Here is a 54,211-nt window from a genome sequence, read left to right as displayed (position 1 = left end):
TGCTGGACAGCCACATGGCCACCACCATCCCCAACGCCATCTGCCAGGCGGTCAGCAGCATCGCCCGCCAGCTCAACGCTGCGGCGATCCTCCCCCTCACCAAGACCGGTTCCACGGCGCGCAGTGTCAGCAAGTTCCGCCCCAGCACACCGATCCTGGCGATCACCTCCGATGTCACCGTGGCCCGCCAGCTGCAGCTGGTCTGGGGGGTCAACCCCCTGCTGATCCACGATGAGCCGAGCAGCAGCCGCACCTTCAGCGTCGCCATGGCGGCCGCACAGGAGCAGGGGCTCCTGGGTGCCGGCGATCTGGTGGTCCAGACCGCCGGCACCCTCGAAGGGGTGAGTGGCTCCACTGACCTGGTCAAGGTGGGCATCGTCTCCGCGGTCATGGGCCGCGGTGTCGGCATCGGCAGCGGCACCGTGAGCGGCAAGGTGCGGCTGGCCAGCACCCCGGAGGAGGCGTCCCGCCTGGAGGTCGGCGAGATCCTGGTGGTGCGCGAAACCAGTGCGGCCTACCTGGAGGCGATCCGCAAGGCCCGTGGGGTGATCGCCGAGGAGGAGGGACGCCAGAGCCATGCGGCCGTGATCGCCGAGCGTCTGGGGGTGCCCGTGATCGTGGGTGTGGCCAATGCCACCCTCGAACTGCGCATGGGGGAAGTGGTCACCCTGGAAGTGCAGGAAGGAGTGGTGCACCGTGGTCCCCAGAGCACCCATCCCTCGGCGGTGCCCTCCTTCCTCTAGAACCGAAGCTCTTCCGGCTGCGCCGCCATGGCCTCCAAGCTGCCCCTGAGCGAAACGGTGGCCATGGCGTTGTTGACGCTGCGCTCGAATCGGCTGCGGAGCCTGCTCACCATGCTGGGCATCGTCATCGGCAACGCCTCGGTGATCACCTTGGTGGGGGTGGGACGGGGCGCCCAGAACCTGGCCGAGAGCCAGCTCAGCACCCTGGGCGCCAATGTGCTGTTCGTGGTGCCCGGCAACAACGACACCCGGCGCCAGGGGATCGAGATGCCCCGCACCCTGGTGCTCGAGGACGCCAAGGCCATTGCCGAACAGGTACCGAGCGTGCGCCGGGTCGCGCCACAGATCACCCTCAATGAAGTGGCCCAGGCCGGCGGCTTCAGCTCCTCGGTCTCGGTGTCGGGGGTGACGCCGGAATTCCTGCCGGTGCGCAGCTTTGAGGTGGCCAGGGGGCGCTTCATCGACAACCGTGACGTGCAGGGCGCACGCAACGTGGTGGTGATCGGTCCGGACCTGCAGGAGAAGCTGATGCCCACCGGCGAAGCCCTGGGGCGCCAGCTGCGCATCCGCGACAAATCATTTGAGGTGATCGGTGTGCTGGCACCGAAGGGGGCCGTGTTCGGCTCCAACCAGGACGAGAACGCCTACATCCCCCTCACCACCATGGTGAGCCAGCTGAGTGGGCGGGATCCAACGTTTGGCATCAGCCTCACGTTCATCAGCGTCGAGGCCCGCGACGAAGCCAGCACCGGTGCGGCCGCTTTCCAGATCACCAACCTGCTGCGTCAGCGCCACCGGCTGCTGCGGGAGGACGACTTCGCCGTGCGCTCCCAGAAGGATGCCCTCACCATCGTCGGCACGATCACCGGCGGCCTCACCCTGATGCTGGGGGCCATCGGTGCGGTGTCCCTGCTGGTGGGAGGGATCGGCATCATGAACATCATGTTGGTGTCGGTGAGCGAGCGCACCGAGGAGATCGGCCTGCGCAAGGCCCTCGGCGCCCGCAGCAGCGACGTGCTGCTGCAGTTCCTGGTGGAGTCGCTGGTGCTGGCCAGCCTCGGAGGCGTCATCGGCAGTGCCCTCGGGCTCGGCACCGTGGCCATGGTTGGGGCCCTTACCCCGCTGCCCGCCACGATCGAGGCCAGCACGGTGCTGCTGACGGTGGGTCTATCGGGTTCGATCGGCCTGTTCTTCGGGGTGGTGCCGGCGCGGCGGGCGGCGCGGCTGGATCCGATCGCGGCCTTGAGGAGCCTTTGATCGCCAAGCGCTCACGGCCGATCCCAGCCGGGTGAGCCTGGAAAATCCCGCCAATAACAGAAGAAAGTCTTAAGACTGGCAATCCGTCGCCTTCGTCACCAAATCCCCACAGCCGGACTGTCTTGATGGTAGAGAAGCCGCCGGACGAAGGTGTTGGAACAGTTGGCCAGGACGGAACAGGTGGATTGCGGCTACCGGAATGGATCCGATCGCATGATCATCCTGCGCTGCATCGGGCCGGAACAGTTCTTCCTTGAACGGGTCGTCTTTCCTTTTGAACTCCTGACCTTTCGCTGTCCGGCCGGGAGCGAAGTGGAGATCTGGACCCATGGACTCGGTGGCCCCGAGCTGATCGAGTCCATCGAGTCCCGCGAGTTGATCATGGAATCCGCCCCCGTCCACGAAGCTGCTGTGGGTGGCATCGAGGCCAACCCCTGGCTCCAGGCCAGCTGATCAGGGCCGGAGCCAGCCGACGAAGACGTCAACCTTGACGCCGGAAGGCTCCCGGAGCCGGACCCCCCGCTCTTAAGGTTGTTCAAAAGCTTCACAACCATGAATCAGCGCTGGCGTGTCCTTGCCCTGTGGCTGTTGCCGGTCGCCGTGGCCCTGTTCCTGGGCTGGCAGTTGCTGAGTTCGGGAGGACGGTTGGCGCCCGGGCCCACCGGTGACACCACCGCGCCCCGTAACGCCGCGGTGGCCCGGATGAGCTATGGCCGCTTCCTCGATTACGTCGAAGCGGGCCGGGTCACGGCGGTCGACATCTACGACGGTGGCCGTACGGCCGTGATCGAAGCGGTGGATCCCGACCTCGATAACCGGGTGCAACGGCTGCGCGTGGATCTACCCGGTGTTGCCCCCGAGCTGATCAACAAGCTCAAGGACCAGGGCATCAGCTTCGATGTCCACCCTCCCAAATCAACTCCGCCCGCCCTGGGCCTGCTGGGCAACCTGCTGTTCCCACTGCTGCTGATCGGATCCCTGATTTTCCTGGCCCGGCGCTCCTCGGGCATGCCCGGCGGGCCTGGTCAGGCGATGCAGTTCGGCAAAACCAAGGCCCGTTTCGCCATGGAAGCGGAAACCGGCGTCAAGTTTGATGATGTGGCCGGCGTTGAGGAAGCCAAGCAGGACCTTCAGGAGGTGGTGACCTTCCTGAAGACCCCAGAGCGTTTCACGTCCGTGGGGGCCAAGATCCCCCGCGGTGTGCTGCTGGTGGGCCCCCCCGGCACCGGCAAGACCCTGCTGGCCAAGGCCATCGCCGGCGAGGCCGGCGTGCCCTTCTTCTCCCTGTCAGGCTCTGAATTCGTCGAGATGTTCGTGGGTGTCGGCGCCAGCCGTGTCCGCGACCTCTTCAAGCGGGCCAAGGAAAACAGCCCCTGCCTGATCTTCATCGATGAGATCGACGCTGTCGGTCGACAGCGTGGTGCCGGCATTGGCGGCGGCAACGACGAACGCGAGCAGACGCTCAATCAGCTCCTCACCGAGATGGATGGGTTTGAGGGCAACAGCGGCATCATCATCATCGCGGCCACCAACCGCCCTGATGTTCTCGATTCAGCCCTGATGCGTCCGGGCCGTTTCGATCGCCAGGTCCAGGTGGATGCCCCAGACATCAAGGGACGCCTTTCGATCCTCAAGGTGCACAGCCGCAACAAGAAACTGGCCGATGATGTTTCTCTCGAGATGGTGGCCCGCCGCACTCCCGGTTTCACTGGGGCCGATCTGGCCAACCTGCTCAACGAGGCAGCGATCCTCACCGCAAGACGGCGAAAAGAGGCCACCGGCTTGGCGGAGATCGACGACGCCGTTGATCGGATCATTGCCGGGATGGAGGGCAAGCCGCTCACCGACGGCCGCAGCAAACGGCTGATCGCCTATCACGAAGTGGGCCACGCCCTGGTGGGCACCCTGGTGAAGCAGCACGACCCCGTCCAGAAAGTCACTCTGATTCCCAGGGGCCAGGCCCAGGGCCTCACCTGGTTTGCCCCCGACGAAGAGCAGATGCTGGTGAGCCGGGCCCAACTGCGGGCCCGCATCATGGGAGCCCTCGGCGGCAGGGCCGCAGAGGACGTGGTGTTCGGCCATTCGGAGGTCACCACCGGTGCCGGCGGTGACATTCAGCAGGTAGCCTCCATGGCCCGCCAGATGGTCACCCGCTTCGGCATGAGCGAGCTGGGTCCGATGTCCCTGGAGGCTGGCAACCAGGAGGTGTTCCTGGGCCGCGACCTGATGACCCGCAGCGATGTTTCCGACGCCATCGCCCACAAGATCGATGAAGCTGTTCGGCATATCGTCCAAGGCTGTTACACCGACACCGTCAAGTTGGTGGCCGAGCATCGCGCCTGCATGGACAGGCTGGTGGAGCTGCTGATCGAGAAGGAAAGTCTCGATGGTGATGAGTTCCGGCTGATCGTCTCGGAGTTTGCGTCCATTCCCGACAAGGACCGTTTCTCCCCCTTGCTCACGGCTGCTGATCTGGCGACCACTACCCACCAGGAAGCAGCAGTTGCCGATCCTGCCGAAGCCTCCTGAAGCCTCCTGAAGCCTCCTGAAGCCAGATTGCCGATTCCCATGCAAAGGCCTGCTGACGCAGGCCTTTTTTGTGGTGAAATCGAATGCTTGATCGATGGCCATGGCCTTGGCGGCCTCCCAGCCTCAGACCGGACGGATGGGCCGTTTCTCGATCACTTTGTCGATGAGGCCGTAGGCCATGGCTTCGGCCGGGGACATGAAGAAGTCCCGGTCGGTGTCGATCTGGATCTGCTCGAGATCACGCCCCGTTCGGCTGGCCAGCTCACGGTTGAGCTTGTCCTTGAGATAGAGGATTTCATCGGCCTGGATGCGGATATCGCTGGCCTGGCCCCGGGCCCCACCCAGGGGCTGGTGGATCATGATCCGCGAATGGGTCAGGCTGCTGCGCTTGCCCTTGGCACCGGCGCAGAGCAGAAAGGCGCCCATGCTGGCCGCCAGACCCACGCAGACGGTCTGCACATCAGGTTTGATGTGCTGCATGGTGTCGAAGATGCCGAGACCGTCGTAGACAGAACCTCCCGGGGAATTGACATACAGGAAGATATCCTTCTCGGGATCCTCCGCTTCCAGAAACAGCAACTGGGCCACCACACGGTTGGCGGATTCGGCTGTGACCGGTTCTCCGAGGAAGATAATCCTCTCCCGCAGCAGGCGGGAATAGATGTCGAAGGCTCTTTCACCGCGACCCGACTCCTCGATGACGATCGGGATCATGGGCTCCAGACAGGCGATTGAATCGATCCTACCCAGCCGCCGATCGGGTCGAGTGTCTGCAGCGCTATGGTCGCTGCAACGAAGAATCCAACCGCGTGAGCGCTGCTCTCACCGTCGCTGACAGCAAGCGTGCCTTCCACGGCGCCTTCCCCCATGTCATCGGTCCCCTCTACCGGCGCATGGTCGACGAGTTGCTGGTGGAGCTCCATCTGCTGAGCCGCCAGAAGGGCTTCCAGGGTGATCCCCTCTTCGCCGTTGGACTCGTTCAGGTGTTTGACGGCTTCGCCCGCGGCTATCGCCCCGAGGAGCAGAAGCGGCCCCTGTTTGAGGCCCTGTGCTCCTCCTCCGGCTTCAACGGCCCCGGCCTGCGCCGCCAGAGCGATGACGCCCTGGCGGCCATGGGGCGCCACAGCCAGCAGGAGGTGCGCCAGTGGATCGAAGCGCAGGGGGAGGGGGCGCCAGCTCCGGTGGCCACGGCCCTGGCCAGCATCCGCCGGCCTGATTTCCACTACTCCCGCCTGATGGCGGTCGGCCTGCTGGCCCTGCTGGAGCAGGCCCTCGCCGACGACGCCATGGAACCCCAGGCCCTGCGGCAGCTCGCCCACGAGATCGGTGCGTCGATCGGCCTGCTGCGCGACCGGCTCGACAAGGACCTTTCGCTTTACGCGAGCAACCTTGAAAAGATGACCATGGCCGTCGAGCTCATGGAGGAAACCGTCGCCGCCGAACGGCGACGTCGCGAACGGCAGCAGATCACGGGATCACCCGAAGGCGTCCCTTCAGCCAGCTGACCCCAGCGCCGCCAGGAACAGCTTGCATGGTGAGCTGGTCGGCACGGCGCACCAGTTCCGGCAAGGGTTCGGGTAACAGGCCCAGCTGATCGAGGCCCTGGGGGCGGACCCGCAACCACAGTGCACCGGAGGCGGGGGCCTGCTCCCCTGCGATGGCCATTGCCTGCAAGCGAGCCGGCACCGGGCCGAGGAACAACAGCAACTGGGGCGCGGGGCCGGCGTCTCCGATCCAGCGCCACCCCCCCAGCACCACGCCATCCTCCCGGCGCCAGGTGGCCGTCTGGGCCTGGGACGATCCGCCGGCAGGCACGTCCTGAAGGGCCTGGGCCTGCAGGGAGCGGGCCAGGCCGAGCAACAGCTGGCGCCAGGCCTGGCGGTCGGGCCCCACGGCCACCTGGAGCTCGAGCGAGGCTTGGAAGGGGCCACTGGCCTGGGGTTGCAGCCTCAGACGGAAAGGAGATCGGCGCAGCAGGGCCAGGCCCTTCGTGTCGATGCCGTAGCGCGCCGCCAGGGGATCCCGGATCAGCTGGCGTCCCAGCAAGCCACGAAACAGCTGCTCCAGGGAGGTCCCCTGCAGTTCCAGCAGCAGGTCGGCCGCCAGAGGCGGCAGGGATGAGGCCGGGACTTCAGGAGCCCGAATCGATGGCCCGGGACCGACCGCAACGGCACGGTCGGTGGCTTCGCCCCGCCAGCGCAGCTCGGAGTCCTCTAGCGACAGAGAGAGGCAGCCCTCCTGGTAGGCCTCCAGCAACGGGGCCAGGGGCCCCACCAGGGCACCGAGGCCGGATGGATTCCAGAACACCCCTTGTCCGCTTTCCAGCCGCGGCAGACAGGCGCTGTACAACCCACGCCCGGCCCGCTGATCAGGCCGTAACTGGTCCTGCAGCAAGCGCCGTGAAAGCGGATCCGGAGCTACCACCAGCAGGTTTCCCACCCGCAGGGCATTGGCGGGCAACGGACGCTGGGATCCACCACCGGTGCCGTCCTGGACCGCCAGGAAGGCACCCCCATCGGCATGGGGGCCCCAGAACTGCCACCAGATGCGCCGTTGCTCTCGCCAGCGCCGGGTGGCCGGAACTGCCCCGAAGCGTTCCTGCCAGAGGGCCGGCACGGGCCTCTCCGGACTGGCCGGAAAGCTCTGCAGCAGGCTGCTCACCGCCATCAGTTGCTCCAGTCCCTGGGCCCGGGGCCTGGGCCAGCGCCACAGGAACAGGCTCGGCAGCAGGAGCAACAACAGCAGCGTGGCCGTGGTGGCCGGCAGCGGAAGCAGCGCCAGGGGCAGTGGCTGGGACAACCTCGCCTGGGCCGGTGCCAGCAGCGAACGTCGCAGACGATCGAACGGACGGCTCATGGAAACGCCGGCAAGGTTCGGCCTCGGTGGAGATGCGTTGCCCCCCTTATCCCCAGGCCGGTCACGGGCCATGACCCGGGCCAGCGGAGGGGCTCAGGGGCGGGGGCGCCCTTCGGTCGAGCGACGGCGGCGCTTGTCACGCCATTCGACGGTGGACAGGTAGATGACGCCGACGCTCACAAACAGGAGCAGAGCGGAGGCCAGACCCGCCAGCAGGGTGGTGGTGGGGAAGGCCAGATCAGAAACCGATGCTGTTGTCACCGTTGCGGCCCCACACCACCATGGCGATCGAGAAGGTGAAGATGGCCGCCAGGGCGGACCAACCGAGGGTGATCAACATCGAGCCCGATTCATGGGTGAGCGCATGTTACCTACGCTGGTGACCGGCAGCCGCTGAAGGCCCATGGTCGTCGCACCATCCAGAAGTCTCGCCCAGGCAGGCCAGCGCCTCCAGGAGCGCTACCCCAATGTGAACGTCATCGTCCTCGACGACGACGTCAACACCTTTCAGCACGTCGTGGAGGCCCTCGTACGGCACCTGCCCGGCATGCAGCCCGATCAGGCCTGGGATCTGGCCCATCGGATCGATGGGGAGGGTTCGGCGGTGGTCTGGAGCGGTCCCCTGGAACAAGGGGAGCTCTACCACCAGCTGCTCAGCGCCGAAGGGCTGACCATGGCACCGCTTGGCCAGGGCTGAGGCACGCCATGGCCCGGCTTGTGATCACCCACAGCACCTACGTGGAGGGCCTCATCCCGCTGCTGCGGCGGCTGGCCACCGTGCCGGACATCGACACGATCACGCCGGCGGTCATCGCTCGGGTGAAGGGGCGCAGCGTCGGTTTGCGGCTGCGGGTTTCGAGCCCGATCACCGGGGGCCACAAGCTGCTGGCCCGGAGAGGCAGCACGGCTCAGGAGGTCTTTGTGGTCACTCGCCTGAGCCGGGATCAGCTGCAGGAGGCACTGGATCGGCTGACGAGCTGAGCAGGCTGGTGGGGGCGGCCCGCTCGTAAACCGCCGTGGTACCGAAGCGGCCGTAGGCGCCACCCTCCCGGAACCAGCTCGCCCCTTCCACCTCCTGAAGATCGTGGGGGCGCAGCCCCCAGCGTCGCTCGAGGTAGGCGGTCGCAGCCACCGCATCGAAACAGGGTTGACCCCAGGCCACCACCGCCAGGGCCAGGGCCCGGATCCGCACAGCACCGGCAGGGCTCTCCTGGATGTCCTCCTCCAGCAGAAACGTGCGGAAGTCACCCTGGCTGTCCCCTTCCAGGGGATACTTCTGCAGATAGAGCGCCCGGGCACGGGGGAAGACGGGACCCGGGGCGCGGGCCAGGAGGCGCTCGAACGACGACTGGAAGCTCGGAAGCTCGCTGATCACGGCGGCGGATGGACGCCCCACCAGCATGCCTGCCTGATGAGCCCGCCCTGATGCGGGTTCCCAGCCCCCTTCTTATAGCCTTCACCCCTGAGGACCTCGCCGAAGCCCTGCGCTGGCGCTACGCCACCAAGAGTTTCAAGGCCGGAGCCAGGATCCCGTCAGCCACCTGGTCTGCCCTGGAGGACGCCCGGTTCAGAGCCCTTCCAGCTACGGGCTGCAGCCCTGGACGTTCCTTGTGATCGAGGACCCAGCCCTGCGCTCGTCCCTGAAACCCCACTCCTGGGAGCAATCCCAGATCACGGACTGCTCCCACCTGGTGGTTTTTCTGGCCCGCGCACGATTGAGGCCGCCGATCTGGATCGGCTGATCCAGGCCACAGCCGAAGCCAGGGGGCTGAACCCGGAGCAACTGGCCCCCTACCGGGGAATGATGGAAAAAGATCTGATCCATGGTCCCCGCAGCGCGGTGATCGATCGCTGGGCCAGCAATCAGGTGTCCATCGCCCTCGGCACCTTTCTGACGGCAGCGGCCCTGCTGTCCGTGGACACCAGCCCGATCGAAGGCTTGTCTCCTGCCGACTACGACAGGATTCTCAAGCTTGAGAGCAGCCCCTACCGGAGCTGCGTGGTCTGTGCAGCGGGTTACCGCGACGCCGAGGACCGCTAGGCAGCCCTCGCAAAGGTGCGCTATTCGGCGGGGGATCTGATCGAGACGATCTGATCAAAACCGGTTGTCGAAGCAGAAAGGGGGTGGACCGCCGTGCCGTCTTGCCCCAGTGTTCGACCTGGATGAACCAGGTGGGGAGTCAGGGGCGGGGCTTCGTTTCCGGCCGTGAGGCCGGTATACGTTGCCGTCGCTGAAGACTCCCCGCGTCGAAAGGGAGTCAGATCAGAAAACTGTGAAAGGCAGTCACCAACACAGCAGTCCATTCCAATCCTAAGTGGGTTCGTCTGGCAGCGGCCAGATGGCGCGCACCTCCGCCAGCCGGCGCTGTTTCTCGAGCTCACGCTCGGCGTCGTTTTGGCCTTCGAGCAGCAGGGTGAGGTGGCCCAGCTTGCGGCCGGTCCCACCGCCTTGCTTGCCGTACCAGTGCAGGTGGGAGCCCGGAAGCGCCTCAAGGGCGCGGCGCCGTTCCAGCTGGTCGGCATCGCCACCCTCCGGTGCGAGCAGGTTGACCATCAAGGCACCCGGCACCACGGCGTCGGTGGCGCCCATCGGCAGCCCGGCGACGATGCGCACCTGCTGGGAGAACTGGCTGGTCTGGCAAGCCTCGATCGTCAGGTGGCCGGAGTTGTGGGTGCGGGGGGCCAGCTCGTTGACCTGCAGACCCGAGGGCCCGTAAAAGAACTCGATCGACAGCACGCCCACATAGTCGAGGGCGGTGAGCAGGGAAACGGCCACGTTGCGGGCGAACACCTCGACCCGGTGGTCCACCGGCGCGGGGAAGAGCACCCAGTCGCAGACGCGGCGGTGCTGGTGTGTCTGCACCAACGGATAGCAAGCCACCGCGCCATGCCGGTCGCGGCAGGCCACCAGTGCCAGCTCCTGCTCGAAACGCACCAGCTCCTCGAGGATCCAGTCCTTGGGGTCGACTGTGGCCAGCAGACTCTCCAGAGCAGCCAGATCGGCCAGGGGAATCGTGCCCCGGCCGTCGTAGCCCCCGCGGCTGGCCTTAGCCATCATTGGAAAGCCGAAGCCCTCGGGAAGGCAGGGAGCGGCAGGTGATCGCAGGGGGAGCGACAAACGCGCCGGCATGGAGGCCTGTCCCCCATCCACGGCCGTGGACGTGGCGGGGGGGAGGACGTCGGCCAGGGGGAACCAACGGGGGGACGGCAGGTGCAGGTCGGCCAGAAGGCGCCGCTGGCCTTCCTTGCTGACAAGGGGTTGCAGGGCCTCGAGTCCCGGCAGGAACCGGAGGCCAGGACCCTCAAGCGCCTGCAGGGCCTCGATGGGAATCCACTCGTTTTCAAAGCTGATGGCGTGGCAGCGGCTGGCCAGCTCTCGGGTGGCGGCCACGTCATCGACGGGGGCCAGGACCACACTGGCCGCCTCTCGGGTGGCCGGATCGTCGGCGCCGGGTGTCTGCACATGCAGGGCCACGCCAAGCTCCCGGGCGGCCTGGGCCAGCATCCAGGCCAGCTGGCCGCCCCCCACGATGCCGATGGCATCGATCGCGGTGGGACTGGCCTGGGGATCGGGGTCAGGGATGGTCTGCACCCTGGAAGGTTGTTCGAACCGTGGTCCAGCCTGCCACCAGGGCGTCAACCCCCAACCTCAGAGCCGGGAGGGTCCTCACTGCAGAGGGTTCTCGGCGGCGAACGCGTAACGGAGCAGGCTGAGCAGCAGCACGATCAGGAACAGGGCCAACCCCACCGTGCAGGCATAGCTGATCTCCAGCTCAGAAAAAGCCTGGTCGTAGACGTAGTAGACGATGGTGCGGGTGCTGTCCGCCGGCCCCCCCTGGGTCATCAGGTACACCTCCTCAAACACCTTGGTGGCCCCGATGGCCGAAATCACCGCCACCAGCGTGATGTAGGGCCTCAACAGGGGCAGGGTGATGTCGAGATGGCGACGCCAACCCTCGCTGCCGTCGAGGGCCGCCGCCTCGTAGAGATCGGCGGAGATCCCCTGCAGGCCGGCCACAAAGATGACCATGTAATAGCCAAGGCCCTTCCACAGGGTGACCAGCATCACCGAGGGCAGGGCCAGGCCGGTGGAGGTGAGAAAGCCGATCGGTGTGAAGCGATCACCCAGCAGGGCCCCGAGCCAGCCATTGACAAGCCCGTTTTCCGCGTAGAGCCAGCGGAAGGCAATCGCCGCCACCACCAGGGACACCAGGACCGGGGTGTAGAAGGCGCCGCGAAACCAATGGATGCCCGGCAGCTGACGGTTGACCAGCACCGCCAGGCCGAGGGCACCGAGGACGATCGGCGGCACCACCCCAACCAGATAAAGAAAGGTGGTGCCGGTCACCCGCAGCAGCATCGGATCAGCCAGCAGGCGGCGGAAATTGGCCAGGCCCACGAAGGTGAGCGGCTCACTCACATCCAGCCCCGTGCGGGTGAAGCTGATCACCAGGGCCATGGCTGCCGGGATCAGCACCGACACCGCCAGCAGCAGCAGGGCGGGGGCCAGAAACGCCCAGGCGGAGCGGCTGGGCACAGGCGCGGAAGGGATGGGTGTGGCCATGGGTGCATCCTGCCGGACGTGAGGCGATGCACAATCGGAATCGAGGCTGGAGGCCACCGATGCGGTTCGATCCGCCATTCCGATGACGGCGAACCCGAAGCAGGTGCTGCGTGAGGTGTTCGGCTACGACGCCTTCCGCGGTCCCCAGGCCGCCATCGTCGAGCACGTCTGTGCGGGGGGCTCGGCCCTGGTGCTGATGCCCACCGGAGGCGGCAAATCGCTTTGCTACCAGATCCCGGCGCTCTGCCGGCCGGGAACGGCGGTGGTGGTGTCACCGCTGATCGCCCTGATGCAGGACCAGGTCGGGGCCCTGCGGCAGGCGGGCGTGCGGGCGGCCGCCCTGCATTCGGCCGAGAGCAGCGACGCGGCGGCGGCCACCTGGCGTGAGCTCCAGGCCGGCCAGCTCGATCTGCTCTACGTGTCGCCGGAGCGGCTCCTGGGGGGCGATCTGATCGAGCGCCTGGCGGCGCTGCCTCTGGCCCTGTTCGCCATCGATGAGGCCCACTGCGTCTCCCAGTGGGGCCATGATTTCCGGCCCGAGTATCTGCAGCTGGCGGTGCTCGCCGAGCGCTTCGCCGCCGTTCCCCGCATCGCCCTGACAGCCACGGCCGATCCCCGCACCCGGGCCGAGATCGTGGCGCGCCTGAGCCTGGACAAGGCGGCCACCTTCATCGCCAGCTTCGATCGGCCCAACATCCGCTATCTGCTGCGTGACAAGAGCGAACCCAAGCGCCAGCTACTCGAGTTTCTCGCCACCCAGCGAGGCCACTCCGGCATCGTCTACGCCCGCTCCCGTAAGCGGGTGGAGGACATCGCCGCCGCCCTGAAGGACGCTGGCCACGACGCCCTGCCCTACCACGCCGGGCTTTCGGCGCAGAGGCGCAGCGCTGCCCTGGAGCGCTTCCGCCTTGGCAGCGGCGTGATCGTGGTGGCCACCATCGCCTTCGGCATGGGCATCGACAAGCCGGATGTGCGGTTCGTGGCCCATGTGGACCTGCCCAAGAGCCTGGAGGCCTACTACCAGGAGACGGGCCGGGCGGGCCGTGATGGCTTGCCTGCCATCGCCTGGATGGTGCATGGCTCCGGGGACGTGCCGCCGCTGCGTCGCTTCATCGACGACTCCGACGCTGAGCCGGCCCAGAAGCGGATCGAGCACGGCCGCCTCGAGGCTCTGATCGGCTTTGCCGAGGCTTCCAGCTGCCGCCGGCGCATCCTGCTGAGCTACCTGGGCGAAGCGGACGGCAGCGACTGCGGCAACTGCGACGTCTGCCTGGAGCCGAACCAGGGCGTGGACGTGACCGAACCGGCCCGAAAGGCCCTCTCCGCCGTCTATCGCACCGGGGGACGCTTCGGCGCCGCCCACCTGGTGGACGTGCTGCTGGGCGGCGAGACGGCCCGGATCCGCAGCCTCGGCCATGACCAGCTGGGGGTGCACGGCATCGGCAAGGAACTGGACCGGGGTCAGTGGCGCAGCCTGTTCCGCCAGCTCACCGCCAGGGGATACCTGCTGGCGGCCGCCGACGGCCATGGGGGCCTGCAGTTCGGTGACGACGCGCTCGTCAGACCACTGCTGCGCGGCGAGTCCCGCCTGGAGATCCGACTGCCGGCGGCGGCGAAGGACCGCCGCGCCGCGGCGGCCGTGGGCGGGGGCGGGGGCGGAGCGACAGTGGCCGCCACAACGGACAACGCCGACCCGGGACTCCTGGCGGCCCTGAAGGCCTGGCGCCTGGAGCAGGCCCGCCAGCAGGGATTGCCGCCCTATGTGGTCTTCCACGACCGCACCCTGATCGCCATCGCCGAATGCCGTCCCACGGCCCTCGAGGACCTGGCCGGCCTCACCGGCATCGGCAGGGCCAAGCTCGCCAGCTATGGCGAAGCGGTGCTGGCGGTGGTCGGGAGCCAGACCGCACCGGCCTAGCCTCAGTCCACCCTTGATGAGCCGTCCGTGCCGCAGGACTACCGCACCATCACGGTGTCCCTGGCCGCCGATCCCTATCCGATCCTGATCGGTGACGGCCTGCTCGGCCATCTGGGTACCTTCCTGATCGAGCGCGGCATCCAGAGCGGCACCCGGGTGCTGGTGGTGACCAACCCTGACGTGCAGGGGTTCCATGGTGCCGAGGCGCTGAGGAGCCTCGAGGCCAGCGGATTCGCCGTGCAGAGCCTGGTGCTGGAGGCCGGCGAGGAGCGCAAGACCCCCGCCACGGTGGCGGCCATCCACGACGCCGCCTTCGCCCACCGCCTGGAGCGCAGCTCCCTGATCGTCGCCCTCGGCGGCGGTGTGGTGGGGGACATGGCCGGCTTCGCCGCCGCCACCTGGCTGCGGGGCATCGCCGTGGTGCAGGTGCCCACCACCCTGCTGGCCATGGTGGACGCCGCCATCGGCGGCAAGACGGGGGTGAACCACCCGGGCGGAAAGAACCTGATCGGCGCCTTCCACCAGCCGAAGCTGGTGCTGATCGACCCTCAGGTGCTGGCCTCCCTGCCGGAGCGGGAGTTCCGCGCCGGCATGGCCGAGGTGATCAAGTACGCCGTGATCGGCGATGAAGAGCTCTTCAGCGACCTGGAGGCAGCGGCCAGGCGGGATGCCAAGGGAGCCCTGGCCAGCCGCGAAGCCATCGGAGCGGATCTGATGCAACGGCTGCTGGAGCGCTCCGCCGCCGCCAAGGCCAGGGTGGTGGCGGCCGACGAACGGGAAGGGGGGCTGCGGGCGATCCTCAACTACGGCCACACCCTGGGCCATGCGGTGGAGAACCTCAGCGGCTACGGCACCTGGTTGCATGGGGAGGCCGTGGGCCTGGGCATGGTCGCCGCCGGCGAGATTGCCGTGGCGATGGGTCTGTGGAGCCGGACCGATCAGGACAGGCAACGGCGGCTGATCGCGGCCGCTGGGCTGCCCATGGCCTGGCCGGCCCTCGATCCCGAAGCGGTGCTGACCTCCCTGCAGGCGGACAAGAAGGTGCGCCAGGGGAAGGTGCGCTTCGTGCTGCCCACCGGCGTGGGGTCGGTCACCATCCGCGACGACGTTGACCCAGGCACGATCAGGGCCGCCCTCGCGGTCGCCGCATCGATCGGGGCCCCCTGACAAAGCGGACCGATCCGGAGGGCCCGCGGGGATCGCCCCGCAGGAGCGGGCTTCCATCGTGGTCTTTCGCTGACAGGGAAGGCGTGAACCCCCCGGATCGGAGACCATCACCGGAAGGTTTTATTCACCACGGCCCATGAGAAGTCGTCCCAGCCGGTTCAAAGACATCCTGAGCCAGCCCCTGCGACGACTCGGAGCCCTGGCCAGAACCATCGGTCTCGGCGGCCGGGACGATTCGGCGGGGCCGGAGCCATCGCCCGCTCAGGAACCCTCCCCTGCGGCACCAGCCCAGGCCATGGCCGCAACCAGCGCTGCGGAAGCCCCCCCAATCGGCGGTGGTGACGCCTCCTGGGTGGCCTTCCTCCCTCGCGATCCCCAGTGGTCCCAGGTGCGCTGGGCCATCTCGCCGGCCGACAGGAGCCAGGCCCAGGCCGATGGCGCCACCCAGCTCTGTCTTCGTGTCGCCGACGTGACTGGACTGGACGGGGGGTCCACCCACCCCCACACCCTGCAGGAGGTGGTGGTTGAAAGCCAGGCCAGCGAGTGGTACTTGCCGGTGCCCCTGTCCGGTCGTGATTACAGGGTGGAGCTCGGTTTCCGCAAGGGCGGCAGCGGCGGCTGGATCTCCCTGGCCTTCTCCGCCACCGCCCACGTCCCCGTCCTGGACAGCCCGGCCGTGTCCGTGCCCGATCCCTTCGTGGCCTTCTCCATGCCGCCCGCGATCCAAGGGGCGCCGGCTCCAGTTCCGTCCAGGGAGATCATCAACGACCTGCATGAGCGGCTGTATCAGAGCGCAACCAACCCCTGGCGCCGCCTCGGCCGAGGTTCGGAGGCCTTCCACGAAAGCGATTCCGCCGCTGGTCTGCAGGGCCACAACGACTTCTCCGCCTCCGGTGCAGGCCCCTGGGCCTCCGGCCGCAGCGGCTCCGGCATCGGCGGGGTGGCCGCTCGCCAGCGTTCCTTCTGGCTTGTGGCCGATGCCGAACTGATTGTTTACGGCGCCACCGACCCCTCTGCCCGGTTGAGCATCGGTGGTGAAGAAGTTCCCCTCTCCGCCGACGGCACCTTCCGCCTGCAGGTTCCCTTCCGGGATGGCCAGCAGCTCTACCCGATCGAGGCCCTGGCCGCCGATGGCGAGCAGAAGCGCAGCATCACCATGGAGTTCCGCCGCACGACACCCCACGCCAACGTCAATCCCAAGGATGAAGCCCAGTCGGAGTGGTTCTAAGCCAGGGCTCAGTGGCTCTCCCGCAGTTGTTCGGTGCAGATGGTAATGCAGTCACCGTCGTCAAGGGAGCAGGTGGTGATGCAGGCGAAGTAGGTCTCGACGGGATCGACGTTGATCAGCTCAACATCGACGTTCAGACCATCGTCACCACTTGAAGATCCGGTATCCAGATGAAACGTTGCCCCAAACAATGGATCTTCCGCACGGTGGCCGAATTCCGTAGGGCTGCCGAAAACGTTGCCCATTGGCGTTGCCATCACCGCACCTTCTGATTGGATTTTCACCCTAACCTTCATTGCCGTTTTCTCCTCCAGGATTGAGCAGGAATGCTCAAGCTTTCATGTGGAGATGTAAAGCGATGGCTGTTGATCAGGGCGACGGCACGCTCAAAAACAGGGGCTCTGGCTGAGGCGTTGCTGGAGAGCGAGCAGAGGTTGAATCCCGGTGGAAAGCCAGCCAGCGGAAATTGCCAAGACTGGCGGGATCCACCAGCCGCAACAGGGTCTCCCGACGTTGCAGCAGCTCCGCCAGTCGAGATGCCGGCTCCTGCTGAAGCTCATGCAGGCGCCTGGCCAGACCGAGGGCCAGCAACGCCTCACCCTGGCGGCATCCGCCCAAGGGCTGCCAGCCACCGGCCCGGGCCGCCGCCTCCAGGCTCTCCAGGCAGAGGTGGGCCGTCAGGTCCCACAGACCTGGCTCCCGCAGTGGGTTGTCGCTGGCCTGCTGGCGCCGATAGGCCATCAGGGTGCCGGCTGAACGCTGGGGCGCGTAATAGCGGTGCGCCTCGTGGGCGTAATCGATCACCAGCAGCCACCCCTCGGACAGCGCGCCGGCACAGGCGGCCAGCCAGGGTTCCAGGCCGGGATGGAGCTCCGTGGACCAACCCTCGGGGCGGCTGTCATCCAGGGGAAGAAGGCCAAGGCCATCCAGCTGATCAAGCAAAGGTCCGGCCAGGGGCTCGGCCGCCTCCAGGCTCAAGTGATCCCCGCGCAGAACGACCCGTTGGCGGCACCAGTGGTCGTCACGGCGCTCGATGCGTTCGATGGCCAGGGCGTCGAGCACCTCGTGGGCCAGCACCACGCCCCGCAGCGGGGCGCTGGCCAGACCCGCGAAGTCGCTCCAGCGCACCGGCAACGGGCAGGCGCTGAGACGCTGCCGCTGCCGCTGGGCCATGCCGGCGTTCGGCTCCACCAGCACCAGTTCGGTGCGTCCGGCCAGGGAGGGCCAACCGGCGTGGAGGGCCTCGGCCAGCTGCTGGGCCAGCTGTCCCTCCCCCGGCCCTGTCTCCACCAGGGTCAGGGGGGCCTCGGCCGGCAGCAGGGCCAGCCACTCGGCCACCTGGGGGGCGAGCAGCTGGGCGAAGTCCTGCCCCATCGAGGGGGAGGTCACGAAGTCCCCCCGGGGGCCGATCACCAGCCGGCCGCTCCCGTAGGCGCCGTGCTCGGGATCATGCAGGACCCAGTCCATGTAGTCGAGGAACGGCACCGACCCGCCCGCGGCCCGCAACCGCTCCGCGAGCCACTCGGGAACCGCCGGGGAGTCGGGAGGGGGGCTCAGCACGCGGCGTCAGGGGGACTCAGGGAGAATGCTGACCGATGGGAGCACGAGCGATGGCAATGGCGATGGCTGCACCGGCAGCGGGACCGGCAGGAGCACCACGAGATCGCCGATGGGCAGGCCGGCGTGGCGGGCTGGGGCGGAGGCTGGGGGCAGGTCTGGCCACCCTCAGCCTTGTGCTGGTCACCTGGCTGGCGCCGGGACTGGGGGCGGCGGCCTTCGCGGCAGACAACCCCCAGCTGTTGCCCGATCACCCCACCCCTGTGATCGATCTGGCCAAGGCCCTCACCGATGGCGAACGGGGGGAGCTGGAGGCCGAACTGGAGAGTTTCGAAGCCAGCAGCGGCTGGAAGCTGAGGGTGCTGACCCAGTACGAGCGCACGCCAGGGCTGGCAGTCAAGGGCTTCTGGGACCTGGACGAGCGCAGCCTGCTGCTGGTGGCCGATCCCCGGGGGGGCAACCTGCTCAACTTCAACGTGGGCGAGGCCCTGTTCGCCCTGATGCCCCGGACCTTCTGGGTGGAACTCCAGACCCGGTACGGCAATCAGTTTTACGTTCGCGACCACGGTGAGGACGGCTCGATCCTGTCGGCCATCCATGCCGTCAAGGGGTGCCTGGCCATTGGTGGTTGCCAGGTGGTGCCGGGACTGCCCCAGGAGCAGTGGATCCTGACGCTCTGCACCTCGATCCTGGGCGGCCTGGTGGTGGGATTCGCCGCCTTTCCGCGTCAGGAGGGTCGCCGGGTGGAATGGACCTGGGTGCTGCTGCTCTCTCCCTTGTGGGTGATCCTGTTCGTGGCCCTTGGGATGGGGCCGATCATCACCCGGACCAACGACGTGCTGCCGTTGCTGCGCAACGTGCTGGGGTTCCTCGGAGCTTCAGTGGTGGCCTATCTGATCGCCCAGAAAACCCTCGGAGGTGTGCGCCCGCAGGGCAAGGGCGAGAGCTGATCTGATCGCCCCGAGATTCGCCGACCCGGCTCAGGGGGCGGTTGACGGCCGGCTCGCCCTTTCCAGCTGGCAGGAAAGGCTGTCATCGCTGCAGGCCGGGGGTTTCTGGCGAATGGCCACGTCTTCCCAGACCGTGGCGGCTTCGTTGCGCAGCTGGGCCAGGTTCTGCTCGTAGAAGCGACGCAGGTCGTTGAGGCGCTTGACCGGCTGACCGTAGAAGCTGCGGCCGGCCAGGGTGGGGAAGGAGGCCCATTCCGGCGCCAAACGGGCCACCAGGTCGGGGCTCAGCTCACCACGATCGGCCAGGTGCAGGGCTCCGCGGCGCTGCACCAGGAACAGGGCGGCCTGGTCCTGGGACTCCGGGCCGAAATCAGGCATGCCCAGGGCCCGGTTGACCATGTCCCAGGTGAAGGGCATGAACTGGTAGGCGCCCGCCGCCGCACTGGCGTAGCGGGCGGTGCGCATCACCCGGTTGGGATGGCGATCAAGGGACTGGAAGAGGCTGCCGCCAAAAAGAATGCGATAGCCGACCTCCTGGCCGTTGGCCCAGGTGCCTTCGGCGTAGCGGATGGTGTTGAGCAGAGCCCGTCGCTCCGGCGTGATCGCGAAGACCCGGGGCGCGGCCGGCAGCGGCGTCAGCATCGAGACCCGCACGGGGGCCACACGGGCTTCAGGACCCAACTGCCAGGCACTAGGGGTTTCGGCGGCACCGGCTGGCCCAGCCAGGCTCAGGCTCAGGCCGGCAAAGGCGAGGACGAGGTGGCGCTGCTGAAGGTTCGGCAAGAGAAAAAAGGTCGTGAAGGACAAATGGGGAAAATCCGCTAGATGGGCAACGGAATTATTCCGACTGGATGTGCTTGGTGTGACCAGGTCTTCTGGGGAACGACATCAGGAAGAGCCAGTGATCCCATGGCGAGGAAAAGAAATTTCCTGCGACGAGACTTCGCGGTAATTTGCCGATGAATCAGGCCAAACGATTCGCTGTTAGTGACGGTCGAACAACTGTCCACTGGTATCAAGAATGACGCTTTGCATTCCAGTTACAGCCAGGCACTGAAAATCATCGCTGTCGATGAACAGATGTTCAAATCCTGAAGCCAGGCCCCATAGGGAGTGCTGATCGTCCTTCCAGCACCGCAACGATCGCCCGCGCAGCGGTTGTGGCCCCATCCAGCGGCAGGGGGCCGCCCCGGGGGGGCTCCAGCGGCTGATCCAGCTGCCACTCGCCGCGGCGGAAGGCCTGCTGGCTGAGCAACCGATGCCAGCCGTGGTTGCGCAGGTCCTCCTCCAGTACCGGCGCTTCTGCAAATCCGCTCCGGTGCACCAGATGGATTCCCACCCCCTGGCTGAAGGCCTCGCAGAAACTGCTGTAGCCGGGCTTGGTGATCAGCCGTCCCGTCAGGGGCATCAGGTCGAGGGGCCTCACCCCGGCCGGCAAGCAACGACCATTGGCCACCGAGGCCAGCGCCGGCTCCGGACCGACGAACACGTGCTCGGGCCAGCGAGCCAGCAGGGCCGGGTCGATGGCCATCCCGAGGCCCCCGAAGCTCACCAGCACCACCTGCTCCCGATCCGGCGGCAGGGCCAGATCCGAGGCCAGGCGCTCCAGGTCGAGCCGGGGCCTGGAGCTCGTCAGGCCCAGCCGCACCTCCTGCAGACCCCAGTCCATCGGCAGGGAGAGGGGGCAACGCAGCAGCAGATCCCCCTGGGCATACAGCTGACGGTGACGGTCGACGAAGGGCTGAAAGTCCGGGCCCATGGGGGCATGAATCGTGTCCCAGCCGAAGCTGGCCAGCCACACCAGCGGCACCCTCAGCCGCCTGGCCAGCAGAGCCGCTGCCGGTGGCACATCCCCCAGCACCAGGATCGGCTGGTTCTGGGCCTCCAGCCAGGTGGCTTCGGCCTCGACCAGCCCCGGCAGGCTCCCCTCGAGGTCATGGAGGGCCGCCAGGGTGGCGGCCGCGTCGGCCCCCAGGGCATCCGCCTGGATCACGCCCACGTCCCAGCGGCATTGACGCTGCTCGAAGGGCACCGCACCCAGGGAGAGCTTCAGGAACGCTTCCGGCAGTCCAGTGGAGAGCACCAGACGCCAGTCGGGCTTCAGGGCGGCCAGTTCACAGAGCACCGACGCCGTGCGGGAGCCGTGGCCGAAGCCATGGCTGCTGATGCAGGCGTGAATCAGCAAGGGCTCAGCACACCCGCCGCCGGCAGGGCCGCCGTCCAGAGGGTCTGCTCGTAGTGGAGGGCACCGTCGAGGCCATACCAGCGGTGGCTGATGTGGCGCAGGTCGCCGTTGTCGAAGACAACCCAGCTGAAGTGGCGCAGGGCCCGACCCTGCTGGTCCACGCCATGGCGGGGAACGGAGGCGGTGTTGAGGAACGCGGTGCCCTGGGCGTCGCGCCGGAAGCTGAGCCGTTCCCCCTGGTGGTGGCACAGGGCATGGTGCATGTGGCCGAAGATCACCAGTGGCAGGGGGCGGCGGCGGCGGATCTGCTCCACCGCCAGGGCCAGATCCTGATCGCCCCAGTCGCAGGCGGGGGCCTTCCAGTCGCGGGCACAGAGGTCGTCCACCTGGGTGCCCAGACCACTGGGGCCCGAATGGGCCAACAGCACCAGTGGCAGCTGGGGATCGGCGGACAGGGCCGCCCGGGTGATGCGTTCGGCGGACTCCTGCAGGCCCACCGGCCCATAGACGGCCCGGACGGCCTTCGACAGGTGGTAGCCACCGCCGGCGGTTCCGGGACGGGCCCCCACGACGGCCAGACCCGGGGGACGCAGCTCCCTGAGGCCCCAGCCGCAGTGCCGTTCGCCCAACAACTCCAGCTGGTGCCGCAGGGTGCGGCCGCTGCCGTCCTTGCCCGCATCGTGGTTGCCGAGCACACAGGCCAACGGCAGCTCCAACGTGGCGAGCAACTCGGGGATGCGGCTCTTGCCGTCACTGAAATCTCCCACCAGCAGCAGGGCATCCGGACGGATCAGATCCAGCACGTCATGGTCGCTGCGATCCCACTGATCGTGAAGATCCCCCGCGATGGCGATGTTCAGCTCAGCCAATACCAACCGCTTCCTAGACTCGGATCATCGTGCATGGGACGGGGTATCGGTTGGTCTTCACGCAGACGCTGACCCAGTCCCCTGGCCAGCATGGCCGGGAATCGGGCAACCGCTTGGATCCGTCTGTCGCTGCTCCAGGGACCTGTCCGCCGCGCCACGAGCTGGCCGCCGCGATCAAAACACTCAAAAAAGAACGCAACGCGATCATCCTGGCCCATTACTACCAGGACGACGCCATCCAGGATGGCGCCGATTTCATCGGCGATTCCCTCGAGCTTTCCCGTAAGGCGGCCAGCACCGACGCCGACGTGATCGTGTTCTGCGGGGTTCACTTCATGGCGGAGACCGCCAAGATCCTCAACCCGGGCAAAACCGTGTTGCTGCCCGATCTGGAAGCCGGCTGCAGCCTGGCCGATGCCTGCCCTGCCGACGCCTTCGCCGACTTCCGCCGCCGGCACCCGGACCACATCGTTGTCAGCTACATCAACTGCTCGGCCGCCGTGAAGGCCCAGAGCGACCTGATCTGCACCAGCAGTAACGCCGTGCACCTGGTTCAGCAGCTGCCTGCCGATCGGCCGATCCTGTTCGCCCCCGACCAGAACCTGGGTCGCTGGGTCGCCCGCCAGAGCGGCCGGGAGCTGACCCTCTGGCCGGGCAGCTGCATCGTCCATGAAACCTTCAGTGAGCAGGCCCTGCTGCGGCTGCGCCAGGAGCACCCCGAAGCCGAGGTGATCGCCCATCCGGAATGTCAACAGCACCTGCTGGATCTGGCCGACTTCATCGGCTCCACCAGCAAGCTGCTGCAGCGCACCGAAACCAGTGCGGCCCCCGCGTTCATTGTGCTCACCGAGCCGGGCATCCTGCACCAGATGCGCCGCCGCTCTCCCACCAAAACACTCTATGAAGTTCCCGGAGCCGATGGCTGCAGCTGCAACGCCTGCCCCTACATGCGGCTGAACACGCTGGAAAAACTGTGGCAGTGCCTGCACACCATGGCTCCGGCCCTCGAACTCGACGAAGAGATCCGCCGGCGGGCCTTGGTGCCGATCGAGCGCATGCTGGCCATGAGTGCCTGAGGCACGGGCCCTGGCTCTAGGGAGGATCGTGACTCAGTAGCTGTAGTTGGCCACGAACAGGGAAGCGGCATCGTCAGAGGGTTCGGAGCCAGGCACGTAGGTCCCCCGGGCGGCCGCCCCATTGGCCCGGGCGCGGGCCAGCAGGGCCGCCTGACCCGCCGCCATGTCGGTCCCCTTCCAGTGGCTGAGGCAGGAGTGCTGCAGGGCCCGGCCGTAGGAGAAGCCCAGGTGCCAGGGGGCGTCGGGGGCGGCGTGATGGATGGCTGAAAGGAAGACACTGGCCTCCTCCTCCCCCAGGCCGCCGGAGAGAAACAGGATCGCCGGCACGGCCGGCGGCACGCTTCGCCGCAGGGTGCGCACGCTGAAGGCGGCCACCTGCTCGGGACTGGGACGCTCCGGGCCGTCGGCGCCGGGGAGGGTCATCGAGGGCTTGAGCAGGGTGCCCTCCAGAAAGACCCCGTTCTGGCCCAGGGCCTCGTAGACGCTGCGCAGCACCCACTCCTGCACCGCAGCTGTGGTGAGGATGTCGTGGTCGCCGTCCATCAGGATCTCCGGCTCCACGATGGGCACCAGTCCCTCCTCCTGGGCGGTGCGGGCGTAGCGGGCCAGCCCCCAGGCGTTCTCACGCACACACAGCTCCGAGGGGCAGCCATCGGCGCTGATCCGCAGCACTGCCCGCCATTTGGCGAAACGGGCGCCGCGGGCGTAGGCGTGGGCGGCCCGCTCACGCAGCCCCTTGAGTCCGGTGCACCAGGTCTCACCGGGCAGGCCGCCCGCCAGGGGTTCCACGCCCAGATCCAGCTTGATCCCCGCCACCAGCCCCTGGGCCGCAAAGAGCTCGAGGATCGATCCACCCGGCTGGCCCGGCACTGCGGCGGCCTCCTGAAACAGCGTCTCCTCGTAGAGGATCACGCCGCTGATCGTCTCGCCGAGGCCGGGGGCGGTGGCCAGCAGGGTGCGATAGGCGCGGCGGTTGTCCTCCGTGTTGTCGAGGCCGATCGCCTCGAAGCGCTTGCCGATGGTGCCGGTGGATTCATCGGCGGCCAGCAGACCGGTGCCGGGCCGGGCCAGGGCCATGGCGGTGGCTTCCAGTTCCTCGCGGTGGCTGTCGAGTGTCATGGGGCCGTTGGAGATGTGTTCCCCATGGCTAGGGAGGAGCGCCGTCGCCGTCAACGGGCCAGGCTCGCCAGGATGCGAACTCATCCCGCCAGCGGTGCCACCGCGGCCTGCGTGCACCATGGTCCTGCCGGGCGATGGCCTGATCCAACTCACCCCTGAAGGGCTTTACTGTCCGGCCGCCGATGCCTGGATCGACCCCTGGCGGCCGGTGAGCCGGGCCCTGATCACCCACGGCCACGCCGACCACGCCCGGCCGGGCTGCGGCGAATACTGGGCGGTGGCAGCGGGCGAGGGCGTGTTGCGGCAACGGCTGGGGGCCGGCATCACCCTGACGGGGGTGGGCTACGGCCAGGAACGCCGCCTCGGCGGGGCGCTGGTGTCCTTCCATTCCGCCGGGCACGTGCTGGGCTCGGCCCAGATCCGGATCAGCGCCGGCGGCGAAACCTGGCTGATCAGTGGCGACTACAAGCGGGATGCCGACCCCAGCTGCGCCCCATTCGAGCCGGTGGCCGCCGACGTGCTGATCACCGAAGCCACCTTCGGGCTGCCGATCTACCGCTGGCGCCCCGGTCGGGAGGTGGCGGCCGAGATCCTGGCCTGGTGGCGTGCGGCCCCCCAGCGACCCTCGCTGCTGTTCGCCTATGCCTTCGGCAAGGCCCAGCGACTGCTGGCGGAGCTCTCAGCGCTGGGGGTGGACGAGGAGGTGCTGTTGCACGGGGCCGTGCAAATGCTGATGGCGCCCTACCGGAGCGAAGGGGTGGTGCTGCCCCCGACGCGGCCGGTGAGTGAGCTCCCCCGCAGCGAATCGCTGGCGGGGCGCCTGGTGATCGCGCCCCCATCGGCCCACCGCTCCCCCTGGATGAAGCGATTCGTCAATCCCCAGACGGCCTTCGTCAGCGGCTGGATGGCGGTGCGGGGGGCCAGGCGGCGGCGGGGGTTTGAGCGTGGCTTTGCCCTCAGCGACCACGCCGACTGGGACGGCCTGCTGCGCACCGTCCGCGACTGCGGCGCCCGGCAGGTGTATGTGACCCACGGCAACAGCGACGGTCTGGCCCGCTACCTGCGCGAAGAGCAGGGCCTGGCGGCCGAACCGTTGGGGCGGGCCTTTGAGGTGGAGCGCAGCGAGGAGGGGGAGGTGGGCGCGGCGGCGGCGACAGCGGTGGCCTCCCCCGAAGCGGCGTCCTGATGACAGCGGCGACGACCACCGTCGAGGCCTGGGACCGAGACTGGCCCAGCCATTCCGCTGTGGTCGCCTCCGTGTTCATCAACCTGAAGCAACGTCTGCAGTCACTGCGGATGGTGGCCAGCCTCGCCGCCTTCCTGAAAAACCCCTCGGAGCTGGACAGCGTCTTCGGCGTGGCACGCAGCCTCCAGGGCAGCCCCCTGGCCACCCAGATGCAGCGTCACCTGCTGGAAAAGCCAGCCATGGCGGCCCTGGTGGCGGAGGGCTGGCGGCCAGCCCCGATCGACATGGCCGCTCTGGCGGCCCTGCCCGAGGGCAGCCTGGGCCGCACCTATGCCGAGCAACTGATGCGTCTGAATCTGACGCCCGAGAGCCTGATCGATCCCCGGCCGATCACCACCCCGGCGGAGTACATCACCCACAGGCTGCGGGAAACCCACGACATCGTGCACGTGCTCACCGGCTTCGGCATCGATGGCCCCGGGGAACTGGGGCTGCAGGCCTTCAACCTGGCCCAGGTGCGCTCACCCCTGGCGGTGCTGCTGATCTTCGGCGGCCTGCTCGGCACCCTCCAGGACGACGAGCCCCTCGAACCCCTGTTGCGCGCCCTGGCCCGCGGCTTCGAGCTGGGTCTGTCGGCCCGCTGCCTGATCACCGCCAAACTCGAAGAGGGCTGGGAGCGACCCCTGGCCGACTGGCGCCGGGAACTGGGATTGCCGGAATCGCCCCTGCCCTGAGCCCATGCAGGCCTTCGCCGACCTGATCCAGCAGCTGGAGCGCAGCCCCGGCACGAAGGACCGGGTGGCGGCGCTGGCTGCCCATCTCCAGGCGGCCGACGGGGCCGATGGCGCCTGGGCCCTGGCCCTGCTGCTGGGCAAGCAGCGCCGGCGGCTGATCACCGGCCGGCGGCTGCGGCAGATCTGCCTGGAGCGCTCGGGGCTGCCGGAGTGGTTGTTCGATGCCTGCCACGCCCAGGTGGGGGACTCGGCAGAGACGATCGCCCTGTTGCTCCCCCAGCTGGCCCTGCCGCCGGCCCCGCCCCTGGAGCTGCCCCTGGCCGAATGGATGGAAACGCGGCTGCCGGCCTTGGCCGCCCTGGAGGCCGAGGTGCAGGCGCAGGCGGTGCTGGCGATCTGGGCGGCCCTGCCCGACGGCCAGTGCTTCCTGTTCAACAAGCTGCTCACCGGCGGCTTCCGGGTGGGGGTGGCCGCAGGCCTGGTCACCCGGGCGCTGGCCCAGGTGTCAGGGCTGGAGGAGGCGGAGCTGGCCCACCGGCTGATGGGCGGTTTCGAGCCCTCCGCCGCGGCGATGCAGGCCCTGCTGGCACCCCTGGAGGCCGGAGCGGCCGCCCCGATCAGCCGTCCCTATCCCTTCTGCCTGGCCTCCCCGCTGGAGGCGGAGCGCCTGGCCGCCACCGACCCCACCGGCTGGCAGCTGGAGTGGAAGTGGGACGGGATCCGCGCCCAGCTGATCCGGCGCAGCGGCCAGACCTTTCTGTGGAGCCGCGGCGAGGAGCTGATCAATGCCAGCTTCCCCGAGCTGGTTGGGATGGCCGAGGGGTTGCCGCCGGGCACGGTGCTGGATGGCGAGCTGACCGTCTGGCTGCCGCAGGCGCCCCAGCCGGCCGGCTTCGGCCCCCTGCAGCGGCGGCTGGGGCGGCACAAGCCCGGCGCCGCCCTGCTGCGGGAGTGCCCGGCGGCCTTCGTGGCCTACGACCTGCTGGAAAGGGGGGGCCAGGATCTGCGCCCCGAGCCCCTGAGCCGGCGCCGCGCCGCCCTGGAGGATCTGCTGCAGGGGCTGACGGAGGCGGTTGCCACCCCCGCCACCGGGCTCCTGCGCCTCTCCCCGGTTTTACCGCTAGGAGGCTGGGACGCGCTTGAAGCGCTGCGGCAGCAGGCCCGCTCCGTGGGCGCCGAAGGGCTGATGCTCAAGGCGCTCGATTCGGCCTATGGCGTCGGCCGGCGCCGCGGGCTGTGGTGGAAGCACAAGCTCGAGCCGATGGAGCTCGATGCGGTGTTGCTCTACGCCCAGGCCGGCAGCGGCCGCCGCGCCAACCTCTACACCGACTACACCTTCGGCCTCTGGGACGGGGAGGGCCGCCTGGTCACCTTCGCCAAGGCCTATTCGGGGCTCGACGACAGCGAGATCACCGAGCTGGACCGCTGGATCCGCCGCCACACCACCGAGCGCTTCGGTCCGGTGCGGGCCGTCGAGCCACTGCAGGTTTTCAGCCTGGGCTTTGAGGGCCTGCAACTCTCCAGCCGTCACCGCAGCGGCCTGGCCGTGCGCTTCCCGCGCATCCTGCGCTGGCGTCGCGACCGCACCCCCGAGTCGGCCGACAGCCTCACCAGCGCCCTGGCCCTGCTGGAGGATCCAGCGGCTCAGCGATCAGCTTTTCAGCGATAGACAGTACGGCCATCGCCGGGCAGGAGCACCGGGGCGGCCGGGTCGATGCGACGGCCAAGACTCAACTCCGGCGGCCCGGGATCGTCCCCCTCTTCCCAGCGCTCCAGGGACAGCACACGACCATCCGCCCCCTCGTAGTCACCGAAGCGGCAGCCCTGCAGGCGCCGGTTCATCACCCGGGCGGCGGCGCTCACCGAGGCCCGGCCCGTTTCCTTGAGGTGATAAAGCTGGCCGCGGCAGCGCAGGTGATCGGGGAAGTCGGCGGTCAGACCCTCCAGCTCAGAGGCCGGGGCGTCCTCCAGCCAGCTCACCTCCAGCCAGTCGTCCTCACAGACGCTGAGCCAGCGGCCATCGCTGCCGTCGCGCAGCAGGTACTCCAGCCACTGGAAGCCCTCGTCGTCATAGAGGAGCCGGTCTTCCACCACCCAGTCACGGCCGTCGTACTGGACGATGTCGCCGGTGGTGAGGTTGAACAGGGTGCGCCCCAGCAGCTGCGGGGCACCGCGGCGCAGGCGGGCGCGCCGCAGCAGCAGCAGGGCAACGGCGGCCAGCAGCAGCAGGGGCAGGAGAAACCAGACAGGCATCGTTGCGCTCGGTGGCCGGACCATCCAGGCCGGCTGGCTCAGCTTATGGAGGCTGGCTCCGATCAGTTCTGCCGCCAGCGACCCTGGCGCTGGTAATCAGCCAGCACCGGCCGGTGCAGGCGATTCGGCAGCACCCGCTCCCCCGGCGGCAGGGACAGATCCCGGCTCAGGGGAAAGAGCCGATCGAGCTGGCCCTGGTCGATCCAGCGGCCCTGGAAGGGAAGCGGCGCCTGGGGCTGGGGCTGACGTGGCTGGCCCCGGTGGGCCAGCACGAAGCCCCAGGGGCCGAAGCTCGGCACATCCACCCCGTAGGGCCGGGTGGCCAGGTTCAACTCAGCCAGGGTGGCCTGGATGGAGGCCAGCACCTTGGGGCTGAAGAAGGGGGTCGAGGCCTGGGTGACCAGCATCCCGTCCGGGGCGAGGCGCCGCAGCAGGCGCCCGTAGAAGGTGACGCTATACAAGCGGGCCAGCGGCGGCGTGGCCGGGTCGGGAAAGTCGGCAATGATCACGTCGTAGGTGCCCTGCAGCTGCCGCACCCGCTCAAAGGCATCGCCGATCAGAAGCCGTACCCGCCGGTCCTCCAGGCTGGCGCCGTTGAGGCGCCGCAGGAACGGCTGCTCCCGGGCCAGGCGCACCACGGCTGGATCCAGTTCCACCACATCCACCTGCCGCACCCCGGGCCAGCGCAGCACCTCCCGCAGGGCCAGGCCATCGCCGGCCCCCAACAGCAGCACCCGCTGCGGCTGGCCCTGCAGCGCCATCGCCGGATGCACAAGGGCCTCGTGGTAACGGTACTCATCGAGGCTTGAGAACTGCAGCTGGCCGTCGAGAAACAGGCGCAGGTCGTCGCGGCGGCGGGTGAGCACGATGCGCTGGTGGCGGCTCTGGAGACGACTGACCACCGGATCGTCGTAGAGGCCATCCTCGATCCGATCCCCGAGGGGGACGAGCCCCCAGCTAGAGAGGGCGATCAACGGAACGGCCACGGCGATCGAGCCGCGCCAGGGGCGCCCCACTGGAAACGTGGTGGCGATGGCCACACAACTGGCGAGGGGCACCAGGGCCAGCCATCCGGCGGTGGGCAGCAGACCCAGCCAGGGCAGCAGCACCAGGGGAAACAGCAGGGCCCCCACCAGGGCGCCCAGATAATCGAGGGCCAGCACCCGCGCCAGGGCCACCCGCAGCTGCTGGCCGCTCTCCAGCAGCCGGGTCAGCAGCGGCACCTCCATCCCACCCAGCACCCCCACCAGCACGGTGCAGATCACCAGGCCCAGCCACACCGGCCCGCCCAGCCGGAAGAGGGCGAACAGGGCCAAAGGCGCCAACAGGCACAGGGGGGCCAGGGCCAGTTCCACGGCCAGAAACCACTGCAGCAGGGCGAAGCCGGGCTCGGGGCCAGCGGCCAGAAACTGGCTCAGCCAGGCGCCCAGGCCCATGGCGGCCAGAAACGTGCCGATCACCACGCCGGTGGCCAGGGCATGGTCGCCCAGCAGGTAGCTGGCCTGGGTGGCGAGCATCAGTTCGAGTACCAGGCTGACGCTGGAGGAAATGGCTGCTGCCGCCAGCAGCACCCGCACCTGAAGGGGTGTCAGGGGCGCAAGGCGGCGAGGCGTCACTTGGCTGCACCGGGACCACGCCCCTGGAAACCGGTCCAGTCCTGCCGGCGGGGCGTCATCGGCACCCACCGCCCGGCGCGGTAGCTGCCGCCGTAGCGCACACCGCTGCCGGCGGCAGGGGTGCCGTCCTGGCCGAGGCGCCAGAGGCCCGGGCGGGTCACGGCCGTGACGGTGCCGATGGCAACCACCGCCACGGCCAGCAGCATCAGCACCCCGCGTTCATCGGCCATCTCAACGCGCCTCCAGCGCCCCATCCAGGGGCAGAACAGCCACCGGCCAGGCGCTCATCAGACCGTCCTCAACGGTGAGCTGCAGCCATTCCATCTCCCAGGCGTCGCCATCAACGCGGAACTCCTCCGGCACTCTCACCCGGAAGCGGTAGCTGCCGCGCTCAGGGAGCCGCAGGTGCAGGGTCTGGCGAACGGACAACCAGTGGTCGCCATCGTCGGAGCGGTGGGCCACGACCACCATCCCCCGATGCCGCAGACGAGGACGCCCCAGGGCATCACTCACCCGCAGCTCCAGGGCCGCCGGTTCCGGGGGCTGGCCCAGGGGTGGATTGTCATGGGGCAGCTCCCAACGCGCCACCACGCCCACCCGCAGCAGTCCAGGGCCACCGGCCTCACAGCGGATCGCCGCGTCAGCCTCCTGGCTGCGCCGGACCCAGCGGCCTCGGCTGACGCCATAGCAGGCCAGCAGCAGCACCTGGACCACCGCCAGCGTCAGCGCGGCGGTGAACAGCAGCAGGGGAGCATCGAGGCTGTGGTTGCGGACGCTGCCGCGCACCACAACCGGATTGGGCAGCGGCTGGCCCGCTTCATCAAGAAGATCCTGCAGCTGAACCGCCAGCTGGAAGAGGCCGCTCTGCCCAGGGCGCATGGCCAGCGTCAGGGCCGCGTCGGCTTCCTCCCAGGTGCCGGTCTCCCCCTCCTCCGACCAGGTGCCGCTCGCGCGCCAGCCGTCCTTGGTGAGGTTCAGCACGGTGCGGCCGCTGGCATCGAGGAGGGCGACGTCCAGCTCGATCGTGCTGTTGGGGGGTATGTCGGCCGTCAGCGCCAGCCGGGGGCTGCCCAGCCAGCCGTCCTTCAGCTCGAAGGGGGCGCTCAGCACCCGTGGACCCTCCGGCACCACCATCACCAGACGGCGTGGCCCCTCCAGGGCTGACAGCAGCAGCACCAGAAGGGGCAACAGCGGCAGCAAAAGACTGGCCAGGGGCCAGAGCAGCAGCGCCGGATCGCGCCGCCCGCCCAGAGGAGACGGGCCCATCAGGTGCTGGCCTCCTGTGCATCCCTACGGTAGGGGCGGCGTTGTGACGAGGGGATGGTCAAACCACTGCTCCAGATGCTGCTGATGGTCGGCTGGACCTTTCTGGGCATCATCCTCATCTACCTCGGGCTGCTGCTCTTCGATCGCCTCTCCCCGATCGACTATCGCGCCGAAATACGCCGCGGCAACATCGCCGCCGGTGTGGTGCTGGGGGCCGTGATCCTGGCCATTGCCGCCGTGGTGGTGGCGGTGCTCTCCACCTGATCCGCCGTCCCCGTTGACCCGACCCTTCGCAGCAGCGCTGCGCCCGATCGAGGCCTGGTTCAGCCGCCGCAGCTGGCGGCCAATGCCATTCCAGCGGCAGTGCTGGCGGGCGTACCTGGAGGGGGCCAGCGGCCTGATCCAGGTACCCACGGGCTGCGGGAAAACCTACGCCGCCGTGATGGGGCCGATTGCGGCGATGCTGGCCGAGAACGGTGGCTCCGGGCCGGAGGGGGGCCTGCGGCTGCTGGTGCTGACGCCCCTGCGGGCCCTGAGCCGGGATCTGCTGCTGGCGATCCAGGAGCCGATCGAGACCATGGGCTGGCCGTTGCGGGTGGGACTGCGCAACGGCGACACCACCAGCCATGAACGCGGCAAACAGCTGAAGGCGCCGCCGCAGATCCTGATCACCACCCCCGAATCCCTTTCCCTGCTGCTGGCCGGCCCCCGGGCCGAGGCGCTGTTCACCGACCTCAAGGCGGTGGTGGTCGATGAATGGCACGAGCTGATGGGCAGCAAGCGGGGCTCCCAGAGCGAGCTGTGCCTGAGCTGGCTGCGCAGCCGGCGGCCGGCCCTGCGCACCTGGGCGATCAGCGCCACGATCGGCAACCTCGAGGAGGCGGCCCGGGCTGCGGTGGGCGTCGGCGTTGAGCCGCGCATCATCACGGCCCGGATCCGGCGAGATACGGAGATCCGCAGCCTGCTGCCCGACACGATCGACGGCTTCCCCTGGGCCGGCCATCTGGGCCTGCGCATGTACGAGGAGCTGGTGGCCGCCATGGAGCCCGATGTCTCCACGCTGCTGTTCACCAACACCCGCAACCAGGCCGAACGCTGGCACCAGTGCCTGCGCTTCGCCTGCCCGGAGATGGAAGGCACCCTGGCCCTGCACCACAGCGCCATTGACCGGGCCACCCGCGAAGCCATCGAGGCAGGGGTGAAGGCCGCCGCGATCCGCTGGGTGGTCTGCACCAGTTCCCTCGATCTGGGGGTGGACTTCCAGCCGGTGGAGCGGGTGGTGCAGATCGGCAGTGCCAAGAACCTGGCCCGGCTGCTGCAGCGGGCAGGCCGTTCGGCCCATGCGCCTGGCGGCACGGCCCAGGTGCTGTTCATGCCCACCAACGCTCTGGAACTGCTGGAGGTCTCAGCGATGCGCCGGGGGCTGGGCGAGGGGCTGGTGGAACACCGCCGCCCACCCCATGAACCGCTCGATGTGCTGCTGCAGCACCTGGTCAGCCTGGCCTGCGGTCCGGGCTTCGAGCCCGAGGCCACCTTGGAGGCCGTGCGCCGCACTTGGAGCTACCGCCAACTGGAGCGCAGCCGCTGGGATTGGTGCCTGCGCTTTCTGGAGGACGGGGGCGACTGCCTGGGGGCCTACCCGCGCTACCGCAAGCTGGAGCGGGAGCCGGCCGAGCCCGCAGGAAACGGCGAGCAGCGCTTCGTGGTTCGGGAGCAGGCCGTGGCCCGCCTGCACCGGCTCAACATCGGCACAATCAGCGCCGATCGGGCCGTGACCGTGCGCTTCGTGCGCGGGGCCGTGCTCGGTCACGTGGAGGAGGTGTTCATCGGCCGGCTCAAACCGGGGGATGTCTTCTTCTTCGCCGGCCGCCAGCTGGAGTTCGTGCGGCTGCGGGAGATGACCGCGATGGTGAAGGCCACGACGCGCCGCAGCGCCATGGTGCCGGCCTGGGGCGGGGGCCAGATGGCCCTCTCGGATCTGCTCAGCGTCCACCTGCGCACGGAGGTGGATCGCTGTGCCCGCGCCCTCGACGGGGAGAAGGGTTATGCGCTCGACACCGCGGAACTCCAGGCCCTGCGGCCGCTGCTGGAGCGCCAGGTGCTTCTCTCTGCCCTGCCCCGTAGCCAGCAGTTTCTGGTGGAGGTGTGCCACACCCGGGAGGGCAGCCACCTCTACGCCTTTCCCTTCGAAGGACGCTTCGTGCACGAGGGCCTGGGCTTTCTGTGGTCGTGGCGGCTGGCCCGCCACCGTCCTGGCACCTTCACAGTGTCGGTGAACGACTACGGCTTCGAGCTGCTGGCGGCCCGCGACTATCCCTTTGAAGAGCTGCTGGAAATGCATGGCCCGGCCCTGCTGGACCCTGGAGGCCTGCTGGAGGATCTGGAGCGCGCCATCAACCTGTCGGAGCTGTGCCGCCGCCGCTTCCGCTCCATCGCCCAGGTGAGTGGGCTGGTGGTGAATGGCTATCCCGGCCAGGCCCGCTCCGGCGGCCAACTGCAGATCAGCGCCGCCCTGCTGTTCGATGTCTTTGAGCGCCACGAGCCCGGCAACCTCCTGCTGGCCCAGGCCCGCCGTGAAGTGCTGGAGGAGCAACTCGACCTCGGACGCCTGCTCAGCACCCTGCAGCGGCTGCAGGGGAGCGAATGGCTGCAGCGGCGCCTGCCAAGGCCCGGCCCGCTGGCCTTCCCGCTGCTGGCGGAGCGGCTCAATAACCGGATGAGCAATGAATCACTGCTGGAGCGGCTCCAGAAGCTGCGGCAACAGGCGGAGCGGGCCGAGGGGCCCTGAGGCGCTGGGATCGAGGGCCTGGGCTGGGGGGAAAGACTGGGTTGCTGAGATCAACGGAGGGGGTGGGATTCGAACCCACGGAATCTTTCGATTCGCCGGTTTTCAAGACCGGAGCCATCAACCACTCGACCACCCCTCCAGGCTGGACGGCCCCGACCTTACAGCTGGTTGGGCAGCCCTTTACAGCCTCCAGGAAGGGTCTGGCGGGAACGGGCGCCTGACCAGGCCGCCAGGTAGGCGCGATTGTCCGGATCCAACTGGCGCACACCGCTGAGATTGACGTTCTCCACCTGGGCCCCGGTGCCGGCGCCTCCGGCGTGGTCCGGCTCCATCTGGGCCTGGTGCGGGGTGGCCTCCAGGGCGTCGCCGTAGAAGAACCGAGCGGCCTGCAGACAGGCGCCCTGGAGATTGGCACCAGCCAGATTCACGGCCGCCAGATTGGCCTCGGCCAGGTCGGCGCCGGAGAGATCGGCGCCGGAGAGATCAGCGCCGTTGAAGTCAATGGCGCGCAGGTCGGTGCCGGCAAGGTCGGCGCCCCGCAGCATGCTCTGCAGGCGGATCACAGGAACTCCCCGCAAACGGTCCTCCTCGTAGCTGCCTTCGCCGTCGAGGATGGCGCGCCCCAGCCGTTGGTCACGCCGCAGGGGGGTGAGCAACCTGGCGTGGGAAAGAAAGCGCAGGATCCTGGCCTTGCCGTCACCATCGATGCTGCTCAGAACGGCGGCCAGGCGGCCCTCCGCCAACATCCGCTCCAGGGGCCAGTCCTCCAGCAAGCCCTCCTCGTCGCTGATCAGCTCGGAGATGCCATGGATGAAGCTGTCGATGGTCTGGGCCTGGGTGATGCGGTTCTGCTGGGTGGTGAGGCGCTGATCCACCATCACCTGGCGCCAGGCGATCATCAGAGCGACCAGGGCCACCAGGATCTGGCCGACGGCACCGATGACCCCCTCCCCGAAGGCGCCGATCGCCTCCCAGTCCCCATTGCGGTAGATCGCCAGCAGCGGGTCGAGCCAGCCAAGGGCCAGGGGGATCGACACCAGGGCCAGGACCAGGGACAGGGCCGCCACCAGGCGAACGGTGGGGGGGTCTTCCAGGTGGCGAGCCAGCACCTGCCAGAGGGGTGGCAGCAACTGGCGCAGGGCCAGGGCCACGGTCAGCAGGGCCGCCGGCACGGCGAGCCAGGCCAGTCCCACCAGCAGGGCCGCCTGCAGGATCAGGAGCGTCAGCAGCAGCTGCAGGCCGGCCCCATGGCGCAGACGCGTCCAGGGACCTCCCGCCCGCAGGGCAAGGGGCGGGGAAGCCGCCGCGGCGAAGGAGCGATCGTCCGGTTTCGTGGTCATGGCAGGGGGCTGCTCTGGAAGAAAAAGCCAGCCGCGAGGATGGCGTAGGCCGCCAGCAGGAGCACGCCCTCGAGCCAGTCGGAGCGTCCGTCGAGACTGACCAGATTGCTCACCAGAACGGCCGTGGCCACCGCGACCACCTCATAGATGTTGAAGCTGAGATCCAGGGGATGGCCCAGCAGGGGAGCCACCAGCAGCAGCACCGGCACCACCAGCAAACCCACCAGCAGGGTGGAGCCGAGGGCCACCGAGACGGCCAGGTCCATCTTGTCCTTGCGCGCCATGCTCACCGCCGTGAGGTACTCGGCGGCGCCGCCCAGCAGGGGCAGCAGCACCACGCCGGTGAACAGGGCCGAGAGGCCGAGGGACTCGGTGACGGTCTCCACGACGCCGACGAAAAGCTCCGAGGCATAGGCCAGCCCCACGGTGGCCGCCAGCAGCACGGCGATCCAGGGGAGCAAGGGGGGCCGATGGGCACGTTCAGCGCCGTGGCCGGGATCGTCAGCATCGACGATCAGGTCCGCTTCTGCCACCGCGTAAAGCGTGCGATGGGTTTTCAGAGAGAACAGCAGCGTGAGGCCATAGACCGCCAGCAGCACCCAGGCCACAAACAGCGAAAAGGACTCGGCGGCGGCCGCGTCCAGCCCCCCGGCCTCTCCCCCCACCATCCCCCGCAGGCTCGGGATCAGAATCGCCAGCACGGCCAGGGTCATGGCCGAGCCGTTGACCCGTGCCACCACCGGCTGGAAACGCTGCTCACTGCGCCCGATGCCCCCCACCAGCATCGACAGACCCAGGGCCAGCAGCAGGTTGGCCATGACCGTGCCGGTGATGCTGGCCTTGACGATGTCCACCAAGCCGGCCCGCAGGGCCGCGATGGCAATGATCAGTTCGGTGGCGTTGCCGAACAGGGCATTGAGCAGGGCCCCGATCGAGGGGCCGAGGGTGAGGGACAGCTCCTCGGTGGCGGTACTCAGAAGGATCGCCAAGGGCACGATCGAAAGGATCGAGGTGACGAAGACGATCCCATCGCCCCACTGAAACCGGTCAGCGGCCGCTGCGACCGGCAGCATCGCCAGCAGGCTGATGGCGAGGCGCAAGCGAGCGGACATGGAGCAGCGCCAACAGCGTGACTCATTGTGACCGACTGTTGACCAATGGGGCCATGGCCAGGCGAGCCGGCCACGTGAACACACCAGAGATGGGAGGTGCCAACTCCCGGCGCCTTCGTGCGGTAGACGGCACACCAGGATCTTTCGTCCCAGAATGTCTGCAGCAGCATTCTCCTGTTTGCCCGACACCCTGCAGGCCTCCATGGGCCCAAAGAATCCCCAGGCAATGACGCTCCCAGTCCTGCCGCCTGATGCCGGGGAGTCCGAACCGAACACCAACACCCGGAACGAACCAAACAGACAGCCTCTGCCATCGAGAAGAACGGTGGCGTCCATTCAGCGGGTCTTCACTCTCATTGCCATTGTCAATGGGCTCGTGTTGCTGTACTTGGTCGTTGCGGCTATCCAGCTGCTGATGGTTTCCGGTGCCCGATCAGCGGAGATCTATGTCTCACTGATTCTCACCCTGCTACTGGTCATCCTGGCGGTCATCTCCTATCAGATCATCACCAGGCGGATCATCCGTCCGATCGCTCGACTGGTCCGCGAAGCCAGTGAGATCGAGAGCGGTGACAGGACGAGCCTGCTGACGATCAGAAGCAACGATGAAATCTCGAAGCTTGCCCAGACCTTCAACATGGTGCTCGTCAAGATGCGCCAGGCACTCATGGCTGGAGAAGCCAGCAATCAGCAATTGCTGGAAGCCAATCGACAGATCGAAGCCTCCATCAACTACGCCGGGCTGCTGCAGAGATCGATCCTTCCGGATCGCCAGCTCCAGGACACCTTCGGCAGCAATCACTTCATCCTCTGGCTGCCACGCGACACGGTGGGAGGTGACTACTACATCTTCCACTCCGAAGGTGGGCACTGCCTCGCTGGGGTGGCCGACTGCGCTGGGCATGGGGTCTCAGGGGCCATGATGACCATGCTCGCCAGGGCGGGGATTGATCGTTCGATCATGGAAGTGGGGATCACCTCCCCTGCCGCCATCCTGAGCTGCACCGATACGGCCATGCGGACACTGCTGCATGGGGCCAGGATGAGCAAGTCCATCGCGACCAGCATGGACATTGGACTCGTGCGCCTTGACTTTGAAGCCAGAACGCTTAGATTTGCTGGCGCAAAGATCAGTCTCTATTGGACTGATGGGCAAACCATGCACATGCTCAGGGGAGACCATCGGGCGATCTGTGATCAACGCGTCGGTGCCTACACGGACCACGACATACCGTTGCTGCCGGACTGCACCTACTACCTGACCACCGATGGCCTGCTCGACCAATCAGGAGGCGAAGACGGTTTCTCACTGGGCACCCAGCAATTCAAGGAGTGGTTGATTCAGCTGGCGCGCCAACCCCTGGAACACCAGCGTCAAGCCTTGGCCGATGCGCTGGAAGAGTTTCGTGGACGTCACCCGCAGCGGGACGACATCACGATCCTCTCCTTCCGCTTCTCCCAGGAGATTCCTTGATGTCCTACCTGATCAACAACGCCCCCATGGCTGCTTTGACCACGACAACTCAAGTGGCCGCCTCGGACTTGAAGCGATGACCATCAGCACCACCAGTCTGATTTCGCTGAGAGAGTTTTTCAGCAATCATCAGATCCTCATCTGCTTCAACGGACCCATCTCCACCAACCTGATTGGGGAGATCGGATCTGCCCTTAAGGAACACATTGAATCCAACCACGCTCCTGAACTGGAGGTCATGGATGTGTTCAGCGTCTATATCGAGATGAGTCAGAATATCAGGAATTATGCAACAAGCCACGGCTTCAGCGATTCCGAGTCCTCGGCCACGGTCGTCATTGCAGCCGCCGAGGCTGGCCATTACGCCGTGTGTGCAGGTAACCTCGTAGAGATGGAGGATGGTCAAGCCCTGCTGAAACGGATCCACGAACTCGCAGACTGCGACAAGGCCCAGCTGAAGCTGCTCTATAAACAGCAGTTGCGCCAGCCCCACACCCAGACCCCTGGCCAGGGAGCCGGCCTGGGACTGATCGAAATCGCCAGGCGCTCGAGCCAACCGGTGGAGGCCTCCCTTGATCCCCTTGAGCCAGGCCGTGCCTTCTTCAGCCTTCGGGCCATCATCTGATCCCATGAGCAGCAGCGAAGAACTCAATCTCTCTGTGCCCGGCTCTCAATCCAGCCCATCGATTCGGGCGGATTGGAAAGCAGGTGTCGTCGTCATGAGTGGCGAGTCGTATCCGGAGAATTCTTTTGAACTTTACGATCAGTTGATTCAATGGATTGAATCCTACCTTTCAAGTGCTGAACACTCCCTTACGCTTGAACTGCATTTGAACTACCTCAATACCAGCAGCATTCGATTCATGATCGATATTTTTGACTCGCTGCAAACAGCCTTCGAAAGTGGCAAAGAAGTTTTGGTTCAGTGGATGTTCGATGACAGAAATCCCCGCTCCGCCGAACTGGGCTCTGAGTTTAAGGAAGACTATACCTTTCCATTCTTGATTCTCTCCATCAACGCCTGAGATGGTTGACCCTTCCCTCTCAAAGTCTGACGATCAATTGGAGCAGGAGGTGATGGCAGTTCTAGCCGATCACCGGTTTGATAATGATCCCATACGTCATCTGCTTTCTCGCTTGTGGCATCGCATCGAAGAACAGGTTGATCGGCTGGAGAGAGTGGCTGATATCTCTGATCTTTACCAGTCACATGTTCTCGAAAGTAACCGCAGTCTGGCGAATCGCTACGAGAAGCAATTACGGCAGATCAAACGTGTAGTTAAAATTTCAGATCTGTATCAGTCCTCACTGAAGGAACTTAATCTGTCGCTCTTTGAGGCCTCTACCCATGATTCACTGACGGGGGTTTCCAACCGACGTTTCATGGCAGAACGCTGCCTTGAGGAAGACCAGCGAGCCTCTAGACATGGCTCCACCTACTCGATGATCATTCTGGATGTGGATCATTTCAAGTTGATCAACGACGAGTATGGCCATGCCACTGGAGATCTGATGCTGGTGGACTTCGTCAAGGCCCTCTCCAGCAGCTTGCGGCACTACGACATCATTGCCAGATGGGGAGGCGAAGAATTCATGGCCTTGCTGATTGATGCCGATCTATCCACGGCCGAAATAGTGGCTAAGCGCATGTTAAGCAATATTCGTAATATGCGCGTTTCTATCGACGACATGGAATTGAATCTCACGGCCAGTTTGGGGCTGACCGAGCACAAGTCCGATGAAAATTATGACGCGACTTTCCGGCGAGCTGACAAAGCCCTGCTCATGGCCAAGAACGATGGCCGCGACAGGCTGGTGGTCATCGACCCAGCCGATCCCCTCAGCCACCGGGTCATCAGCGCCTTGGCGGCTGGCACTGATTGAGTCATTTTTGGGCTGAACCATCCAGGGAGCGCCCCTCAAACCTGAGCGAACCGGGCGGCTGGCCTGAGGAAAGGATTCCGTGCGTCAGGGCTGCAGCCGCCAAGGCTTCCGCTCAACTTTCTGGCTTGGCCAGAGGTAGGAGGCACTTATCAGAATCGCAACCGGCAGGACCGGCTTCAACCAGCTCACCTCCGTCATACTTCTGCAGAGCAAGGAAGAAATCACCGCACTGACGACGCTGCTCAACCTCAAGGACCATCTGGTGATAGGTGGCCTGATCAATCGGCTCAAAGGGCAATCGGGGGAAGGTGGCATTGGCATCAAACCGAGCCAGAAGAGCAGCGGAGATGTATCCCTCCCCATTCTCGATGGTCTGGTGGATCGCGGCGGCCAGTGCCTCGATTTCATGCTCACGAAACTCCACGGTGGCGGAGGTGTTGTGGGTGGTGAAGTGGCGTTGCACCTGCATGTAGAAATCAAACTGGGCCAGGGCGGAGAAATTGTTGATCTCCACCTGATCGGCACCAGGCAGGTTGGCCCAGCTGACCTCGGTGGGGATCTCCACCAGCCATTCGGTGCAGCGCGGATCAAACGGATCATTCAGCAGACGCCCCTGCTCGTCCTTGTCCGACTGGGACGGAACGATGGCGTAGCCGTAGTCCATGCAGGCGAGGGCCACCGGATCGTTCTTACGGAAGGTGATGCGCCGAATGAACCGCTGGGCCTTGGGGGGATGCCAGCCAGGGCTGGCGCCGGTGAGAAGACTCTTGGTGCCTGCCGGTTGGACGGTGGTGCAGCGGTTGGGGCGACGCATGGCGTGGCGATCGCAGTAGTCCCACACCGCGTCGTGCACGCACTGCTTCCAGCGCGACAGATAGGCCGCTTCCTCGGCCCGGAAGGCACGCCCCTCTTCAGAGTCAGGACGGCCTGCTTCCCACCACTGCAGCCAAGGGGTGCCGAAGGCATGCACAAAGAAATCGAACAGACCTGTGAAGCTGACACCCACGATCGGATCCCAGGCCCGGCTCTGGCGGTAACGCTCGACCTCAAAGCGGTGATTCAGCAGGCAGGCCACGGCCAGTCCTCCGGCCTTGAAGGCGTCGGCCTGGGCCTGGTGGTCGTGCGGATCGATCCGATTGAGGTGGATCTCGGCCAGGTTGCAGTGGAAGTCGGCCCCGAGAATCTCACCGCAAGGGTTGAGTCCGTAGCGGCCAAGCCGATGTTCGAGCTCGGCGTCGCTGACCTGGGGATGGTGCAGCTGCAGCCAGCGGCTGGCCTCCTCCTTGCCCTGGTCGCAGTACAGGCCGATGAACTCGGTGCGCAACTCGGGGGTGGTGAGCAGGTCGGCATTGGAGCGGGCAATCGCCTCGGGGGCGAACTGGATGGCTCCCTCCCCCGACTGGAACTGTTTGTTGACCGCCTCTAGGACCACCTCGCGGCTGGGCCGGACATGGAACACCCGGGTGTGGTTGGCCATGCGCAGGGCATCGCGCTCGGGATCGATGCGCCAGCTGCCCTGGCCGTCCTGTTGCCAGAGGTTCTCCTTGGCACCGAGAGCTGAATCATCGTCGGCGCAGAACTGGCGCATGCCGGCGCTGCGGCGGATGTTGCCGGCCACGATGGTCACTGCCGCTTCATCGATCAGCAGACAGCACTCCACCGAGGTGAGCTGGCGGCCCCTGGCCTTGTTGAGAATCTGGGCGACACGGCCGTAGAGATCCCTCAACTTGACGGGGTTGGCCATGCCGCCAAAGCCCTTGAGCGTTTCGCCCACAGGACGCACATCGGAAAGGTCCACCGACACATGGACGGGGCCGTCGAAGCGCTCATCACTGCAGAGATTGAGCAGCAGCCGGTAGCTTTCCACCCAGCCAGCTCGGGTGTCACCCACCCGCACGCTGACCTGCTGGCCCTCGATCCGGTGGCTGGTCTGCTGCTGACGGGATCCGATCGGGGTCACGCCGATGTCAGTGACCCCATCGATGACGAGGGTGTTGCGCACCTTCGGCAGACGGGCGATCAGGTGGGGCTCGATGATGGCGCCGGTGCCACAGCCCATCATCGCCAGATCCATCATCAGGGCGAAGGCTTCCCAGTCCACCAGATTCGTGGAGGTGCAGTTGTAGGCACCGGAGAAGTTTTCGGGTTGCTCGATCCACTCAGTGCCGCCGATCCACAGCCAGCGCCCGGACGGCAGGGCCATCTGATGGCGTTGCATGCGCCGGATCAGCTCCACCTCGTCGGGTGCGAGGGAGCCGAGCACCCGCAGGCCTTCGAGGTTGCGTTCGGCCACCTCATGCCAGCTCTCCCGACCGCCGCTGGCGGTCTTGCGGCTGTAGGTCCGATAGAACACCGGATAGGCCGCCGGGGCGGTGAGCGGAAAATCGGCTGACGGCGTGATGATCCCTTCGCTTCCGGGAGACATTGCCGCCATGGCGGGCGTGGCTGGACGGGCGGCGGACAGGGTCACGGTGGGTACGGCCGAGGCGTGCTGGAAACCATAACGCCACCTGTAGGGTCTGCAACGGCACCCACCCACCAGCCACGGTGCCTGCAGCGGCGGACTGGGAGGCTGGGTCGATGGAGCGACGCTGCGAACCGGAGCTGATGGAGGAGGCGCTGCAAGCCGAGGCCTATGCAGCGGCGGATTTCTCCGGCAGCGACCAGGCGGTCCTGGACAGGATCGAAGCCCTGCTCGCTGCCCGGGGGGAAGGGGACGGGGAGGGTCTCAGTTTTGTGGATCTGGGCTGCGGTCCTGGCAACATCACCTTTCTTCTGGCCCGGCGATGGCCCGAAGCCAGCGTGGTGGGCATCGATGGGTCCGCCGCGATGCTGGCCATCGCCGAGCGGCGGCGGCGCGCCAATCCCGCCAGCACGCGCCGCCTGCAGTTCCGCCAACTGGTCCTGCCCAGCCCACAGCTGGAGGGACGCTTCAGTGCCGTCGTCAGCAACAGCCTGCTGCACCATCTCCATGACCCCGGCGTGTTCTGGCAGAGCGTGCGGCAGCTCTCAGCACCGGGCATGAGCCTCTACGTGAGGGATTTGCGGCGGCCCGCGAACGACACTGAACTGGAAGCCCTGGTGCACCGCCATGCCGCTTCGGCACCGGAGGTCTTACGGCGGGACTACGCCCATTCCCTGCGTGCCGCCTTCACCTGCGCCGAGGTGGTGGGCCAACTTGAGGCCGCCGGACTTGAAGGCCTGCAGGTGCTGGAGGTGGACGACCGCTATCTGGAGATCCAGAGCCCCAGCCTGCCTGGCAGGCTGTCCTGATGGTCACCAGCTCCTCTTCTGCCCCTGCACCTGATTCCGACGCCACGGACCTGGCGGCGGCGGTCAGCCGGCGGCGCAATTTCGCGATCATTTCCCACCCCGATGCGGGCAAGACCACCCTCACCGAGAAGCTGCTCCTCTACGGCGGTGCCATCCAGCAGGCCGGGGCGGTGAAGGCCAAGGGGGAGCAGCGCAAGGTGACCTCCGACTGGATGGAACTGGAGAAGCAGCGCGGCATCTCGATCACCTCCACCGTGCTCCAGTTCGACTACGCCGGCAGCACGATCAACCTGCTCGACACACCCGGCCACCAGGACTTCTCCGAGGACACCTACCGGACCCTGGCCGCCGCTGACAACGCCGTGATGCTGGTGGATGCGGCCAAGGGTCTCGAACCCCAGACCCGCAAGCTGTTCGAGGTCTGCCGGATGCGGCGGATCCCGATCTTCACCTTCGTCAACAAGATGGACCGGCCGGGGCGTGACCCCTTGGAGCTGATTGATGAGATCGAGCAGGAGCTGGGCCTGGCCTGCTGGCCGGTCAACTGGCCGATCGGCAGCGGCGACCGTTTCCGGGGCGTGATCGACAGGCGCTCCCAGGATCTGCTGCTGTTCGAACGGGCTGAACGGGGCCGGCAGAGCCTGGAGCGACGCCTGGCTCCCGGGGATCCCGACCGCGCTCAGCGGGTGGAAGCGGAGTTGCTGGAGCAGGCCCTGGAGGAACTGGAGCTGGTGAAGGGCGCCGGAGCGGCCCTGGATCTGGAGCAGGTGCACGCCGGTGAGCTGAGTCCGGTGTTCTTCGGTTCGGCGATGACCAATTTCGGGGTGCGTCCCTTTCTTGATGCCTTCCTGGGGCTGGCCCAGCCCCCGGTGGCCAGGGAGAGTGACCAGGGGCCGGTGGATCCGCTGCGGCCGGAGTTCAGCGGTTTCGTCTTCAAGCTGCAAGCCAACATGGACCCGCGCCACCGGGACCGGGTGGCCTTCGTTCGGGTCTGCAGTGGCCGCTTCGAAAAGGACATGAACGTGCGCCACGCCCGCAGTGGGCGCACCATCCGTCTGTCGCGACCACAGAAGCTGTTTGGCCAGGACCGGGAGGTGGTGGACGATGCCTACCCCGGCGATGTGATCGGCCTCAACAACCCCGGCATGTTCGCGATCGGCGACACCCTCTACACCGGCTCCCGGGTGGAATACGAGGGCATTCCCTGCTTCTCGCCCGAGATCTTCGCCTGGCTGCGCAATCCCAATCCCTCGGCCTTCAAGAGCTTCCGCAAGGGGGTGAACGAGCTGCGCGAAGAGGGGGCCGTTCAGGTGCTCTACGACACCGACCCCAGCAAGCGGGATCCGATCCTGGCGGCGGTGGGCCAGCTGCAGCTTGAGGTGGTTCAGTATCGGCTGGAGAACGAATACGGCGTCACCAGCCGGCTGGAACCGCTGGAATTCAGCGTTGCCCGCTGGGTGAGCGGCGGTTGGCCGGCCCTCGAGAGCGTCGGCCGTCTGTTCAACTGCAAGACGGTTCGCGATGCCTGGGACCGACCGGTGCTGCTGTTCCGCAACGACTGGAACCTGCACCAGCTGCAGGAGGACCATCCGCAGCTGGAGCTGCACGGGGTGGCGCCTGTGGTGAGTGGCGTGGAACCCATCGCCCTCTGAGCCAGGGTCCCGACGGCGCCACGGGAGGAAACCCTCCCTCGCGCCAGGCGATCGGAGGGGGCAGAATGAAGCAACAATTTGTCACGCCGCAACGGACGGTCACAGCGATGCCTCGATCCGTGACGCCATCCCAGCTCTGGCTGGTGCGTCCCCGCAGTGACGGGGGCAGTGATTACGTCAGTTTCCAGCCCTCGCAAGGGGCCGTGGAGATGCGTGAGGGCAGCCACCTGCCGCCCCAGATGCCTCTGCTCAAACGTCGCCGTTCGCTGGCCATCGAGGAAGCCGAGGCCTGCACCCGCCGACTGCAACAGGAAGCGGGATATCACCGCAGTGAACCGCTTTTTTAGTCCTGGCTCGATACGCTCGGTGGCATGAACCAAGGATCTGACCTGGCCCAGCCGTCCCCTGACGCCTCCGATCCGTATGAGCGGCTCGGAGTCGCTCCTGATGCTTCCTTCGACTCCGTCCAGGAGGCCAAGCTGGCGCGGCTGGATGAGGCCGGTGACGACCCCATGGTTCGCTCCCGCATTGAGGCCGCCTATGACGCGGTGTTGATGGATCGCTTGAAGGAACGCCAGCAGGGCCGGGTCAGCAGCGCCGCCCGCTCCGCCTCCCAGAGGGAACAGGCCTCACCGCCACCGAGCCGTCCGGCCCTGTCCGCCCTGCCGAGCCTGCCCCAGCTCCCCCCATCCCGCCTTCCCCGTCCCAGCTTCTCCCTGCCCCAGCTGCAGTTGGCCACCGGCCGGGATCTCTGGTTTCCCCTGGCCGCCGATGGCGTGCTGCTGGTGTTGCTCGTGCTGATGCCCGGAGCCGCCCCCGAACTGCTGACGGCGCTGGCCACCGGGGTCACCCTGCTCAACCTGCAGCGGCGCCGTGGGAAGTTCCTGGCAGCGGTGGGCTGGTCCTTCGCCCTGCTTTGCCTGGGTCTGATCCTGGGCGGTCTGCTGGCGAGCGGGTTGGGCCCCAGCCTCAGCCAATCCCTGCCGGTGACCACCCTGCAGCTGCAGAGCATCCCGGCCATCCTCCTGCTGCTGCTCGGCGCCCTGCTGATCGCCTAGGCCACAGGGGCCAGCTCATCGATCAGTTGCTGCAACTCAGCGGCCTCCACCCGGTACACCTCATTGCAGAAATGGCAGGTCAGTTCCGCCTGGCCGTCCTGATGGAGCATGTCGGTGAGTTCGTCGCGGCCCAGCAGCTTGAGGGCGCTGACGCTGCGGTGGCGGCTGCAGGGGCAGTGGAACTGGACGGACTGCTGGATCGAACCGGCCTCGAGAGGCTGGGGATCAAGGTCCGGAAAAATGTCCTCGAACAGGGCATGGAGCTGGTCGGCATTGGCGGCGAGCCGCTCGCTGAAGCCGGTGATTTCCCGGCAGCGCTCCTCCAGCAGGGCCACCAGGGCCGGTTCCCGCGCCGCTTTCGGCAACACCTGCACCAGCACACCCCCGGCGCAACGGACGCCGGTGCTGTCGATCGTCTCGCCCACGAACAGGGCCGAAGGGGTCTGCTCGGAGTGGAGCAGATAGGAGGCCACGTCCTCACCGATGCCACCGCTCACCAGCTCCACGGTGCTGCTGAAGGGTTCCCCCTGGCCCCGGTCCCGCACCACGTGCAGGTAACCGGTGCCGGTGGCGCGGCGGAAGTCGAACTGGTGGCCCCCGGCCGCATCCCTCAGCAGATCCAGCTCCAGCTCGGGCCGGCCCACGTAGCCGCGCACGGTGCCATCCCGGCCCGCATCCACCATCAGGCCGCGCAGGGGACCATCGGACTGAATGCGCAGGTTGACCCGGCCATGGGCCACCTTCATCGAGCTGGCCAGCAGCAGGCCCGCGCTCATGGCCCTGCCCAGCAGGGCCGTTGTGAGGAAGGAGAGGCCATGGCGTTGGCTGGCCTGGCGGCTGGCGGACGTGGTGGTGACCGCCACCATGCGAATGCCGCCACCGGCACCGGTGGCCCTCAGCAAGCGATCCCCCATCAAGCCGTTCCCTGTGATCCGGTCGTCATCGTAAGGAGCCGGAATGCAGCGCCTCCAGGGGCCTCAGGGTTCCCTGCTCCAGACGCCAACCCCGGTCGATGACGCCCCGGAACAGTTCGGGTTCGTGGGTGACCACCAGCAGGGCCCGTTCCTTGGCGAGGTCCCCCAGTAACTGGAGCACCTCTTCCCGCACGGTCCAGTCGAGGCCAGCGGTGGGTTCATCCAGCAACAGCACCCTGGCCTCACGCAGCAGCTGGACCGCCAGGGCCAGGCGGCGCTGCTGGCCGCCGCTGAGGCGCTCAGGCGCCTGCTGCAGGGAGAGGCTGCCGAGGCCCACCTGCTCCAGGACGGCCTCGGCCTTCTCGGCGGTGAGGCGGCGCTGGCCCAGCTTCAATTCCTGACCCACCGTCAGGCCAAGGAAATGGCGTTCCGGGAACTGGAACACCAGTCCGCACAGCCAGCGCCTCTGACGGCTGCTGAGGACCTCGCCCTGCCAGAGGAAGCGGCCGGCATCGGCTTCGGCCAGGCCGCAGATCACCTCCAGCAACGTCGTCTTGCCACTACCGCTGCGGCCGGCCACCAGGGCCGGAGATCCCACCGTCAGCTGCAGCGACACGTCCGCCAGCACCGGAGCCGGCGCCGTGGCGGGGTGGTACCGCAGACCGATGACATCGAGCATGGCACCAGCATGCCGCCCGGCACTGCGGCGGGGGAACGTGTTGGATGGGGGGACGTGCGCGCCGTTCGCCCCTTTCCCCATGGATGTCCGATTTCGCGAGGTGGATCCGTTCAACTGCTGGATCTGGCTGCACTTCGCCGACCAGCCCGGTGGCGCTGAGCGGGGCTACGTGGAAACGGCCCTCGACAGCTGGTTCTTCCTGGGCAAGCTGGGTGCCTTCAACGCCGAGAACCTGCAGACCCATGAAGGGGGTGTGGATCTCGGTTGGCTCCCTTACGACACCGAGGCCGCCGAGCGAAGCCTGCCGGCCCTGATGCACAACATGGGGCCAATGGAATACCAGGACGACTGGGCGCGCTGCTGGGTCGACCTGGGCACCAGCGATGCCCTGGCTCTCGATGTGCTGATCAACGCCCTGCGACAGCTCGACAATGACGTGCTGGAGATCACCGAGCTGGTGATCGGCGGGCTGAACGAGGACTGGCCGATCGAGGAGGAACCCGACAGCCCCTTCTCCAGGGACTGATGGGGCGGGAGTTGCGGCGGCTGCTGATCGCCCCGGAGCGAATCGCCGCCCTGGCGGGGGATCGGCAGGAGCTGCCTTCGCTGGCCCTGGAGCCCCAGGAAGGCCATTACGTGGAACGGGTGCTGCGCTACCGCCCGGGCGATCGGTTGGCGCTGGTCGACGGCGTCGGCCAGCTCTGGACGGCTGTGCTCGAACCGGAGCGGCGGCTGCGGCTGGAGCAGCCACCGGAGGCGCCCCTGCTGCGGGAGGCGGCCATCACTCCGCCCCTGGCGCTGGCCGTGGCCGTGCCCAAGCGGGAGGCGGATCTGGTCTGGCGCATGGCCACCGAACTGGGCGCCGACCAGCTCCAGCCCCTGCTGGCCCAGCGCAACGCCCCCGGTGAGCGCTGCCCCCTCGACCGCTGGCGGGGGATCGTGCGGGAGGCCACCGAGCAGTGCGAACGGCTGTGGCAGCCGCAGCTGGAATCCCCCTGTGAAGCCGGGGCCTGGCTGGCGCGGCCGGCCCCTGGGATCTCCCTGCTGGCCACGACCCGCCGGGATGGCCTGCCGCTCTGCAGTCAGCGGCTGCGGCAACTGGCCGATGGGGCGAACCACCGCGATCTCACCGCCGGCATCCGGCTCGCGATCGGTCCGGAAGGGGGCTGGAGCCCCGAGGAAGAGGAGCGGGCCGAAGCGGCCGGCTGGCAGCCCGTGAGCCTGGGGGGATCGATCCTGCGCACGGCCACCGCTGCGGTAGGCGGCCTGGCCTTGCTGGCTGACTGGCGCGCGCTCAGGAGCGCATCATGCCGGCCGCCATCTCCTTGAAGCCACCCAGATTGGCGCCGGGGGTGCGGCGCTTCATCGGCGTGGCCCCCCCCGCTGTGACGCAGTCGGGGGCGAAGGTGGCCAACGTCGGAGCGGGCCGAAGCGCCTCGGCGGCGGCCAGTTCGGCGGCGATCGCCTCAGCGGTGGTGAGACCCGAAACAGGGGGGAGGGACGCTTCTGCTGCTGCCGTCGCTGCCGCGCCGGGCTGAGCCTCAGCCGCCTGTGGGGAGACCGTGGTCTCCGCCGGAGCGGGCTCCGCCTTGGGAGGTGCCACCACCACAGGGGGGTCGTTGCCTTCGCCGCCACCCAGATCGAGGAAGAACTTGGGTCGTTTGAAGACCATTCGGGACACCACCGGATGCAGCGATTATCCGCCGAGGTCGGCACCTGGGAGCGAGTCGCTTAGATCTGTGCAACACAGTCGGGTCCCCGCCATGGTGTCGCTGCCCCCCCAGGACCCTCTGCACTGGCTGGCGGCCCTGGCGATCAACGGCCTGCTGATCGCCGTCGCCCAGCGCCTGCCCCTGCTGACGCGGGCCGGCTGGGTGCACGCCGGGGTGCTCGGCACCCTGCTGTGGGGAAGCCTCGGCTGGCGTGGCTGGCTGGCGGTGGTGGCCTATCTGGCCCTGGGCAGCCTGGTGACCAAGCTGGGCTTCCGACGCAAGCGGGAGCTGGGGCTGGCAGAGGCCCGCGACGGCAGGCGCGGGCCCGAAAACGTCTGGGGCTCGGCCCTGGTGGGAACCGTGCTGGCCCTGCTGGCCTGCCGGGCGCCAGCGGCCGCGGTGCCCCTGCTGCTGGCCGGCTTCGCCGCCAGCTTCGCCGCCAAGCTCGGCGATACCTTCGGCAGCGAGATCGGCAAGCGCTGGGGCCGCCACACCGTGCTGATCACCAGCCTGCGGCCGGTGCCGCCCGGCACGGAGGGGGCGATCAGTCTGGAGGGCACCACCGCCAGCCTGGTGGGCAGCAGCCTGATGACCCTGGCCCTGCTGGCCCTCGGCCTGATCCGTGGCTGGCCCCTGGCGCTCCTGGTCAGCGGCGTCGGGCTGGTGGCCACCCTGGCGGAGAGTGTCGTGGGAGCCAGCCTGCAGCAACGCTGGGGCTGGCTCAGCAACGAGGTGGTCAACGGGCTGCAGACGCTGCTGGCGGCCCTGCTGGCCATGGGCCTGGTGCACTGGCTGGCGCCTGGGGCGGGCTGAGGGGCCTGCTCCCGCCAGGCGAGGGCGGCGCGCCGCAGGCGATCGAGAACGGCATCGCAGCGGCGCTGGGCCTGGCGGGCAGGGATCCCAAGCTGCCGGCCCAGCTCCACCCAGGTGCAACCCACATCGATCCGGCCCACCAGCAGTTCCCGTTCCCGGGGGTCGAGATCCGCCAGCTGCTGGCGCAACCACTGTTGCTCGGCGCCGCGGGCTTCGCTGGTGCTCAATGACTCCTCCTCCCCACCGGGAGCCGCGGGGGAGGCCAACAGGTCCAGCAGGCAGCCGGCCGCGTCGGCCTCGCCCTCACCCTGGCCAAGGGGGGCATCCAGACTGCGCACCCGGCCGGCACTGCGGAGCTGCAGGGCTTCCTCGAGCCTCTCCGGATCGCAGGCCAGCCGATCGGCGAGGGCGGCCGTAGGCCATGGATCCAGCCCCTGGCGGCGGCGAGCCTCCTGGAGGCTGAGCACCTGCTGGTGCAGATCCCACAGGGGTCGGGGCGGCCGCACCATGGGCTGGCGATCCCGCCGCTCCCGCCGCATCGCCCACTGCACGTAGGGCACCGCGAAGCTACTGAGGCTGACGTTGCGATCGGGGTCAAAGGCCTCGACCGCCCGGATCAGGCCGAGGCTGCCCACCTGAGCCAGGTCCTCGAAAGTCAGGCCGCCTTCGCTGCCCTGGCGTCCGGCGATGGCATACACCAGCGGCAGGTTGTCCTCCACGAGAAGATTGCGCCAGTGCAGCCGACTGAGAGGATCGGTGGCGGCTGCAAAGGCCTTCAGCCGGCGGCGGTTGCGGGTGCGGCGATCCACGATCGCCTCGGGGATCTCGCGGCAGCCTGGGCAGAGATCCGGCTGCGGCGCCCGGCGGCTCTCCAGCAACGCAGGGGCCAGTGGTGGGAGTGGCGGAGGGCGATCCATGGCAGTGGTTCCAACGGGGTCCGTTTCTTCAGAGTCGCCGCAGGCAGGCAGCGCAGGTTCACCGGATGGGGGGAGTTCCCTTCCTCCGATCGGGTGATGCCATCAAGGTCAGCAGGGTGCAACGAGCCGTACGCCGCGATCAGTGCGCCGCGATCACAACGCCGCTGTCACGCTGCTGTGGGGATCCAGCTCGGCCCAGTGCAGCAGGGGGCTCCAGGAGCGAAGCCGCCGGTAGAGCTGTCCGTGGCCGTCGCCATTGAGATGCAGGCCGTCGCTGCACAACCATTGCAGCCAGTGCGGGTCGGCCAGCAGGCCATCGAGCAGGGGCAGGAACGGCACATCCGCCTCCATGCAGGCTTCCTCCAGCAGGCCTTCGTAGAGCCGCACGCTGGCCAGGTCATACCAGAGCATCTCGGCGAAGGGCATCACGGCCTCGTCCACCGGCGTGAGGCCCAGCACGAACACCGGCGCGATGGCCTGCAACCGGGGCAACATCTGCTGCAGGCCGAACAGGAAGGCTTCAGGCGCCAACTGGAAGCGGCCGTCGGTTCGCCCCACCCGGGCCGTGTCGTTGAGGCCGATCGACAGCAGGATCCCCTGGGGGCGCTGGCGGCGCAACTCACCCCGGCAGCTCACTTCCGCCTCGGCCCGGGCGGCCAACCGCTCCAGTCCGTCGCCGCGCACCCCCAGGCCATAGAGGACAGGCCCCTGGGGCAGATCCATCCAATGGCGGCGCAGGCGCTCGCACCAGCCCCCCTGCTCCGGATCACCCCAGCCGTACACCCCGCTGTCACCCAGCACCACCAGCTTCCTGGGGACCTGCAGCGATGGGCCCGTCATGGAGCGAACATCCAGCGGGGCGCTCAGAGGCTCGCGCCGAAGCGCCGCAGCCGATCCAGACCGTCATCGATCGTGGCGGGGGAGGCCGCACAGGACAGGCGGATGCAGCGGTCATCGCCGAAGGCGGCCCCGGGCACCACGGCCAGGCCCACCTCCTCCAGCAGCCGGCCGCAGAGGGTCATCGAATCGAGGCCCCAGGCGCTCACATCCGGGAAGGCGTAAAAGGCTCCTTCCGGGGCCAGCAGTTCCAGGCCCTGGATCGCCATCAGACCGTCGCTGAGCCGGGTGCGCCGTCGGCTGAACTCGGCCGCCATCTCCTGGACGCAGTCCCGCGAACCGCTGATGGCGGCCAGGGCGCCGTACTGGGCGAAGGTGCAGACGTTGCTGGTGCTCTGGCTCTGCAGGGCGCTGGCGGCAGCCACCACATTCGAGGCCCCCGCCAGCCAGCCGATGCGCCAGCCCGTCATGGCCCAACCCTTGGCGAAGCCATTGACGATGAAGATCCGCCCGGCCAGGTCGGGGGCCACCGCCGCCAGGCTGTGGTGCACGTGCCCTGGGGAGAGCAGCATCTCGTAAATCTCGTCGCAGACCACCGCCAGGGCCGGGTGGCGGCGCAGTACGGCGGCGATCGCCTCCAGTTCGGCGCGGCTGAGCACCATGCCAGTGGGATTGGAGGGGCTGTTGAGCACCAGCAGCCGGCTGGCGGGTGTGATCGCCGCCTCCAGTTGCTCGGGGCTGAAGCGGAAGCCGCCGCTGGCGTCGCTCGTCAGGCAGCGAACGCTGGCTCCGGCCAGCTGGGCCATTTCCGGGTAGCTCAGCCAGTAGGGCGCTGGCAGCAGCACCTCGTCGCCGGGATCGAGCAGAACCTGGAACAGGTTGTAGAGGGCCTGCTTGCCGCCGTTGGTCACCAGCACCTGGTCGGCCCGGGTGGGAACCCCGTTCTCCTGGCTCAGCTTGGCGGCGATCGCCTGGCGCAGCTGGGGTTCGCCGGCCACCGGTCCGTAGCGGGTGTGGCCGGCCTCAAGGGCCTCGGCCGCCGCCCGGCGGATGAAGGCGGGGGTGTCGAAATCGGGCTCACCGGCGCTGAGGCTGCAGATGTCCTTGCCGCCTGTGCGCAACTCACGGGCCTTGGCGGTGATGGCGAGGGTGAGCGATGGCTGCAACGCCTGCGCCCGGGCGGAGAGCGACAACGGGGCCGGCATGGCGGTGAGCGGCGTCTGGAGGGCGCGATTCGGCAATCCGGCCATCTTGCCCTACGCCCCGCGGCCATGGCCAAGAATGGCGTGATGGCTGGCGATCCCCTGCAACCGTCACTTCTCGGTGAGGCTCTCGCCGCCGGCGACAGGCCCGGCCTAGAAGGATTGCAGGGCAGCTGCCAGACATGCCGCCGCTGCGACCTGGCCGCGGGGCGCCAGCAGGTGGTGATCAGCCGGGGCGATCCGTCGGCTCGGCTGATGGTGATCGGCGAAGGACCCGGGGCCCAGGAGGATGCCAGCGGCCGGCCGTTCGTGGGACGGGCTGGCCAGCTGCTCGACCAGATGCTGGCCAGCGTGGGACTGGACAGCGAGCACGACGCCTATGTCTGCAACGTCGTGAAGTGCCGCCCCCCCGACAACCGCAAACCGACGGCCCAGGAGATGGCGGCCTGTGCCCCCTGGCTCGCCCTTCAGATCGCCGAGGTGGATCCTGCCGTGGTGCTGCTCACCGGTGCCACGGCCCTGGAAGGGGTGCTCGGCATCAAGGGGGGCATCTCCAAGCTCCGCGGCCAATGGCATCCCTGGCAGGGCCGCTGGGTGATGCCGGTGTTCCACCCCTCCTATCTGCTTCGCAATCCCTCACGGGAGCAGGGTTCGCCCAAATGGCTCACCTGGCAGGACCTCAAGGAGGTGCAGCGGCGGCTGGAGCAGGACCAGCCGCCGTCACCGACTTTGTGACAGGCTTTGGCCACCACCGGCCCACGCGAGATGACCGGCAGCCTGGCCACAGCCACCACCACCGCCCCGGGGACCGCCCCACTCCCGGCCGACTGGGCCAGTGATCCCCGCTTCGAGACGGTGATCCGTCGCCGCCGCACCCGCAGCGTCCGGGTCGGCGCCATGTGGGTGGGCAGCGAGCACCCGGTGGTGGTGCAATCGATGATCAATGAGGACACCCTCGATGTGGAGGGAGCCACCGCCGGCATCCGCCGGTTGCACGAGGCGGGCTGCGAGATCGTGCGCCTCACCGTGCCGAGCCTGGCCCACGCCAAGGCGGTGAAGGAGATCCGCCAGCGGCTGGAGGACAGCTACCAGCCCGTGCCCCTGGTGGCAGACGTGCACCACAACGGCATGAAGATCGCCCTGGAGGTGGCCCAGCACGTCGACAAGGTGCGCATCAACCCGGGCCTCTACGTGTTCGACAAGCCCGATCCCAACCGTACGGAGTTCACCGCGGAGGAGGTGGCAGCAATCGGGGCGCGCATCCAGACCACCCTCGAGCCCTTGGTGAGCCTGCTCAAGCAGCAGGACAAGGCCCTGCGCATTGGCGTCAACCATGGCTCCCTGGCTGAGCGGATGCTGTTTTGTTACGGCGACACGCCCTTGGGCATGGTAGAGAGCGCCCTGGAATTCATCCGCATCTGCGACCGACTCGACTTCCACAACATCGTGGTTTCGATGAAGGCTTCGCGGGCCCCAGTGATGA

At 67.6% G+C, this 54,211-nt stretch carries 57 protein-coding genes, 1 tRNA gene, 1 other RNA gene and 1 pseudogene (2 of these 60 running past the window's edge); 32 read left to right on the top strand and 28 right to left on the bottom strand.

Annotated elements, in window-relative coordinates:
* The 4 genes from pyk to ftsH form a co-directional block, all read left to right on the top strand.
* Positions 1 to 743, top strand: the 3' portion of a protein-coding gene (pyk, locus tag KBY95_RS02325; RefSeq protein WP_254963065.1) for a pyruvate kinase. It extends 1,042 nt beyond the left edge of the window; 743 of the gene's 1,785 nt are visible here — the last part of the coding sequence; its start codon lies beyond the left edge, outside the window; it ends in the stop codon at positions 741 to 743.
* 27 nt (positions 744 to 770) lie between these two features.
* Positions 771 to 2,000, top strand: coding sequence for an ABC transporter permease (locus tag KBY95_RS02320; protein ID WP_254963064.1), 1,230 nt, complete (start codon positions 771 to 773; stop codon positions 1,998 to 2,000).
* Positions 2,001 to 2,150: 150 nt separating this feature from the next.
* On the top strand, positions 2,151 to 2,453 hold the full coding sequence (locus KBY95_RS02315; RefSeq protein ID WP_254963063.1) for a DUF1830 domain-containing protein: 303 nt from the start codon (positions 2,151 to 2,153) through the stop codon (positions 2,451 to 2,453).
* 99 nt (positions 2,454 to 2,552) lie between these two features.
* A complete protein-coding gene (ftsH, locus tag KBY95_RS02310; protein ID WP_254963062.1) occupies positions 2,553 to 4,529 on the top strand; it encodes an ATP-dependent zinc metalloprotease FtsH in 1,977 nt (658 codons plus the stop codon).
* 123 nt (positions 4,530 to 4,652) lie between these two features.
* Here ftsH and clpP read toward each other — a convergent pair whose 3' ends face one another.
* Positions 4,653 to 5,243 carry an ATP-dependent Clp endopeptidase proteolytic subunit ClpP gene (gene clpP / locus KBY95_RS02305; protein WP_216908779.1) on the bottom strand — a complete coding sequence of 197 codons (591 nt, stop codon included), beginning with the start codon at positions 5,241 to 5,243 and terminating at the stop codon, positions 4,653 to 4,655.
* Positions 5,244 to 5,338: 95 nt separating this feature from the next.
* On the opposite strand from clpP, the gene psb29 reads away from it, so the two are divergent.
* Positions 5,339 to 6,034: a photosystem II biogenesis protein Psp29 gene (psb29, locus tag KBY95_RS02300; RefSeq protein ID WP_254963061.1), complete on the top strand. Its 696-nt coding sequence runs from the start codon at positions 5,339 to 5,341 to the stop codon at positions 6,032 to 6,034.
* On the opposite strand, the gene KBY95_RS02295 is transcribed toward psb29, so the two are convergent.
* From KBY95_RS02295 to petN, 3 genes are all read right to left on the bottom strand, one after another.
* On the bottom strand, positions 5,997 to 7,385 hold the full coding sequence (locus KBY95_RS02295; RefSeq protein ID WP_254963060.1) for a hypothetical protein: 1,389 nt from the start codon (positions 7,383 to 7,385) through the stop codon (positions 5,997 to 5,999). The two genes, psb29 and KBY95_RS02295, sit on opposite strands and share 38 nt — an antisense overlap.
* Positions 7,386 to 7,478: 93 nt before the next feature.
* Positions 7,479 to 7,646, bottom strand: coding sequence for a hypothetical protein (locus KBY95_RS02290; protein ID WP_254963059.1), 168 nt, complete (start codon positions 7,644 to 7,646; stop codon positions 7,479 to 7,481).
* Complete coding sequence (gene petN, locus KBY95_RS02285; protein ID WP_015108283.1) at positions 7,624 to 7,725, bottom strand: cytochrome b6-f complex subunit PetN; 102 nt, start codon at positions 7,723 to 7,725, stop codon at positions 7,624 to 7,626. The genes KBY95_RS02290 and petN overlap by 23 nt, the downstream gene beginning before the upstream one ends.
* Positions 7,726 to 7,788: 63 nt before the next feature.
* Here petN and clpS point away from each other — a divergent pair, with 63 nt between their 5' ends.
* Positions 7,789 to 8,082, top strand: a complete 294-nt coding sequence (gene clpS, locus KBY95_RS02280) for an ATP-dependent Clp protease adapter ClpS (RefSeq protein ID WP_254963058.1) — start codon at positions 7,789 to 7,791, stop codon at positions 8,080 to 8,082.
* Positions 8,083 to 8,090: 8 nt separating this feature from the next.
* Entirely contained in the window at positions 8,091 to 8,366 is a 276-nt protein-coding gene (locus KBY95_RS02275; RefSeq protein ID WP_254963057.1) for a DUF2103 domain-containing protein, read from the top strand.
* Here KBY95_RS02275 and KBY95_RS02270 read toward each other — a convergent pair.
* A complete protein-coding gene (locus tag KBY95_RS02270) occupies positions 8,311 to 8,760 on the bottom strand; it encodes a hypothetical protein (protein WP_254963056.1) in 450 nt (149 codons plus the stop codon). The genes KBY95_RS02275 and KBY95_RS02270 overlap by 56 nt on opposite strands.
* Before the next feature lie 235 nt (positions 8,761 to 8,995).
* Here KBY95_RS02270 and KBY95_RS02265 point away from each other — a divergent pair, with 235 nt between their 5' ends.
* Positions 8,996 to 9,127 carry a hypothetical protein gene (locus tag KBY95_RS02265; protein WP_254963055.1) on the top strand — a complete coding sequence of 44 codons (132 nt, stop codon included), beginning with the start codon at positions 8,996 to 8,998 and terminating at the stop codon, positions 9,125 to 9,127.
* A 62-nt stretch (positions 9,128 to 9,189) separates the two neighbouring features.
* Positions 9,190 to 9,426, top strand: coding sequence for a hypothetical protein (locus tag KBY95_RS02260; protein ID WP_254963054.1), 237 nt, complete (start codon positions 9,190 to 9,192; stop codon positions 9,424 to 9,426).
* 81 nt (positions 9,427 to 9,507) lie between these two features.
* Here KBY95_RS02260 and ssrS read toward each other — a convergent pair.
* The 3 genes from ssrS to KBY95_RS02245 form a co-directional block, all read right to left on the bottom strand.
* Positions 9,508 to 9,690, bottom strand: a non-coding RNA gene (gene ssrS, locus KBY95_RS02255) — 6S RNA.
* A gap of 6 nt (positions 9,691 to 9,696) precedes the next feature.
* Positions 9,697 to 10,977 carry a 5-(carboxyamino)imidazole ribonucleotide synthase gene (locus KBY95_RS02250; RefSeq protein WP_315858882.1) on the bottom strand — a complete coding sequence of 427 codons (1,281 nt, stop codon included), beginning with the start codon at positions 10,975 to 10,977 and terminating at the stop codon, positions 9,697 to 9,699.
* 75 nt (positions 10,978 to 11,052) lie between these two features.
* Entirely contained in the window at positions 11,053 to 11,949 is an 897-nt protein-coding gene (locus tag KBY95_RS02245; protein WP_254963053.1) for a carbohydrate ABC transporter permease, read from the bottom strand.
* A gap of 82 nt (positions 11,950 to 12,031) precedes the next feature.
* Between KBY95_RS02245 and recQ the strand changes: the two genes are divergently transcribed.
* The 3 genes from recQ to KBY95_RS02230 all read left to right on the top strand — a co-directional run bounded on the left by recQ (position 12,032) and on the right by KBY95_RS02230 (position 16,262).
* Positions 12,032 to 13,867, top strand: coding sequence for a DNA helicase RecQ (gene recQ / locus KBY95_RS02240; RefSeq protein WP_254963052.1), 1,836 nt, complete (start codon positions 12,032 to 12,034; stop codon positions 13,865 to 13,867).
* Positions 13,868 to 13,894: 27 nt separating this feature from the next.
* The gene (gene aroB, locus KBY95_RS02235; protein WP_254963051.1) at positions 13,895 to 15,034 is read left to right on the top strand and encodes a 3-dehydroquinate synthase; all 1,140 of its coding nucleotides are present in this window, start codon (positions 13,895 to 13,897) and stop codon (positions 15,032 to 15,034) included.
* Between the two features lie 136 nt (positions 15,035 to 15,170).
* Positions 15,171 to 16,262, top strand: coding sequence for a DUF4912 domain-containing protein (locus KBY95_RS02230; RefSeq protein WP_396094864.1), 1,092 nt, complete (start codon positions 15,171 to 15,173; stop codon positions 16,260 to 16,262).
* Positions 16,263 to 16,270: 8 nt separating this feature from the next.
* On the opposite strand, the gene KBY95_RS02225 is transcribed toward KBY95_RS02230, so the two are convergent.
* The gene (locus KBY95_RS02225) at positions 16,271 to 16,507 is read right to left on the bottom strand and encodes a hypothetical protein (RefSeq protein ID WP_254963291.1); all 237 of its coding nucleotides are present in this window, start codon (positions 16,505 to 16,507) and stop codon (positions 16,271 to 16,273) included.
* A 124-nt stretch (positions 16,508 to 16,631) separates the two neighbouring features.
* Positions 16,632 to 17,822: an SAM-dependent methyltransferase gene (locus KBY95_RS02220; protein WP_254963049.1), complete on the bottom strand. Its 1,191-nt coding sequence runs from the start codon at positions 17,820 to 17,822 to the stop codon at positions 16,632 to 16,634.
* A gap of 62 nt (positions 17,823 to 17,884) precedes the next feature.
* On the opposite strand from KBY95_RS02220, the gene KBY95_RS02215 reads away from it, so the two are divergent.
* Complete coding sequence (locus KBY95_RS02215; RefSeq protein WP_254963048.1) at positions 17,885 to 18,769, top strand: TPM domain-containing protein; 885 nt, start codon at positions 17,885 to 17,887, stop codon at positions 18,767 to 18,769.
* A gap of 30 nt (positions 18,770 to 18,799) precedes the next feature.
* Here KBY95_RS02215 and KBY95_RS02210 read toward each other — a convergent pair whose 3' ends face one another.
* The 3 genes from KBY95_RS02210 to KBY95_RS02200 all read right to left on the bottom strand — a co-directional run bounded on the left by KBY95_RS02210 (position 18,800) and on the right by KBY95_RS02200 (position 21,823).
* Positions 18,800 to 19,552 carry a glycoside hydrolase family 104 protein gene (locus KBY95_RS02210; protein ID WP_254963047.1) on the bottom strand — a complete coding sequence of 251 codons (753 nt, stop codon included), beginning with the start codon at positions 19,550 to 19,552 and terminating at the stop codon, positions 18,800 to 18,802.
* Positions 19,553 to 19,853: 301 nt separating this feature from the next.
* On the bottom strand, positions 19,854 to 20,954 hold the full coding sequence (locus tag KBY95_RS02205; protein ID WP_254963046.1) for a hypothetical protein: 1,101 nt from the start codon (positions 20,952 to 20,954) through the stop codon (positions 19,854 to 19,856).
* Positions 20,948 to 21,823, bottom strand: a complete 876-nt coding sequence (locus KBY95_RS02200) for a TIGR04168 family protein (protein WP_254963045.1) — start codon at positions 21,821 to 21,823, stop codon at positions 20,948 to 20,950. The genes KBY95_RS02205 and KBY95_RS02200 overlap by 7 nt, the downstream gene beginning before the upstream one ends.
* A 113-nt stretch (positions 21,824 to 21,936) precedes the next feature.
* Between KBY95_RS02200 and nadA the strand changes: the two genes are divergently transcribed.
* Positions 21,937 to 22,899, top strand: a complete 963-nt coding sequence (gene nadA / locus KBY95_RS02195) for a quinolinate synthase NadA (protein ID WP_396094865.1) — start codon at positions 21,937 to 21,939, stop codon at positions 22,897 to 22,899.
* A 33-nt stretch (positions 22,900 to 22,932) separates the two neighbouring features.
* Here the strand turns inward: nadA and KBY95_RS02190 are convergent, their stop codons facing one another.
* On the bottom strand, positions 22,933 to 24,018 hold the full coding sequence (locus KBY95_RS02190) for a class I fructose-bisphosphate aldolase (RefSeq protein ID WP_254963044.1): 1,086 nt from the start codon (positions 24,016 to 24,018) through the stop codon (positions 22,933 to 22,935).
* A gap of 118 nt (positions 24,019 to 24,136) precedes the next feature.
* On the opposite strand from KBY95_RS02190, the gene KBY95_RS02185 reads away from it, so the two are divergent.
* The 3 genes from KBY95_RS02185 (at position 24,137) to KBY95_RS02175 (ending at position 27,607) form a co-directional block, all read left to right on the top strand.
* Positions 24,137 to 25,204, top strand: coding sequence for a ligase-associated DNA damage response exonuclease (locus tag KBY95_RS02185; protein WP_254963043.1), 1,068 nt, complete (start codon positions 24,137 to 24,139; stop codon positions 25,202 to 25,204).
* Between the two features lie 71 nt (positions 25,205 to 25,275).
* Positions 25,276 to 25,938 (top strand): Coq4 family protein, encoded by a 663-nt coding sequence (locus KBY95_RS02180; protein ID WP_254963270.1) that lies wholly within the window; start codon positions 25,276 to 25,278, stop codon positions 25,936 to 25,938.
* 4 nt (positions 25,939 to 25,942) lie between these two features.
* A complete protein-coding gene (locus KBY95_RS02175; RefSeq protein ID WP_254963042.1) occupies positions 25,943 to 27,607 on the top strand; it encodes an ATP-dependent DNA ligase in 1,665 nt (554 codons plus the stop codon).
* Here KBY95_RS02175 and KBY95_RS02170 read toward each other — a convergent pair.
* The 4 genes from KBY95_RS02170 to KBY95_RS02155 all read right to left on the bottom strand — a co-directional run bounded on the left by KBY95_RS02170 (position 27,598) and on the right by KBY95_RS02155 (position 31,073).
* Positions 27,598 to 28,191 (bottom strand): DUF4178 domain-containing protein, encoded by a 594-nt coding sequence (locus KBY95_RS02170; protein WP_254963041.1) that lies wholly within the window; start codon positions 28,189 to 28,191, stop codon positions 27,598 to 27,600. The genes KBY95_RS02175 and KBY95_RS02170 overlap by 10 nt on opposite strands.
* Positions 28,192 to 28,253: 62 nt before the next feature.
* Complete coding sequence (locus KBY95_RS02165; protein WP_254963040.1) at positions 28,254 to 29,807, bottom strand: polyamine aminopropyltransferase; 1,554 nt, start codon at positions 29,805 to 29,807, stop codon at positions 28,254 to 28,256.
* Entirely contained in the window at positions 29,804 to 30,037 is a 234-nt protein-coding gene (locus tag KBY95_RS02160; RefSeq protein ID WP_254963039.1) for a hypothetical protein, read from the bottom strand. The genes KBY95_RS02165 and KBY95_RS02160 overlap by 4 nt, the downstream gene beginning before the upstream one ends.
* Before the next feature lies 1 nt (position 30,038).
* Positions 30,039 to 31,073 (bottom strand): hypothetical protein, encoded by a 1,035-nt coding sequence (locus KBY95_RS02155; protein ID WP_254963038.1) that lies wholly within the window; start codon positions 31,071 to 31,073, stop codon positions 30,039 to 30,041.
* 54 nt (positions 31,074 to 31,127) lie between these two features.
* Here KBY95_RS02155 and KBY95_RS02150 point away from each other — a divergent pair, with 54 nt between their 5' ends.
* Together KBY95_RS02150 and KBY95_RS02145 are read left to right on the top strand one after the other, a co-directional pair.
* On the top strand, positions 31,128 to 31,337 hold the full coding sequence (locus tag KBY95_RS02150) for a DUF350 domain-containing protein (protein ID WP_216908808.1): 210 nt from the start codon (positions 31,128 to 31,130) through the stop codon (positions 31,335 to 31,337).
* Positions 31,338 to 31,350: 13 nt separating this feature from the next.
* Positions 31,351 to 33,861 (top strand): ligase-associated DNA damage response DEXH box helicase, encoded by a 2,511-nt coding sequence (locus KBY95_RS02145; protein ID WP_254963037.1) that lies wholly within the window; start codon positions 31,351 to 31,353, stop codon positions 33,859 to 33,861.
* A gap of 54 nt (positions 33,862 to 33,915) precedes the next feature.
* Here the strand turns inward: KBY95_RS02145 and KBY95_RS02140 are convergent.
* The 3 genes from KBY95_RS02140 to cax form a co-directional block, all read right to left on the bottom strand.
* Positions 33,916 to 34,000: transfer RNA gene (locus KBY95_RS02140), tRNA-Ser, on the bottom strand.
* 19 nt (positions 34,001 to 34,019) lie between these two features.
* Entirely contained in the window at positions 34,020 to 35,201 is a 1,182-nt protein-coding gene (locus KBY95_RS02135) for a pentapeptide repeat-containing protein (protein ID WP_254963036.1), read from the bottom strand.
* Entirely contained in the window at positions 35,198 to 36,313 is a 1,116-nt protein-coding gene (gene cax, locus KBY95_RS02130; RefSeq protein ID WP_254963035.1) for a calcium/proton exchanger, read from the bottom strand. Before cax ends, KBY95_RS02135 begins: the two co-directional genes overlap by 4 nt.
* 178 nt (positions 36,314 to 36,491) lie before the next feature.
* Here cax and KBY95_RS02125 point away from each other — a divergent pair, with 178 nt between their 5' ends.
* The 4 genes from KBY95_RS02125 (at position 36,492) to siaD (ending at position 39,671) form a co-directional block, all read left to right on the top strand.
* Positions 36,492 to 37,787 (top strand): SpoIIE family protein phosphatase, encoded by a 1,296-nt coding sequence (locus KBY95_RS02125; RefSeq protein ID WP_254963034.1) that lies wholly within the window; start codon positions 36,492 to 36,494, stop codon positions 37,785 to 37,787.
* 76 nt (positions 37,788 to 37,863) lie between these two features.
* Positions 37,864 to 38,412 (top strand): biofilm regulation protein kinase SiaB, encoded by a 549-nt coding sequence (gene siaB, locus KBY95_RS02120; protein ID WP_254963033.1) that lies wholly within the window; start codon positions 37,864 to 37,866, stop codon positions 38,410 to 38,412.
* Between the two features lie 4 nt (positions 38,413 to 38,416).
* Complete coding sequence (gene siaC, locus KBY95_RS02115) at positions 38,417 to 38,812, top strand: biofilm regulation phosphoprotein SiaC (RefSeq protein WP_254963032.1); 396 nt, start codon at positions 38,417 to 38,419, stop codon at positions 38,810 to 38,812.
* A 1-nt stretch (position 38,813) separates the two neighbouring features.
* A complete protein-coding gene (gene siaD / locus KBY95_RS02110; protein ID WP_254963031.1) occupies positions 38,814 to 39,671 on the top strand; it encodes a biofilm regulation diguanylate cyclase SiaD in 858 nt (285 codons plus the stop codon).
* A 112-nt stretch (positions 39,672 to 39,783) separates the two neighbouring features.
* Here the strand turns inward: siaD and nrdJ are convergent, their stop codons facing one another.
* A complete protein-coding gene (gene nrdJ / locus KBY95_RS02105; protein WP_254963269.1) occupies positions 39,784 to 42,105 on the bottom strand; it encodes a ribonucleoside-triphosphate reductase, adenosylcobalamin-dependent in 2,322 nt (773 codons plus the stop codon).
* A 113-nt stretch (positions 42,106 to 42,218) separates the two neighbouring features.
* Between nrdJ and KBY95_RS02100 the strand changes: the two genes are divergently transcribed.
* From KBY95_RS02100 to KBY95_RS02085, 4 genes are all read left to right on the top strand, one after another.
* Positions 42,219 to 42,944, top strand: a complete 726-nt coding sequence (locus KBY95_RS02100) for a class I SAM-dependent methyltransferase (protein ID WP_315858884.1) — start codon at positions 42,219 to 42,221, stop codon at positions 42,942 to 42,944.
* Positions 42,944 to 44,596 carry a peptide chain release factor 3 gene (locus KBY95_RS02095; protein WP_254963030.1) on the top strand — a complete coding sequence of 551 codons (1,653 nt, stop codon included), beginning with the start codon at positions 42,944 to 42,946 and terminating at the stop codon, positions 44,594 to 44,596. The genes KBY95_RS02100 and KBY95_RS02095 overlap by 1 nt, the downstream gene beginning before the upstream one ends.
* Before the next feature lie 107 nt (positions 44,597 to 44,703).
* Positions 44,704 to 44,943 (top strand): hypothetical protein, encoded by a 240-nt coding sequence (locus KBY95_RS02090; RefSeq protein WP_254952252.1) that lies wholly within the window; start codon positions 44,704 to 44,706, stop codon positions 44,941 to 44,943.
* Between the two features lie 24 nt (positions 44,944 to 44,967).
* Positions 44,968 to 45,654: a CPP1-like family protein gene (locus tag KBY95_RS02085; protein WP_254963029.1), complete on the top strand. Its 687-nt coding sequence runs from the start codon at positions 44,968 to 44,970 to the stop codon at positions 45,652 to 45,654.
* Here the strand turns inward: KBY95_RS02085 and hslO are convergent.
* On the bottom strand, positions 45,651 to 46,568 hold the full coding sequence (gene hslO, locus KBY95_RS02080) for an Hsp33 family molecular chaperone HslO (RefSeq protein WP_254963028.1): 918 nt from the start codon (positions 46,566 to 46,568) through the stop codon (positions 45,651 to 45,653). The genes KBY95_RS02085 and hslO overlap by 4 nt on opposite strands.
* A gap of 25 nt (positions 46,569 to 46,593) precedes the next feature.
* The gene (locus tag KBY95_RS02075; RefSeq protein WP_254963027.1) at positions 46,594 to 47,247 is read right to left on the bottom strand and encodes an ABC transporter ATP-binding protein; all 654 of its coding nucleotides are present in this window, start codon (positions 47,245 to 47,247) and stop codon (positions 46,594 to 46,596) included.
* Positions 47,248 to 47,326: 79 nt separating this feature from the next.
* On the opposite strand from KBY95_RS02075, the gene KBY95_RS02070 reads away from it, so the two are divergent.
* Together KBY95_RS02070 and KBY95_RS02065 are read left to right on the top strand one after the other, a co-directional pair.
* Complete coding sequence (locus tag KBY95_RS02070) at positions 47,327 to 47,773, top strand: DUF3531 family protein (protein ID WP_254963026.1); 447 nt, start codon at positions 47,327 to 47,329, stop codon at positions 47,771 to 47,773.
* A complete protein-coding gene (locus KBY95_RS02065; protein WP_254963025.1) occupies positions 47,773 to 48,576 on the top strand; it encodes a 16S rRNA (uracil(1498)-N(3))-methyltransferase in 804 nt (267 codons plus the stop codon). Before KBY95_RS02070 ends, KBY95_RS02065 begins: the two co-directional genes overlap by 1 nt.
* Here KBY95_RS02065 and KBY95_RS02060 read toward each other — a convergent pair.
* Positions 48,542 to 48,919 (bottom strand): hypothetical protein, encoded by a 378-nt coding sequence (locus KBY95_RS02060; protein WP_254963024.1) that lies wholly within the window; start codon positions 48,917 to 48,919, stop codon positions 48,542 to 48,544. The two genes, KBY95_RS02065 and KBY95_RS02060, sit on opposite strands and share 35 nt — an antisense overlap.
* A gap of 91 nt (positions 48,920 to 49,010) precedes the next feature.
* On the opposite strand from KBY95_RS02060, the gene KBY95_RS02055 reads away from it, so the two are divergent.
* Positions 49,011 to 49,772: a DUF92 domain-containing protein gene (locus tag KBY95_RS02055; protein WP_254963023.1), complete on the top strand. Its 762-nt coding sequence runs from the start codon at positions 49,011 to 49,013 to the stop codon at positions 49,770 to 49,772.
* A gap of 38 nt (positions 49,773 to 49,810) precedes the next feature.
* Here the strand turns inward: KBY95_RS02055 and KBY95_RS16470 are convergent.
* The 3 genes and pseudogenes from KBY95_RS16470 to KBY95_RS02045 all read right to left on the bottom strand — a co-directional run.
* Positions 49,811 to 50,689, bottom strand: a pseudogene (locus KBY95_RS16470) (sigma-70 family RNA polymerase sigma factor); the annotation flags it as partial.
* Between the two features lie 153 nt (positions 50,690 to 50,842).
* Positions 50,843 to 51,529 (bottom strand): GDSL-type esterase/lipase family protein, encoded by a 687-nt coding sequence (locus tag KBY95_RS02050; protein ID WP_254963022.1) that lies wholly within the window; start codon positions 51,527 to 51,529, stop codon positions 50,843 to 50,845.
* Positions 51,530 to 51,552: 23 nt separating this feature from the next.
* Entirely contained in the window at positions 51,553 to 52,731 is a 1,179-nt protein-coding gene (locus KBY95_RS02045; protein ID WP_254963266.1) for a pyridoxal phosphate-dependent aminotransferase, read from the bottom strand.
* Between the two features lie 66 nt (positions 52,732 to 52,797).
* Here KBY95_RS02045 and KBY95_RS02040 point away from each other — a divergent pair, with 66 nt between their 5' ends.
* The gene (locus KBY95_RS02040) at positions 52,798 to 53,463 is read left to right on the top strand and encodes a uracil-DNA glycosylase family protein (protein WP_254963021.1); all 666 of its coding nucleotides are present in this window, start codon (positions 52,798 to 52,800) and stop codon (positions 53,461 to 53,463) included.
* 30 nt (positions 53,464 to 53,493) lie between these two features.
* Positions 53,494 to 54,211: the 5' portion of a (E)-4-hydroxy-3-methylbut-2-enyl-diphosphate synthase gene (gene ispG / locus KBY95_RS02035; RefSeq protein WP_254963020.1), read on the top strand. It continues 536 nt past the right edge of the window; 718 of the gene's 1,254 nt are visible here — the first part of the coding sequence; the start codon lies at positions 53,494 to 53,496; its stop codon lies off the right edge, out of view.

The organism is Cyanobium sp. Aljojuca 7A6 (assembly GCF_024346455.1).
Classification (GTDB): Bacteria; Cyanobacteriota; Cyanobacteriia; order PCC-6307; family Cyanobiaceae; genus Cyanobium.
Note: the sequence above shows the minus strand (reverse complement) of the source record. Positions and strands in the feature narration are given on the sequence as shown.

Excerpts from the sequence above, each read along its gene's own strand:
- KBY95_RS02190 (WP_254963044.1), bottom strand. The coding sequence starts at position 24,018 with ATGACACTCGACAGCCACCGCGAGGAACTGGAAGCCACCGCCATGGCC.
- recQ (WP_254963052.1), top strand. The coding sequence starts at position 12,032 with ATGACGGCGAACCCGAAGCAGGTGCTGCGTGAGGTGTTCGGCTACGAC.
- siaD (WP_254963031.1), top strand. The coding sequence starts at position 38,814 with ATGGTTGACCCTTCCCTCTCAAAGTCTGACGATCAATTGGAGCAGGAG.
- KBY95_RS02175 (WP_254963042.1), top strand. The coding sequence starts at position 25,943 with ATGCAGGCCTTCGCCGACCTGATCCAGCAGCTGGAGCGCAGCCCCGGC.
- hslO (WP_254963028.1), bottom strand. The coding sequence starts at position 46,568 with ATGGGGGATCGCTTGCTGAGGGCCACCGGTGCCGGTGGCGGCATTCGC.
- KBY95_RS02170 (WP_254963041.1), bottom strand. The coding sequence starts at position 28,191 with ATGCCTGTCTGGTTTCTCCTGCCCCTGCTGCTGCTGGCCGCCGTTGCC.
- KBY95_RS02045 (WP_254963266.1), bottom strand. The coding sequence starts at position 52,731 with ATGCCGGCCCCGTTGTCGCTCTCCGCCCGGGCGCAGGCGTTGCAGCCA.
- KBY95_RS02160 (WP_254963039.1), bottom strand. The coding sequence starts at position 30,037 with ATGGCCGATGAACGCGGGGTGCTGATGCTGCTGGCCGTGGCGGTGGTT.
- KBY95_RS02275 (WP_254963057.1), top strand. The coding sequence starts at position 8,091 with ATGGCCCGGCTTGTGATCACCCACAGCACCTACGTGGAGGGCCTCATC.
- KBY95_RS02095 (WP_254963030.1), top strand. The coding sequence starts at position 42,944 with ATGGTCACCAGCTCCTCTTCTGCCCCTGCACCTGATTCCGACGCCACG.
- KBY95_RS02260 (WP_254963054.1), top strand. The coding sequence starts at position 9,190 with ATGGAAAAAGATCTGATCCATGGTCCCCGCAGCGCGGTGATCGATCGC.
- KBY95_RS02225 (WP_254963291.1), bottom strand. The coding sequence starts at position 16,507 with ATGGGCAACGTTTTCGGCAGCCCTACGGAATTCGGCCACCGTGCGGAA.
- KBY95_RS02155 (WP_254963038.1), bottom strand. The coding sequence starts at position 31,073 with ATGGGCCCGTCTCCTCTGGGCGGGCGGCGCGATCCGGCGCTGCTGCTC.
- KBY95_RS02230 (WP_396094864.1), top strand. The coding sequence starts at position 15,171 with ATGAGAAGTCGTCCCAGCCGGTTCAAAGACATCCTGAGCCAGCCCCTG.
- petN (WP_015108283.1), bottom strand. The coding sequence starts at position 7,725 with ATGTTGATCACCCTCGGTTGGTCCGCCCTGGCGGCCATCTTCACCTTC.
- KBY95_RS02320 (WP_254963064.1), top strand. The coding sequence starts at position 771 with ATGGCCTCCAAGCTGCCCCTGAGCGAAACGGTGGCCATGGCGTTGTTG.
- KBY95_RS02135 (WP_254963036.1), bottom strand. The coding sequence starts at position 35,201 with ATGACCACGAAACCGGACGATCGCTCCTTCGCCGCGGCGGCTTCCCCG.
- siaB (WP_254963033.1), top strand. The coding sequence starts at position 37,864 with ATGACCATCAGCACCACCAGTCTGATTTCGCTGAGAGAGTTTTTCAGC.
- KBY95_RS02050 (WP_254963022.1), bottom strand. The coding sequence starts at position 51,529 with ATGACGGGCCCATCGCTGCAGGTCCCCAGGAAGCTGGTGGTGCTGGGT.
- KBY95_RS02055 (WP_254963023.1), top strand. The coding sequence starts at position 49,011 with ATGGTGTCGCTGCCCCCCCAGGACCCTCTGCACTGGCTGGCGGCCCTG.
- KBY95_RS02040 (WP_254963021.1), top strand. The coding sequence starts at position 52,798 with ATGGCCAAGAATGGCGTGATGGCTGGCGATCCCCTGCAACCGTCACTT.
- KBY95_RS02245 (WP_254963053.1), bottom strand. The coding sequence starts at position 11,949 with ATGGCCACACCCATCCCTTCCGCGCCTGTGCCCAGCCGCTCCGCCTGG.
- siaC (WP_254963032.1), top strand. The coding sequence starts at position 38,417 with ATGAGCAGCAGCGAAGAACTCAATCTCTCTGTGCCCGGCTCTCAATCC.
- KBY95_RS02215 (WP_254963048.1), top strand. The coding sequence starts at position 17,885 with ATGGCTGCACCGGCAGCGGGACCGGCAGGAGCACCACGAGATCGCCGA.
- KBY95_RS02085 (WP_254963029.1), top strand. The coding sequence starts at position 44,968 with ATGAACCAAGGATCTGACCTGGCCCAGCCGTCCCCTGACGCCTCCGAT.
- ftsH (WP_254963062.1), top strand. The coding sequence starts at position 2,553 with ATGAATCAGCGCTGGCGTGTCCTTGCCCTGTGGCTGTTGCCGGTCGCC.
- KBY95_RS02065 (WP_254963025.1), top strand. The coding sequence starts at position 47,773 with ATGGGGCGGGAGTTGCGGCGGCTGCTGATCGCCCCGGAGCGAATCGCC.
- KBY95_RS02150 (WP_216908808.1), top strand. The coding sequence starts at position 31,128 with ATGGTCAAACCACTGCTCCAGATGCTGCTGATGGTCGGCTGGACCTTT.
- KBY95_RS02070 (WP_254963026.1), top strand. The coding sequence starts at position 47,327 with ATGGATGTCCGATTTCGCGAGGTGGATCCGTTCAACTGCTGGATCTGG.
- cax (WP_254963035.1), bottom strand. The coding sequence starts at position 36,313 with ATGTCCGCTCGCTTGCGCCTCGCCATCAGCCTGCTGGCGATGCTGCCG.
- clpP (WP_216908779.1), bottom strand. The coding sequence starts at position 5,243 with ATGATCCCGATCGTCATCGAGGAGTCGGGTCGCGGTGAAAGAGCCTTC.
- KBY95_RS02060 (WP_254963024.1), bottom strand. The coding sequence starts at position 48,919 with ATGGTCTTCAAACGACCCAAGTTCTTCCTCGATCTGGGTGGCGGCGAA.
- nrdJ (WP_254963269.1), bottom strand. The coding sequence starts at position 42,105 with ATGGCGGCAATGTCTCCCGGAAGCGAAGGGATCATCACGCCGTCAGCC.
- clpS (WP_254963058.1), top strand. The coding sequence starts at position 7,789 with ATGGTCGTCGCACCATCCAGAAGTCTCGCCCAGGCAGGCCAGCGCCTC.
- KBY95_RS02090 (WP_254952252.1), top strand. The coding sequence starts at position 44,704 with ATGCCTCGATCCGTGACGCCATCCCAGCTCTGGCTGGTGCGTCCCCGC.
- KBY95_RS02185 (WP_254963043.1), top strand. The coding sequence starts at position 24,137 with ATGGTCCTGCCGGGCGATGGCCTGATCCAACTCACCCCTGAAGGGCTT.
- KBY95_RS02075 (WP_254963027.1), bottom strand. The coding sequence starts at position 47,247 with ATGCTCGATGTCATCGGTCTGCGGTACCACCCCGCCACGGCGCCGGCT.
- KBY95_RS02295 (WP_254963060.1), bottom strand. The coding sequence starts at position 7,385 with ATGAGCCGTCCGTTCGATCGTCTGCGACGTTCGCTGCTGGCACCGGCC.